The 53,475-nt window shown below is 68.7% G+C and carries 62 protein-coding genes (2 of these 62 running past the window's edge); 23 read left to right on the forward strand and 39 right to left on the reverse strand.

The window, feature by feature from the left end; translation table 11 throughout:
- On the reverse strand, positions 1-25 hold the beginning of the coding sequence (locus BMY35_RS11015; RefSeq protein WP_093198116.1) for a LysR family transcriptional regulator. The gene continues 920 nt to the left of window position 1, outside the view; the window shows 25 of its 945 coding nt (coding positions 1-25); its start codon is at positions 23-25; its stop codon lies beyond the left edge, outside the window.
- A 13-nt stretch (positions 26-38) separates the two neighbouring features.
- A complete protein-coding gene (apbC, locus tag BMY35_RS11020; protein WP_093198119.1) occupies positions 39-1,130 on the reverse strand; it encodes an iron-sulfur cluster carrier protein ApbC in 1,092 nt (363 codons plus the stop codon).
- An 86-nt stretch (positions 1,131-1,216) separates the two neighbouring features.
- On the opposite strand from apbC, the gene BMY35_RS11025 reads away from it, so the two are divergent.
- Positions 1,217-2,413: a patatin-like phospholipase family protein gene (locus tag BMY35_RS11025; RefSeq protein ID WP_093198121.1), complete on the forward strand. Its 1,197-nt coding sequence runs from the start codon at positions 1,217-1,219 to the stop codon at positions 2,411-2,413.
- 7 nt (positions 2,414-2,420) lie between these two features.
- On the opposite strand, the gene BMY35_RS11030 is transcribed toward BMY35_RS11025, so the two are convergent.
- Complete coding sequence (locus BMY35_RS11030) at positions 2,421-3,647, reverse strand: diaminopropionate ammonia-lyase (protein WP_093198124.1); 1,227 nt, start codon at positions 3,645-3,647, stop codon at positions 2,421-2,423.
- Between the two features lie 17 nt (positions 3,648-3,664).
- Positions 3,665-4,852 (reverse strand): M20 aminoacylase family protein, encoded by a 1,188-nt coding sequence (locus BMY35_RS11035; RefSeq protein WP_093198127.1) that lies wholly within the window; start codon positions 4,850-4,852, stop codon positions 3,665-3,667.
- An 87-nt stretch (positions 4,853-4,939) separates the two neighbouring features.
- On the opposite strand from BMY35_RS11035, the gene BMY35_RS11040 reads away from it, so the two are divergent.
- Positions 4,940-5,410 (forward strand): Lrp/AsnC family transcriptional regulator, encoded by a 471-nt coding sequence (locus BMY35_RS11040; protein ID WP_093198129.1) that lies wholly within the window; start codon positions 4,940-4,942, stop codon positions 5,408-5,410.
- On the opposite strand, the gene BMY35_RS11045 is transcribed toward BMY35_RS11040, so the two are convergent.
- The 6 genes from BMY35_RS11045 to BMY35_RS11070 all read right to left on the reverse strand — a co-directional run bounded on the left by BMY35_RS11045 (position 5,379) and on the right by BMY35_RS11070 (position 9,614).
- The gene (locus tag BMY35_RS11045) at positions 5,379-5,873 is read right to left on the reverse strand and encodes a hypothetical protein (protein WP_093198132.1); all 495 of its coding nucleotides are present in this window, start codon (positions 5,871-5,873) and stop codon (positions 5,379-5,381) included. The genes BMY35_RS11040 and BMY35_RS11045 overlap by 32 nt on opposite strands.
- Before the next feature lie 115 nt (positions 5,874-5,988).
- Positions 5,989-6,348 carry a hypothetical protein gene (locus tag BMY35_RS11050; protein WP_143080671.1) on the reverse strand — a complete coding sequence of 120 codons (360 nt, stop codon included), beginning with the start codon at positions 6,346-6,348 and terminating at the stop codon, positions 5,989-5,991.
- A gap of 49 nt (positions 6,349-6,397) precedes the next feature.
- Positions 6,398-7,090, reverse strand: a complete 693-nt coding sequence (locus tag BMY35_RS11055; protein ID WP_093198138.1) for a YceH family protein — start codon at positions 7,088-7,090, stop codon at positions 6,398-6,400.
- 22 nt (positions 7,091-7,112) lie between these two features.
- Positions 7,113-7,823, reverse strand: a complete 711-nt coding sequence (locus BMY35_RS11060) for a phosphodiester glycosidase family protein (RefSeq protein WP_093198141.1) — start codon at positions 7,821-7,823, stop codon at positions 7,113-7,115.
- Between the two features lie 26 nt (positions 7,824-7,849).
- Positions 7,850-8,884, reverse strand: coding sequence for an isocitrate/isopropylmalate dehydrogenase family protein (locus BMY35_RS11065; protein ID WP_093198144.1), 1,035 nt, complete (start codon positions 8,882-8,884; stop codon positions 7,850-7,852).
- Between the two features lie 88 nt (positions 8,885-8,972).
- Positions 8,973-9,614 carry an LbetaH domain-containing protein gene (locus BMY35_RS11070; RefSeq protein ID WP_093198146.1) on the reverse strand — a complete coding sequence of 214 codons (642 nt, stop codon included), beginning with the start codon at positions 9,612-9,614 and terminating at the stop codon, positions 8,973-8,975.
- 91 nt (positions 9,615-9,705) lie between these two features.
- Here BMY35_RS11070 and metG point away from each other — a divergent pair, with 91 nt between their 5' ends.
- Positions 9,706-11,820, forward strand: a complete 2,115-nt coding sequence (gene metG / locus BMY35_RS11075; protein ID WP_093198149.1) for a methionine--tRNA ligase — start codon at positions 9,706-9,708, stop codon at positions 11,818-11,820.
- A 23-nt stretch (positions 11,821-11,843) separates the two neighbouring features.
- The gene (locus BMY35_RS11080) at positions 11,844-12,050 is read left to right on the forward strand and encodes a hypothetical protein (protein WP_093198151.1); all 207 of its coding nucleotides are present in this window, start codon (positions 11,844-11,846) and stop codon (positions 12,048-12,050) included.
- 14 nt (positions 12,051-12,064) lie between these two features.
- Here the strand turns inward: BMY35_RS11080 and BMY35_RS11085 are convergent, their stop codons facing one another.
- The 7 genes from BMY35_RS11085 to BMY35_RS11110 form a co-directional block, all read right to left on the reverse strand.
- Positions 12,065-13,780 (reverse strand): enoyl-CoA hydratase-related protein, encoded by a 1,716-nt coding sequence (locus tag BMY35_RS11085; protein ID WP_093198154.1) that lies wholly within the window; start codon positions 13,778-13,780, stop codon positions 12,065-12,067.
- Between the two features lie 111 nt (positions 13,781-13,891).
- Positions 13,892-14,794: an alpha/beta fold hydrolase gene (locus tag BMY35_RS11090; protein WP_093198156.1), complete on the reverse strand. Its 903-nt coding sequence runs from the start codon at positions 14,792-14,794 to the stop codon at positions 13,892-13,894.
- Positions 14,791-15,627, reverse strand: a complete 837-nt coding sequence (locus tag BMY35_RS11095) for a shikimate dehydrogenase family protein (protein ID WP_177213609.1) — start codon at positions 15,625-15,627, stop codon at positions 14,791-14,793. The genes BMY35_RS11090 and BMY35_RS11095 overlap by 4 nt, the downstream gene beginning before the upstream one ends.
- Entirely contained in the window at positions 15,614-16,432 is an 819-nt protein-coding gene (locus tag BMY35_RS38275; RefSeq protein ID WP_170217157.1) for a sugar phosphate isomerase/epimerase family protein, read from the reverse strand. The genes BMY35_RS11095 and BMY35_RS38275 overlap by 14 nt, the downstream gene beginning before the upstream one ends.
- Positions 16,429-17,874, reverse strand: a complete 1,446-nt coding sequence (locus BMY35_RS11100; RefSeq protein ID WP_093198161.1) for an FAD-dependent oxidoreductase — start codon at positions 17,872-17,874, stop codon at positions 16,429-16,431. The genes BMY35_RS38275 and BMY35_RS11100 overlap by 4 nt, the downstream gene beginning before the upstream one ends.
- Positions 17,875-17,884: 10 nt before the next feature.
- Positions 17,885-18,706 carry an alpha/beta fold hydrolase gene (locus BMY35_RS11105; protein WP_093198164.1) on the reverse strand — a complete coding sequence of 274 codons (822 nt, stop codon included), beginning with the start codon at positions 18,704-18,706 and terminating at the stop codon, positions 17,885-17,887.
- Positions 18,707-18,716: 10 nt separating this feature from the next.
- On the reverse strand, positions 18,717-19,724 hold the full coding sequence (locus BMY35_RS11110) for a Bug family tripartite tricarboxylate transporter substrate binding protein (protein WP_256228299.1): 1,008 nt from the start codon (positions 19,722-19,724) through the stop codon (positions 18,717-18,719).
- A 124-nt stretch (positions 19,725-19,848) separates the two neighbouring features.
- On the opposite strand from BMY35_RS11110, the gene BMY35_RS11115 reads away from it, so the two are divergent.
- Both BMY35_RS11115 and BMY35_RS11120 read left to right on the forward strand, forming a co-directional pair.
- Positions 19,849-20,739 carry a LysR substrate-binding domain-containing protein gene (locus BMY35_RS11115; RefSeq protein WP_093198166.1) on the forward strand — a complete coding sequence of 297 codons (891 nt, stop codon included), beginning with the start codon at positions 19,849-19,851 and terminating at the stop codon, positions 20,737-20,739.
- Positions 20,740-20,775: 36 nt separating this feature from the next.
- Positions 20,776-22,455, forward strand: coding sequence for a SulP family inorganic anion transporter (locus tag BMY35_RS11120; protein ID WP_093198169.1), 1,680 nt, complete (start codon positions 20,776-20,778; stop codon positions 22,453-22,455).
- 8 nt (positions 22,456-22,463) lie between these two features.
- On the opposite strand, the gene BMY35_RS11125 is transcribed toward BMY35_RS11120, so the two are convergent.
- Positions 22,464-22,940, reverse strand: coding sequence for an outer membrane protein assembly factor BamE (locus BMY35_RS11125; protein ID WP_093198171.1), 477 nt, complete (start codon positions 22,938-22,940; stop codon positions 22,464-22,466).
- Between the two features lie 70 nt (positions 22,941-23,010).
- On the opposite strand from BMY35_RS11125, the gene BMY35_RS11130 reads away from it, so the two are divergent.
- The 7 genes from BMY35_RS11130 (at position 23,011) to BMY35_RS11160 (ending at position 28,609) form a co-directional block, all read left to right on the forward strand.
- On the forward strand, positions 23,011-23,217 hold the full coding sequence (locus BMY35_RS11130; protein WP_093058036.1) for a DUF3460 family protein: 207 nt from the start codon (positions 23,011-23,013) through the stop codon (positions 23,215-23,217).
- A gap of 79 nt (positions 23,218-23,296) precedes the next feature.
- Positions 23,297-24,133 (forward strand): segregation and condensation protein A, encoded by an 837-nt coding sequence (locus BMY35_RS11135; RefSeq protein ID WP_093198174.1) that lies wholly within the window; start codon positions 23,297-23,299, stop codon positions 24,131-24,133.
- A gap of 33 nt (positions 24,134-24,166) precedes the next feature.
- Positions 24,167-25,741 (forward strand): L-aspartate oxidase, encoded by a 1,575-nt coding sequence (nadB, locus tag BMY35_RS11140; protein ID WP_177213610.1) that lies wholly within the window; start codon positions 24,167-24,169, stop codon positions 25,739-25,741.
- A gap of 69 nt (positions 25,742-25,810) precedes the next feature.
- Positions 25,811-26,713, forward strand: a complete 903-nt coding sequence (gene panB / locus BMY35_RS11145) for a 3-methyl-2-oxobutanoate hydroxymethyltransferase (protein ID WP_093198179.1) — start codon at positions 25,811-25,813, stop codon at positions 26,711-26,713.
- 13 nt (positions 26,714-26,726) lie between these two features.
- The gene (gene panC / locus BMY35_RS11150; protein ID WP_093198182.1) at positions 26,727-27,566 is read left to right on the forward strand and encodes a pantoate--beta-alanine ligase; all 840 of its coding nucleotides are present in this window, start codon (positions 26,727-26,729) and stop codon (positions 27,564-27,566) included.
- Entirely contained in the window at positions 27,563-28,201 is a 639-nt protein-coding gene (queE, locus tag BMY35_RS11155) for a 7-carboxy-7-deazaguanine synthase (protein ID WP_093198184.1), read from the forward strand. The genes panC and queE overlap by 4 nt, the downstream gene beginning before the upstream one ends.
- Positions 28,202-28,246: 45 nt before the next feature.
- Positions 28,247-28,609, forward strand: a complete 363-nt coding sequence (locus tag BMY35_RS11160; RefSeq protein ID WP_093198488.1) for a 6-pyruvoyl trahydropterin synthase family protein — start codon at positions 28,247-28,249, stop codon at positions 28,607-28,609.
- A 121-nt stretch (positions 28,610-28,730) separates the two neighbouring features.
- Here the strand turns inward: BMY35_RS11160 and nadA are convergent, their stop codons facing one another.
- The 6 genes from nadA to BMY35_RS11190 all read right to left on the reverse strand — a co-directional run bounded on the left by nadA (position 28,731) and on the right by BMY35_RS11190 (position 33,079).
- Positions 28,731-29,852, reverse strand: a complete 1,122-nt coding sequence (nadA, locus tag BMY35_RS11165; protein ID WP_093198187.1) for a quinolinate synthase NadA — start codon at positions 29,850-29,852, stop codon at positions 28,731-28,733.
- Positions 29,853-29,859: 7 nt separating this feature from the next.
- On the reverse strand, positions 29,860-30,738 hold the full coding sequence (gene nadC, locus BMY35_RS11170) for a carboxylating nicotinate-nucleotide diphosphorylase (protein WP_093198189.1): 879 nt from the start codon (positions 30,736-30,738) through the stop codon (positions 29,860-29,862).
- A 25-nt stretch (positions 30,739-30,763) separates the two neighbouring features.
- Positions 30,764-31,795 carry an NAD(P)H-dependent glycerol-3-phosphate dehydrogenase gene (locus BMY35_RS11175; RefSeq protein ID WP_093198192.1) on the reverse strand — a complete coding sequence of 344 codons (1,032 nt, stop codon included), beginning with the start codon at positions 31,793-31,795 and terminating at the stop codon, positions 30,764-30,766.
- A 35-nt stretch (positions 31,796-31,830) separates the two neighbouring features.
- Positions 31,831-32,295 carry a protein-export chaperone SecB gene (gene secB / locus BMY35_RS11180; RefSeq protein ID WP_093198195.1) on the reverse strand — a complete coding sequence of 155 codons (465 nt, stop codon included), beginning with the start codon at positions 32,293-32,295 and terminating at the stop codon, positions 31,831-31,833.
- A gap of 119 nt (positions 32,296-32,414) precedes the next feature.
- On the reverse strand, positions 32,415-32,675 hold the full coding sequence (grxC, locus tag BMY35_RS11185; RefSeq protein ID WP_093198197.1) for a glutaredoxin 3: 261 nt from the start codon (positions 32,673-32,675) through the stop codon (positions 32,415-32,417).
- A gap of 20 nt (positions 32,676-32,695) precedes the next feature.
- On the reverse strand, positions 32,696-33,079 hold the full coding sequence (locus tag BMY35_RS11190; protein ID WP_371287158.1) for a rhodanese-like domain-containing protein: 384 nt from the start codon (positions 33,077-33,079) through the stop codon (positions 32,696-32,698).
- A 105-nt stretch (positions 33,080-33,184) separates the two neighbouring features.
- Here BMY35_RS11190 and gpmA point away from each other — a divergent pair, with 105 nt between their 5' ends.
- The 3 genes from gpmA to BMY35_RS11205 all read left to right on the forward strand — a co-directional run bounded on the left by gpmA (position 33,185) and on the right by BMY35_RS11205 (position 36,272).
- Positions 33,185-33,928 carry a 2,3-diphosphoglycerate-dependent phosphoglycerate mutase gene (gene gpmA, locus BMY35_RS11195; protein ID WP_093198202.1) on the forward strand — a complete coding sequence of 248 codons (744 nt, stop codon included), beginning with the start codon at positions 33,185-33,187 and terminating at the stop codon, positions 33,926-33,928.
- Positions 33,929-34,055: 127 nt separating this feature from the next.
- Positions 34,056-35,498 (forward strand): S41 family peptidase, encoded by a 1,443-nt coding sequence (locus BMY35_RS11200; protein ID WP_093198490.1) that lies wholly within the window; start codon positions 34,056-34,058, stop codon positions 35,496-35,498.
- A gap of 12 nt (positions 35,499-35,510) precedes the next feature.
- Entirely contained in the window at positions 35,511-36,272 is a 762-nt protein-coding gene (locus BMY35_RS11205) for a HesA/MoeB/ThiF family protein (protein WP_093198205.1), read from the forward strand.
- On the opposite strand, the gene BMY35_RS11210 is transcribed toward BMY35_RS11205, so the two are convergent.
- A complete protein-coding gene (locus tag BMY35_RS11210) occupies positions 36,269-38,293 on the reverse strand; it encodes an AsmA family protein (RefSeq protein ID WP_093198207.1) in 2,025 nt (674 codons plus the stop codon). The genes BMY35_RS11205 and BMY35_RS11210 overlap by 4 nt on opposite strands.
- A gap of 236 nt (positions 38,294-38,529) precedes the next feature.
- Between BMY35_RS11210 and BMY35_RS11215 the strand changes: the two genes are divergently transcribed.
- The gene (locus tag BMY35_RS11215; protein WP_093198211.1) at positions 38,530-38,940 is read left to right on the forward strand and encodes a response regulator transcription factor; all 411 of its coding nucleotides are present in this window, start codon (positions 38,530-38,532) and stop codon (positions 38,938-38,940) included.
- Positions 38,941-38,986: 46 nt separating this feature from the next.
- Here BMY35_RS11215 and BMY35_RS11220 read toward each other — a convergent pair whose 3' ends face one another.
- Positions 38,987-39,619 (reverse strand): response regulator, encoded by a 633-nt coding sequence (locus BMY35_RS11220; protein WP_019656595.1) that lies wholly within the window; start codon positions 39,617-39,619, stop codon positions 38,987-38,989.
- Between the two features lie 128 nt (positions 39,620-39,747).
- Between BMY35_RS11220 and BMY35_RS11225 the strand changes: the two genes are divergently transcribed.
- The 6 genes from BMY35_RS11225 (at position 39,748) to BMY35_RS11250 (ending at position 43,449) form a co-directional block, all read left to right on the forward strand.
- Positions 39,748-41,079 carry a sensor histidine kinase gene (locus BMY35_RS11225; RefSeq protein WP_093198213.1) on the forward strand — a complete coding sequence of 444 codons (1,332 nt, stop codon included), beginning with the start codon at positions 39,748-39,750 and terminating at the stop codon, positions 41,077-41,079.
- 231 nt (positions 41,080-41,310) lie between these two features.
- Positions 41,311-41,475 carry a DUF1328 domain-containing protein gene (locus BMY35_RS11230; protein ID WP_093198217.1) on the forward strand — a complete coding sequence of 55 codons (165 nt, stop codon included), beginning with the start codon at positions 41,311-41,313 and terminating at the stop codon, positions 41,473-41,475.
- A gap of 54 nt (positions 41,476-41,529) precedes the next feature.
- The gene (locus BMY35_RS11235; RefSeq protein ID WP_093198220.1) at positions 41,530-41,904 is read left to right on the forward strand and encodes a hypothetical protein; all 375 of its coding nucleotides are present in this window, start codon (positions 41,530-41,532) and stop codon (positions 41,902-41,904) included.
- A 36-nt stretch (positions 41,905-41,940) separates the two neighbouring features.
- Positions 41,941-42,321 (forward strand): phage holin family protein, encoded by a 381-nt coding sequence (locus BMY35_RS11240; protein WP_093198223.1) that lies wholly within the window; start codon positions 41,941-41,943, stop codon positions 42,319-42,321.
- Positions 42,311-42,877, forward strand: coding sequence for a hypothetical protein (locus BMY35_RS11245; RefSeq protein WP_093198226.1), 567 nt, complete (start codon positions 42,311-42,313; stop codon positions 42,875-42,877). The genes BMY35_RS11240 and BMY35_RS11245 overlap by 11 nt, the downstream gene beginning before the upstream one ends.
- A complete protein-coding gene (locus tag BMY35_RS11250) occupies positions 42,874-43,449 on the forward strand; it encodes a ferritin-like domain-containing protein (protein ID WP_093198229.1) in 576 nt (191 codons plus the stop codon). Before BMY35_RS11245 ends, BMY35_RS11250 begins: the two co-directional genes overlap by 4 nt.
- 94 nt (positions 43,450-43,543) lie before the next feature.
- Here BMY35_RS11250 and BMY35_RS11255 read toward each other — a convergent pair whose 3' ends face one another.
- From BMY35_RS11255 to ubiB, 13 genes are all read right to left on the reverse strand, one after another.
- Positions 43,544-44,041, reverse strand: coding sequence for a BON domain-containing protein (locus tag BMY35_RS11255; protein WP_093198231.1), 498 nt, complete (start codon positions 44,039-44,041; stop codon positions 43,544-43,546).
- A 104-nt stretch (positions 44,042-44,145) separates the two neighbouring features.
- On the reverse strand, positions 44,146-44,343 hold the full coding sequence (locus BMY35_RS11260; RefSeq protein WP_093198234.1) for a CsbD family protein: 198 nt from the start codon (positions 44,341-44,343) through the stop codon (positions 44,146-44,148).
- 125 nt (positions 44,344-44,468) lie between these two features.
- A complete protein-coding gene (locus BMY35_RS11265; RefSeq protein WP_093198236.1) occupies positions 44,469-45,293 on the reverse strand; it encodes a DUF429 domain-containing protein in 825 nt (274 codons plus the stop codon).
- Between the two features lie 4 nt (positions 45,294-45,297).
- Positions 45,298-46,179 carry a DMT family transporter gene (locus tag BMY35_RS11270; RefSeq protein WP_093198239.1) on the reverse strand — a complete coding sequence of 294 codons (882 nt, stop codon included), beginning with the start codon at positions 46,177-46,179 and terminating at the stop codon, positions 45,298-45,300.
- A 7-nt stretch (positions 46,180-46,186) separates the two neighbouring features.
- A complete protein-coding gene (locus BMY35_RS11275; protein WP_093198241.1) occupies positions 46,187-46,609 on the reverse strand; it encodes a BLUF domain-containing protein in 423 nt (140 codons plus the stop codon).
- Positions 46,610-46,612: 3 nt separating this feature from the next.
- Entirely contained in the window at positions 46,613-47,344 is a 732-nt protein-coding gene (folE, locus tag BMY35_RS11280) for a GTP cyclohydrolase I (protein WP_093198244.1), read from the reverse strand.
- 73 nt (positions 47,345-47,417) lie between these two features.
- Positions 47,418-48,185 (reverse strand): endonuclease/exonuclease/phosphatase family protein, encoded by a 768-nt coding sequence (locus BMY35_RS11285; protein WP_093198246.1) that lies wholly within the window; start codon positions 48,183-48,185, stop codon positions 47,418-47,420.
- On the reverse strand, positions 48,182-48,658 hold the full coding sequence (nudB, locus tag BMY35_RS11290) for a dihydroneopterin triphosphate diphosphatase (protein WP_093198249.1): 477 nt from the start codon (positions 48,656-48,658) through the stop codon (positions 48,182-48,184). Before nudB ends, BMY35_RS11285 begins: the two co-directional genes overlap by 4 nt.
- A gap of 7 nt (positions 48,659-48,665) precedes the next feature.
- Positions 48,666-50,474 carry an aspartate--tRNA ligase gene (gene aspS, locus BMY35_RS11295; RefSeq protein WP_093198252.1) on the reverse strand — a complete coding sequence of 603 codons (1,809 nt, stop codon included), beginning with the start codon at positions 50,472-50,474 and terminating at the stop codon, positions 48,666-48,668.
- A 39-nt stretch (positions 50,475-50,513) separates the two neighbouring features.
- Positions 50,514-51,146, reverse strand: a complete 633-nt coding sequence (locus tag BMY35_RS11300) for a DUF502 domain-containing protein (protein ID WP_093198254.1) — start codon at positions 51,144-51,146, stop codon at positions 50,514-50,516.
- Between the two features lie 16 nt (positions 51,147-51,162).
- Positions 51,163-51,480: an FmdB family zinc ribbon protein gene (locus BMY35_RS11305; RefSeq protein ID WP_093198256.1), complete on the reverse strand. Its 318-nt coding sequence runs from the start codon at positions 51,478-51,480 to the stop codon at positions 51,163-51,165.
- Positions 51,481-51,583: 103 nt separating this feature from the next.
- A complete protein-coding gene (locus BMY35_RS11310) occupies positions 51,584-53,035 on the reverse strand; it encodes a high affinity choline transporter 1 (protein WP_093198259.1) in 1,452 nt (483 codons plus the stop codon).
- A 13-nt stretch (positions 53,036-53,048) separates the two neighbouring features.
- Positions 53,049-53,475: the final stretch of a ubiquinone biosynthesis regulatory protein kinase UbiB gene (gene ubiB, locus BMY35_RS11315; protein ID WP_093198261.1), read on the reverse strand. Its footprint extends 1,148 nt past the window's final position; only the last 427 of its 1,575 coding nucleotides appear in the window; the start codon falls outside the window, past its right edge; it ends in the stop codon at positions 53,049-53,051.

Genomic DNA, 53,475 nt, shown 5'->3' on the forward strand with positions numbered 1-53,475 from the left:
AGCGCATCGAGGCGAGCAGATTCATCGAAAGGCCGTTCCTAGGTGTTCTTGCTGATCGAGATCGTCGGGAACTTCGCCGAGAAGTCCTTCGCCTTCTCGGCGATGCCGACCGCCACGCGGCGCGCCACGGCCTTGTAGATGCCGGCGGCCTCGCCGTCGGGGTCGGACACCACGGTCGGCGCGCCGCTGTCGGCCTGCAGCCGGATGTTGATGTCCAGCGGCAGCGCGCCGAGGTACTCCATCTGGTATTCGGCCGCCATCTTCTTGCCGCCGTCGGCGCCGAAGATGTGCTCGGCATGGCCGCAGTTCGAGCAAACATGCACCGCCATGTTCTCGACGATGCCGAGGATCGGCACGCCGACTTTCTCGAACATCTTGATGCCCTTCTTGGCGTCGAGCAGCGCGATGTCCTGCGGCGTGGTGACGATCACCGCGCCCGTCATCGGCACTCGTTGGCTCAGCGTGAGCTGGATGTCGCCGGTGCCGGGGGGCATGTCGACGATGAGGTAGTCGAGGTCCTTCCAGTTGGTCTGGCGCAGCAGCTGCTCCAGCGCCTGCGTGGCCATGGGGCCGCGCCAGATCATGGCCTGGTCCTGGTCGACCAGGAAGCCGATCGACATGACCTGCACGCCGTGGCGCTCCATGGGCTCCATGGTCTTGCCGTCGGCGCTGTCGGGGCGGCCCTCGATGCCCATCATCATGGGCTGGCTCGGGCCGTAGATGTCGGCGTCGAGCAGGCCGACCGTGGCGCCTTCCGACGCCAGCGCCAGCGCCAGGTTGGCCGCCGTGGTGCTCTTGCCCACGCCGCCCTTGCCCGAGGCCACCGCGATGATGTTCCTGACGTTGGGCATCAGCTGCACGCCGCGCTGCACGGCATGGCTGATGACCTTGGTGACGATGTTGACCGACACGTTCTCCACGCCCGGCACCGCCTTGGCGGCCGCCACCAGCTCCTTGCGGATGGCCGCGTGCTGGCTCTTCGCCGGGTAGCCGAGTTCGAGGTCGAACGAGACGTCGCCCTCCGAGACCTGGAGGTTTTTGAGCGACCGGGTCGCCGCGAAAGCCTTGCCGGTGTTAGGGTCCTGGACGGCCTTGAGTGCCTCCATGAGCCCTTCTGGGGTGAGTGCCATTGATCAAACTCCTGAATGGCCGGTAGTCTAAGGTGCTCCACAGGCCCGCACCGCACGGTCCTCCAATAGCCCGACAACGAACAAAAATGCCCGAGACAAGCCCCGTCACAGGTCTCCTGCTCACCGGGGGCGGCGCCCGGGCCGCCTACCAGGTCGGCGTGCTGGAGGCCATCGCCGAGATCCGCCGAGCGGCGGGCGTCGCGGTCACAGGCACCGGCAACCCCTTCCAGGTCATCACCGGCACTTCGGCCGGGGCGATCAACGCGGCGGCGCTGGCCTGCGGCTGCGACGACTTCGACCACGTGGTGGGCCATATCGCCGATGTCTGGAGCCGGTTCCGCGCCGAGCAGGTGTACCGCGCCGATTCGCTCTCGGTGATCGGCAGCGGCACGCGCTGGCGCATGCTTCTCGGGTTCGGGCGCTTCGCGGCCAACTGGATGCGCATCAAGCCGAAGTCGCTGCTCGACAACTCGCCGCTGGCCGAGCTGCTGCAGCGCATGGTGCTGCTCGACCGCCTGCCGCAGCTCATGCAGAAGGGCCACCTGCAGGCGCTGGCCGTGACCGCGTCGAGCTACAGCTCGGGCGAGCACGTCACCTTCTTCGAGGCAGCCGTGCCGATGGAGCCGTGGGTGCGCTCGCAGCGCCTTTCGGTGCGCGACCGCATCACGCACGCGCACCTGCTGGCTTCGTCGGCCATTCCCTTCGTGTTCCCGGCCACGGCGTTGCCGATGCAGGGCCACACCGAATACTTCGGCGACGGCTCGATGCGCCAGTCGGCGCCCATCGCGGCGGCCATCCACCTCGGCGCGCAGCGCATCGTGGTGATCGGCGCAGGCCGCATGCACGAGCCGCGCGACGCCACCGCGCCCAACACCCACAGCGGCTATCCGACGATGGCGCAGATCGCGGGCCATGCGCTCTCCAGCATCTTCCTGGACGCGCTGGCGGTGGACATCGAACGCCTGCGCCGCATCAACCACACGCTGGGGCTGATTCCCGAGGAAGCGCGCGCGCAGAGCACGCTGCGCCCGCTCGACCTGCTGGTGATCTCGCCGTCGGAGCGCCTCGACGTGATCGCGGCGCGCCACGTAGACGCCCTGCCCGGCGCTGTGCGGCACCTGCTGGGCGGCTCGAAGGTCGCGGCCGACGTGAAGGGCGGCGCGCTCGCGAGCTACCTGCTGTTCGAGTCGAGCTACACGCGCGACCTGATGGCGCTGGGCCGCGCCGACACGATGAAACAGCGCGACGAGGTGCTGCGCTTCTTCGGCTGGAACGCGGCTTAGGGCCGGGTCACGCGCGCCTGCCGGCCAGCCACCGCGCCTGCGCCTCGACGACCTCTTCGCCGGAACGCCCGGTGATCGCGCGGTACACGCCCGGCGCCGTCGCGCCTTCGGTGCTGATGAGCAGCACGCGGGCATCGGCGCCCAGTCGTGCCGCGTCGCGGGCAGAAGGGTCGGCCGCCAGTGCCTGCAACGCCGCGAGGCCGGCGGCGCCCGATTCGCCGCTGAGCACCGGCACATCGCCCGCTTCCCCGCTCGCAAGCACGCGCATCGCCTGTTCGGCCTGCGCGTCGGTCACCGTCATGAAGACGTCGACGGCGGGTTGCAGGAAGCGCCACGCGAGCGGAGATGTCTCGCCGCAGGCCAGCCCCGCCATCACCGAGTCGACCGAGCCCGTCGCGCGGCTCGGGCGGCCGTTACGCGCGCTCTGCAGCAGGCAGTCGGCCTGTTCGGGCTCGACGACGATGAAGTTCGGACGTGCTGTGCCATAACGCTCCCAGAAATGGCTGACGACGCCCGCGGCCAGCCCGCCCACGCCGCCCTGCACGATGACGTGGGTGAAGGGGCACGACACGTCGGCGGGAATGTCTTCGAGCAGTTCATCGGCCAGGATGCCGTAGCCCTGCATCACGTCGCGCGGCACCTCCTCGTAGCCCTCGTAGGAGGTGTCGGAAACCACCTCCCAGCCATTGGCACGGGCCAGCCGCGCGGCCTCTTCGACCGATTCGTCGTAGTTGCCGGCGATGCGCACGATCTCGGCACCCAGCGCCGCGATGGGTGCCTCGCGCTCCTCGCTGACCTGCGCATGCAGCACGATCACGCAGCGGCAGCCGATGCTCTGCGCGGCGGCAGCCAGTGCGCGGCCGTGGTTGCCGTCGGTGGCGCTGACGACCACGAAGTCGCGCAGTGCTTCAGCGTGCCTGCCCGCCAGCAGGTCCGCAGGCGTCCAGCCGCTTTCAGGCCAGCGGCGAAGCACCAGCCGCAGCAGCGCCACGGGCGCGCCGAGCACCTTGAAGCTGCCGAGCGCCGAGCGCGCCGACTCGTCCTTCACCGTCAGCCCGCCGATGCCGAGCCGACTCGCGAGCCCCGGCAGCGACCATGCCGGCGTGGGCGCAGGCTGCAGCCGGCTCCATGTCGAGAGCCATTGCCGGCTTTCCTTGCCGCGCGCGATGCTCATCACACCGCGCAGGGATTCGTCGTATGCGCGGTACCGCGCCTGGGGGTTCCTGAAAATCATGGGGTCCGTTCGATCGATCAGTTGGTGGCGCCGGCCGGCGCGGGCAGGCGCATGCGGACGATCTCCGCGAAGTAACGGGCGCCCTTGGCGAGCACCTCGTCGTTGAAGTCGTAGCTGCCGTTGTGCAGCGGCGTGCCGCCGGCCTCGCCCTCGGCGCCGTTGCCGAGGAACACGAAGGCGCCAGGCACCGCCTGCAGGAAGGCGCCGAAGTCTTCCGAGATCATCATCGGCGCCACGTCCGCATCCACGTTCTCCGCGCCCACGATGGCCGTGGCGGCGGCCACCGCTACGGGCACGCACTCGGCCCAGTTCACGGTGGGCGCGAACTCGTGCGTGTAGCTGAACTCGCAGCCGGCGCCGTGCATGCGGCAGATGCCCTCGCTGATCTCGCGCATGCGCGTGGCCAGCATGCGCTGCACCTGCGGGTCGTAGCTGCGCGTGTCGCCCTTGATGACGACGTTCGACGGGATCGCGTTGCGGATGCCGTCGGTGATGAACTCCGTGCACGACACCACCGCCTGCGCGCCCGGATCGAGCGTGCGCGACACGATGGTCTGCAGCGCCAGCACGATCTGCGCGCCGATCACGATGGGGTCGATGCCCATGTGCGGCCGAGCAGCGTGCGTGCCGCGGCCCTTCACGTGGATCACGAAGTTGTCCTCGCTGGCCATGAGGCCGCCCTCGCGCGTGGCGAAGGTGCCGGCACGCATGCCCGGCATGTTGTGCAGGCCGTAGATCTCGTCGACCGGGAAGCGCCCGAAGAGGCCGTCTTCCATCATCGCCTTGGCGCCGCGGCCGTGCTCCTCGGCGGGCTGGAAGATGAAGCGCACGGTGCCGTCGAAGTCGCGGCGCTCGCGCAGCAGCTGCGCCGCGCCGAGGATGATCGACATGTGGCCGTCGTGGCCGCAGGCGTGCATCTTGCCGGGCGTGCCCGAGGCGTAGGCGCGGTCGGTGGGCAGCTCGGTGATGTTGAGCGCGTCCATCTCGGCGCGCAGGCCGATCGTGCCCTTGCCGCTGCCCACCTTCAGATTGGCCACGAGGCCGGTGCCGCCAATGCCGGTGTGCACCTCCAGGCCCAGCGCCTTCAGCACGCGGGTGACGAAGGCTGATGTCTTCGCCTCCTCGAAGCCGGTTTCGGGAATGGCGTGCAAGGCGCGGCGCCAGCCGGTGAGCGTGTCGCGCAGGGGTGCATCTTGGAGGGTCATGGCGGGATGCTATTGACAATGGTGCGAGACAGGTACGCAAAATCGGGGCCTCCGACGCAACGTTTTTGCGCGCACCACCGTTCATCCATGACCCCGCTCGACGCCCTCGACCTCCGCCTGCTGGAACTGATCCAGGCCGACAGCCGCATGCCCCAGAGCGAACTGGGCGAGCGCGTGCACCTGTCGACCGCGGCTGTGAACCGCAGGCTCAAGCGCATGCGCGACGAGGGCGTGATCCAGCGCTACGGCGCCGTGCTGTCCCCGGCCGCGCTGGGCCATCCGCTGACCATCGTGGCCGAGGTGGAAACCGAAAGCGAGCAGATCGAGCTGCTCGACGCGATGAAGAAGAGCTTCAGGGACTGCCCGCAGGTGCAGCAGTGCTACTACGTGACCGGCGAATGGGACTTCATCCTCGTCTTCGTGGTGCGCGACATGGCGCAGTACACGGCGCTCACGCGGCAGCTCTTCTTCCAGAGCAACAACGTCAAGCGCTTTCGCACGCTGGTCACCATGGACCCGGTGAAGCTCAGTCTGGACGTGCCGGTGTCCGGGAGCTGAGCCGTTCGGCCGGCGACATCAGCATCGAGCGCAGCAGCAGCGCCACCGCGCAGACGATGGGCACCAGCGCCAGCAGCCGGCCCGGTTCGAAGGCCAGGCCGGCGGCCACGCCGAAGGCGCAGCCGATCTTGATCCACGGGGGAACCGCCTCCCAGCCGCGCCGGTGCGTGGCGGCGAATCCGACGAGCGCGACCCAGCCATACAGGCCGCCGAAGACGGAGAAGACCCAGCTCAGCAGGTAGTAGACCGTGTCCATGTCGCGGAACACGATCGCCGTGCCCAGGCTCTGCCAGGTGTGGCGCCAGCCGTCGAAGAGGAAGAAACCGGTGGCCGAGGCGGCCCACCAGAAGAAGGCATACAGGCTCGCTATGCCGGCCAGCGCGGCGAGCCAGGCGAGTGCGCGCCGCGTGATGTCGTCGTAGGGCATATGGTCGCGCCACGCGACGGTGTGTCCGTTGTCCATTCGGGGCTCCAGTGGTTTTCGCAATGGAGACCGAAGTTAGGCACCGGATGTGCGGGCTGCGTGAAGCCCGTGTGAAATGCGGTGAACGGAAGAAGCCCGCGCGCGGGCCCTGCCGCTACTGGAAGAGCGCGACGAAGGCGTAGATGCCGGCGACCAGCCACCCGGCCTTTGCCGCATTGCCCGCGCTTTCCCTGGAGATCGGATACATCTTCGCGCGCCTCCATGCCCACACGTTGAAGGCCACCGCAAGCACCAGCCCGCTCACGAAGAAAAGCCCCGAATGCAGCCCGAGCCCGCCGATCAGCGAGACCATGAAGATCACGATGCCGCCCACCCAGATGCAGCTGCTGGTGCTGGCCAGCACATGCGAAAGGCCGCCGCAGGCAGTGCATTCGGCAGGGGTAGCCCGGTCGGACCAGCGCTTGGCGAAGCCCTTGATACCGGGTGCCTTGCAGTGCGGGCAGGTGTATGTCATGTGCGGCGCAAGATACAGCGACACACGCCCTGCCGGCAACTCAAGGCGGTCAACCTGCCTCGGAAATACCCAACTCGGTACACACTCGCCCCAGCAGCGCCTTCAGCGACGCCACCTCGGCTTCCAGCCGCGCCACGTTGGCCTTGAGCGCCGCGACCTCGCCGAGCGACACGTCGCTCGCCGTGTATGCGGCGTCGGACGAAGCACCTGCAGGCCCGGCCACCTCTTCGGCCGGCGCACCGCTCAACAGATGCGCCCAGCGGCTCTCGCGCGCGCCCGGCAGGCGCGCCAGCTTCACCACCAACGCGCCCGCTGGCCGTTCCGCAAGCTCGTTGAGAAACCCCTCGACCGACGAGATGTCGGCGAAGTTGTGCATGCGGTCGCAGGCGATGCGCAGCTCGCCCGCCGTCTGCGGGCCGCGCAGCATCAGCACGGTGAGCAGGATCACCGACTGCGACGGAATGCGCAGCACGCGATCGACGTTGTGCTCGTAGCGGAAGGCCCGCCCGCCGCTGGTCTCGGCCACGAGGCTGTAGCCCCTGAGGCTGTCAATGGCCGCCTGCACCTGCGACTCGGTGAGCTCGAGCACGGGGTTGCGGCTGGTCTTCTGGTTGCAGCCCGACACCAGCGAATTGAGCGTGAGCGGATAACTGTCGGGCACGGTGCGCTGCTTTTCGGCGAGCACGCCGAGCACACGGGTTTCGACAAGGGACAGGACGGGCAGCGAGGTGGTGGAAGACATGGCTCGAAATCGATGATGAAACTCAGGGCGACGCGACGCCGAGGATAGGCCCCAGCTCCCGCACGAAATCGCTTCTGTGCAGCGACGGCGAATGCAGCGCCGACACCGTGCCGTCGAGGTACAGCGCGTCGCGGCAGTGGAGCACGTCGCGGAAGTAGAGCGCGAACTCGTGGAAATTCACCGGTACTTCGCTGATGACGAAGATCGCGGTGTGGCCGATCACGCCGACGCCGTTGCGGATCTTGCGCGAATCGGAATGGGGAATGAAGGCCGGATGCACGACGCCGCGGCGCAGCAGCAGCGGGCCCGACTGGGTCGCCAGCCGCACGCCCTTCGCCAGCGCCGGGTACTCCGACGACTCGACCACGCGCGGCCCTGCGTCCGACACGAGGAACACGCCATTGGGCTTGAGGAAGAAGTTGCCCGCGCCGTCAGCCAGGTTGAGCGGCGACTCCTCGCGGCCGCCGCGCACCAGCAGGCCGACCGGGGAGAAGTCCTCGTGGTACATGCCGGCGTTCATCGCGAAGCCCAGCTGGCGGCCACGCTCCTTCAACCAGGCATCGAGCCGGTCGAAGCGCTTGAACGGCGCGCCTGCGTCGTCGCGCAGGAACAGCTCGAGCCGTTCCTTGCGCAGGTCGATCTTCACCACGGTGAAGCGCTGGCCGGCCGCGGCAAGACCAGCCAGGCCCGCGAACAGCAGGGCTCCCAGGAGCAGCGCAAGCCTTCTTCTCATGCGGCGCCCGCAAGCCCCCGCCGGGTTCAGCCGCCGTTGATGCGGCTGACCAGCGCCTTCGTGAACGCCTCGGTGCCCGCCGTGCCGCCCAGGTCGCCGGTGCGCACCTTGTCGATGTTCAGCGTCTCGTCGATGGCGGTACGCAGGCGCGTGGCCAGTTCGGGCAGCTTCACGTGGTCGAGCATGAGTGCGGCAGCCAGCAGCAGCGCGGTGGGGTTGGCGATGCCCTTGCCGGCGATGTCGGGCGCGGAGCCGTGCACGGCCTCGAAGATCGCGGCGTCGGTGCCGATGTTGGCGCCGGGCGCCATGCCCAGGCCGCCGACCAGGCCGGCCACGAGGTCGGACAGGATGTCGCCGAACAGGTTGGTGGTGACCAGCATGTCGAACTGCCAGGGGTTGAGCACCAGCTTCATCGCGCAGGCGTCGATGATGACCGTGTCGAGCTCGAATTTGCCCTTGTACTTCTTCTCGTAGAGGTCTAGGCCGGTCTCCAGGAAGATGCCGGTGAGCGCCTTCATGATGTTGGCCTTGTGCACCAGCGTGACCTTCTTGCGGCCGGTGGCGATGGCGGTTTCGAAGGCGTATTCGAGCAGGCGGCGGCTACCCTGGCGGGTGTTGATGCCGGTGGCCATGGCCACGGCGTGCGGATCGCCGTCGATGGGCACGTAGTGCTCGTGGCCGATGTAGAGGCCCTCGAGGTTCTCGCGAACGACCACCAGGTCGATCTTGTCGAATCGGCCGCCGGGAATGATGGTGCGCGCGGGGCGCAGGTTGGCGTACAGCTGGAATTCCTCGCGCAGCCGCACGTTCGACGAGCGGTACCCGCCGCCCGAGGGGGTCTCCAGCGGCCCCTTCAGGGCCAGCCGGGTCTTGCGGATGCTGTCGAGCGTGGCCTGCGGCAGCGGATCGCCCGAAGCCTTGACGCCGCCCAGGCCGGCGATCTGCGTGTCCCAGACGAAGGGAGCCTTCAGCGCATCGAGCGCGGCCAGCGTGGCGTCGACGATTTCGGGGCCGATGCCGTCGCCGGGGATCAAGGTTGCGGGAATGGAAGTGGTGGTCATCGGCTGCGTCTCGCTTTCAGCTTTTCTGGATCGGGGGGCTGGAGCATACGTCGCCCGCGCGACAGCCCGCCGCCGAGTGCCCCCACGCTCAGGCCACCTTCTGCGCCAGTTCGTCGTCCACCAGCGCCAGCCGGCCCACGACGCGGCCCGGCGCAAGCAGCGCCCCGGGAGCGATCACTGCATTGGCCCCGATCCGCACCCCGTCGCCGACCAGCGCCCCGAATTTCTCGCACCCCGTGCCCTGCAGCGCCCCGCCCTCGCCGCCGCGCACGAAGACCTGCTTGTCCGCGCGCTCGTTGCGGTGGTTGCAGACGATGCTGCCGGCTTCCATATTGACGCCCGCGCCGATGACCGAGTCGCCGACGAAGTTGAAGTGTGCGAGCGCCGTGCCCTCGAAGACGAAGGACGATTTCAGCTCCACGCCCGGCCCGATGCTGCAGCGGGCGTCGACCCAGTTGCCGCCGCGCAGGTAGGCCCCTGCGGCCACGAAACAGCCCGGACCGAGGATCAGCGGCCCCTTGAGCACCGCGCCCGGCTCGACCCTGGCGCTGCGGTGAATGGCCACTTCACCATCGACGGCATAGTCGCCAACGGGCAGCCCAGCCAGCAGCCGGCGCACGATTTCCGGGGCTTGCGGCGGCAGTTCCCACGGCGGCGAGGCACCCCATGGCGCAAGCGGAGACCCGGCGAATCCGGCGATGTAAGCGGCAAGTTCGATGGCGTGCGTCATGGGGTCGATGCTGCCACCAGACCCGCCCCGGGACGCCGCAACCTAAAATGCCCGGTTCTCCCCGTCAGCCACTCCGAAAGCGCCCTCCCCGATGTCCGCCCCGCGCAAGCTCTTCGTCACCACCGCCCTGCCGTATGCCAACGGCAAGTTTCACATCGGCCACATGATGGAATACATCCAGGCCGACATCTGGGTGCGGAACCAGCGAATGAACGGCGCCGACGTCAACTTCGTGTGCGCCGACGACGCCCACGGCGCGGCCATCACCATCGCGGCCGACAAGGCCGGCGTGACGCCGCAAGCCTTCGTGGCCGAGATCGCGGCCGGTCGCAAGCCGTACCTCGACGGCTACTACATCTCCTTCGACAACTGGCACTCGACCGACGCGCCCGAGAACCACCAGCTGGCGCAGGACATCTACCGCGACCTGCGCGCCAACGGCCTCATCAGCACCAAGAGCGTCGAGCAGTTCTACGACCCCGAAAAGGGCATGTTCCTGGCCGACCGCTTCATCAAGGGCGAGTGCCCCAACTGCCATTCGAAAGACCAGTACGGCGACAACTGCGAGGTGTGCGGCGCCGTGTACGCGCCCACCGAGCTGATCAACCCCTACTCGGCCCTGTCGGGCGCCAAGCCCGAACTGCGCAGCTCGGAGCACTTCTTCTTCAAGCTCTCGGACCCGCGCTGCGAGGCCTACCTGAAGGAATGGACCGCCGCCGCCGGCCACGTGCAGCCCGAGGTGCAGAACAAGATCCGCGAGTGGCTCTACAAGGACGACGAGGGCAAGGGCGGCCTCGGCGACTGGGACATCAGCCGCGACGCACCCTACTTCGGCATCGAGATCCCCGATGCGCCGGGCAAGTACTTCTACGTGTGGCTCGACGCCCCCGTGGGCTACCTGGCCTCGCTGAAGAACCTGCTGGACAAGCGCTGCATCGAGCTCGGCGGCGACGGCATCTCGTACACCGAGTACATGGCCGACCCCGACCTGGAGCAGGTGCACTTCATCGGCAAGGACATCATCACCTTCCACACGCTGTTCTGGCCCGCCATGCTGCACTTCAGCGGCCGCAAGGCGCCCGACGCCGTGTACGTGCACGGCCACCTGACGGTGAGCGGCGAGAAGATGAGCAAGAGCCGCGGCACCGGCATCGACCCGCTCAAGTACCTGTCGATCGGGCTCGACCCCGAATGGCTGCGCTACTACATCGCCGCCAAGCTCAACGGCCGCAACGAGGACATCGACTTCAACCCCGAGGACTTCGTCGCTCGCGTCAACAGCGACCTCGTGGGCAAGTACATCAACATCGCCAGCCGCGCGGCGGGCTTCATCGGCAAGCGCTTCGGCGGCAAGCTGGGCGAGGTGTCGGCCGACGGCGACGCGCTGCTGTTCACGCTGCGCGACGCGGCGTCGCAGCTGCATTCGCTCTACGACGGCCGCGACTACGCCCGCGCGCTGCGCGAGGTGATGGCGCTGGCCGACAAGGTCAACGAGTACGTCGACCAGAACAAGCCCTGGGAACTGGCCAAGAAGGAAGGCGCCGAGGCGCGCCTGCACGACGTGTGCACCGTGTGCATCGAGGCCTTCCGCCTGCTCACGCTGTACCTGAAGCCGGTGCTGCCGGCGCTGGCGCTGAACGTCGAGGCCTTCCTGAACATCCAGCCGCTGAGCTGGGCCGATGCCGCGCAGCCGCTGCCCGTCGGCCACGCCATCGGTGAGTACAAGCACCTGATGCAGCGCGCCGACGCCAAGCTGGTCGACAAGCTGTTCGACGCTCCGGAACCTGCCGCAGCCCCCGTGGCCGCACAGCCTCAGGAACTGCCGGGCGGCGAAGCCATCGCGCCGACCATCACCATCGACGACTTCGCGAAGATCGATCTGCGCATCGCCAAAATCGTGGCCTGCGAGAAGGTCGAGGGCTCGACCAAGCTGCTGCGCCTGACGCTCGACGCCGGTGAAGGCACCGACCCGCAGGGGAGTCCAGTTCTGCGCAACGTGTTCAGCGGCATCGCCTCGGCCTACCAGCCCGAGCAGCTCGTGGGCAAGCTCACGGTGCTGGTCGCCAACCTCGCGCCGCGCAAGATGAAGTTCGGCGTGAGCGAAGGCATGGTGCTGGCCGCCAGCCACGGCGACGAGAAGGCCCACCCCGGCATCCACGTGCTCGAACCCTGGCCGGGCGCTACGCCGGGCATGCGCGTTCGCTGATCGACTTCGAAAAAGAAACTGCCATGACCACCCTGCTGCGCCGCGCCTTTCTGCTCGCCTCGCTTTCGACTCTGCTCGGCGGCTGCGCGGTGGTGACGGTGGCCAGCACGGCGGTGAGCGTGGGAGCCGGCGCGGTCGGGCTGGCGGCGGATGCGGCCATCGGCACCGCGCGCATCACGGGCAAGGCCGTGGGCGCGGCGGCCGACGCGGTGATTCCCGACAGCCAGTAAGGCTCTCGCGCAGCTCAGTCCGCCAGGCCCAGGCGGGCTATGTGCGGCGGCGTGTGCGACGCCCTTTCCTTTCGCACGAAGGCAGACCTGAGCCCCGCGTGCGGCTCGCGGGCGTCGAAGAAGTTGCGGCGCATGTGCGCCAGTTCCTCGTCGCGGTAGCGCTGCAGCGGCTTCAGCGATTCGTCCTGCTCGCGGATCGCCTTCTTCCGCGCGACACGTTCGGCGAAGTCGGGCGAAGCGGCCAGCTCGGCGGCGAGCCGGGCCACCTCGTCGCCCAATTCCTCCGGCGCGGCCCGCAGCACGCGCTCCGCCATCCCGAGTTCGACCGCGCGCTTCGCGCTCACCGGCAGCGCCGACTGCGTGAGCCGCAGCGCCTCGCTCTCGCCCACGCGGCGCGGGAGGATGTAGGTCCAGTACTCCGAGCCGTGCAGTCCCATCAGCTTGTAGTGCGGGTTGAGCACGGCGCCGTCGCGGCACCAGACCTCGTCGGCCGCCAGCGCGAGCATCACGCCGCCGGCCGCAGCGTTGCCGCCCAGCGCCGACACGGTGAGCCGGTCGGTGGTGCCCAGCACGGCCTCGACCAGATCGTTCATCGCGTGGATGTTGGCCCACGATTCCTCGGCCGGGTCTTCGGCCGCCTCGATCACGTTGAGATGGATGCCGTTGGAGAAGAAGTCGCGCATGCCGCCCAGCACCAGCACCGATGTCTCTCGCGTGCAGGCGAAGCGGTAGGCCTCCAGCAGCCGCCGGCACTGGGCGGTGCTCATCGCGCCGCCGGGAAAGGAGAAGTTCAGCACGCCAACGGCGCCCTGCTCGCTGTAGCGGATGTCGGAAAAGGTACGGCGCCCGGCCGGCAGCTCCAGTGGTGCCGGTACCTCGGGCACCGTGGAAGGCAGCAGCTCGCCGAGCGCCTCGGTGGCAGGCAGTTTGTAGCTGGGCAACCTCGAACCGGGCTCGCGCCAGGGCCTCAGCTGTCGGATCCACACCGCGCCGTCGACGGTGGCGCGGCAGGTGGCGCCGGCGCGGGTGGCGATCAGCTCGCCGGGCTTGTCGCCGCGCAGCTCGTCCTCGGGATGGCCGCCGTGCAGGTACCACTGCGCGCCCAGCAGTTCGTCGAGCACGCCGGGCTGCGAATCGGCCGCGCGCAGCTGGCGCAGGATCGCCTCGGCGGTGTCGGAAGTCCAGTCGATGCGCCGCCGGGCCTGCTTCATGAAGGGCCGCCAGCCGGCGGCCAGCGCCGCGGGCTCCTGCTTCTGCGGCTTGTGCCTGCCCGAGGCGAAGCGCTCCACCGCGAGCAGCACCGCGTCGACCGCCGCATCGGCCACCTCGCCGCGATAGAGGTCGCTCTTGCCGGCGTGCGGGGGCACCTTCAGCGGCGACCACGCCCAGACATCGCCCGCGTCCATCTCGGCCACGGCCTCGAGCACGGTGACGCCCCAGCTTTCGGCGCCGCCCTGCAGCGTCCAGTCGAGCGACGAGGGGCCCCGGTCGCCCGGCGGGCCGGGATGCACGATCAGGCAGGTGTGGGCGCGCCAGATGTCCTCTGGAATCGCGCTGGTGAGCATCGGCGCCACGATGAGCTGGGGCGCCTGCGCCCGCACGGCTTCACGCATTTCGTCGTCATTGCCGAGGGCCAGCACCACGCCGACGGTGTGGCCCCGATCCTGCAGTTCCGCCAGCACCCGTTGCGTCAGGCTGTTGAACGCGCTCGCGACAAGCAGGATGTGCATCTGACGGCCCCGGTAATGTCGGTGACGAAATGTCAATGAATGTCAAAAATGTATCTGCATCCTTTGTTTTGAATAAGTCGACCAAAAGTTTTCCTTCAGCGATCAGGCCGATCAGGCTGACCGGGCGTGCCGCAGCAGGAACGGCAGAACCCGCGCCAGCACCTCGTCGGGTGCCTCTTCCGCCATCTGGTGGCCGCAATCGATGGTCCCGCCTTCGACCTCGTCCGCCCAGGTCTTCCAGATCTCGAGCGGATCGGGCTTCGCGGTGTTCGAGGCGCTCCACAGCACCTGCACCGGACACGCGATGCGGCGCCCCGCGGCAAGGTCGTCGCGGTCGTGCTGCAGGTCGATGGAGGCTGCGGCCCGGTAGTCCTCCACGATCGCGTGGCGCACCGACTCCTTTGCAAAGGCGCGGTGGTATTCGGCCAGCGCCTGCGGCGTGACGGCATCGACCTTCTGCACCGCGTTGCGCAGCGCCCAGTCGAGGTAGTAGGCCGGGTCGGCGCGCAGCATGCGCTCGGGCAGGTCGAAGGGCTGCGCGAACAGGTACCAGTGGAAGGCCTTGAGCCCGAAGGCCATGCCGGCGCGCTTCCACATTTCCTCGGTCGGCACCACGGTGAGCGAGACGAAGCAGTTCACCGCCTCCGGCGAATCAAGGCACAGCCGGTAGCCCACGCGCGCGCCGCGGTCGTGGCCCATGACGGCGAAGCGGGTGAAGCCCAGGGCACGCATCAGCGCGAGCTTGTCGGCCGCCAGCGTGCGCTTGCTGTGGTTGACGTGCAGCGGGTCTCCGGCCGGGCCGGTGCTGTCGCCATAGCCGCGCAGGTCGGGCGCGACCACGGTGAAATGCCGGGCCAGCGTCGGCGCAATGCGATGCCAGGCCACGTGCGTCTGCGGATAGCCGTGCAGCAACAGCAGCGGGGGTCCGCTGCCGCCGACTTCGGCGTGAATGACGGCATCGCCCAGCAGCACGTCGTGCACCGCGAAGCCGGGGAAGAACGGCGCGCGGCTCATTGCAGGGCCTCGGCGAAGAAGTCGGCCATGCGCTCCAGCTGCTCGTCCATCATGTGGCGGCCATGCACGATGCGCGCGCCCTGGCGCTGGGCCAGCGCGAGAAGCGGCGTGGTGTGCGGCTCCATGATGACGTCGGCCACGGTCTGGCCGGCGCGGATCGCCGATGGCGCGATGGGCAGCGGATCGCCATCGCGCATGCCGGCCGGCGTGGCGTTGACGAGCAGGTCGCGCGGGCTCGCGGCGTCCCAGTCGCCCGCGGCATGGCCCAGCGCGCGCAGCCGATCGACGAGGTCCGCGCGTTTCGCGTCGTCGGCATCGCGCACGTCGATGCGCGCCGCGCCGGCTGCGGCCAGCGCGAAGGCGATGGCGTTGCCCGCGCCACCCGCGCCCGCGAGCCCCACGCTGCGGCCCTTCACGTCGAAGCCGTTGCGCACGAGCCCCGAGACAAAGCCCGCGCCGTCGAGCAGGTCGCCCTGCCACGCATCGCCCTTGCGGCGGACGACGTTCACCGCCCGCGCCTCGCGCGCGGCGCGCAGCGTGTCGATGGGCAGGCCGGCCACGAGCTGCTTGTGCGGCACGGTGACGACCACGCCCGCCACGTTGCGCACCGCGAGCAGCGTCTGCAGCAGCGGCGCCACGTCGGCCGCCCGCACATGCAGCGGCACGAGCACCGCGTTGATGCCGCGCCGCTGCAGCAGCCTGGTGAGCGGCAGCGGCGCCTTCACCTGCGCGACGGGGTCGCCGATGATGCCGAGCACGGCGGTCCTGCCGTCGAGCTTCAGGCCGCTCCAGTCGAGGGCGGTGTCGGGGAGGATGTCGTCAGGCATGGGCATGGCCGTTTCTGTGAAGGAATTCGGTGGTGGTGCGGAAGGCCGCGGCGGCGCGCGCATGCGGATCGAGCGTGGCCATGCGGATCGCGCTGGGGGCCTCGACCGACAGCAGCGCATCGGGCGCGAGATGCATGAGCAGGCGATGCACCGGCAGTTCGCCCTCGCCGGGAAAGAGCCGGTGCGCCCGCCCCTCTTCCCCGGGCGACAGGCCCGGATGGCGCCGGGCGGGCGCGTCGTTGATCTGCATGAAGTACCGGTCGATGTGCGTGCCTTGCATGTCGTCGGGCACGCAGCCGGCGCGGAAGAAATGCAGCGCGTCGATCACCACGCGCGCCGTGTCGCTTCTCGACGCGGCCACGAGCTGCTGCGCCGCCCGCAGCGAGCGCGCGGCCGTGTAGATCATGAATTCCACGCCGAGCGCGAGCCCGTGCGGCCGCGCGCGTTCGGCCAGCGCCGCGAGGCTGTCGCCCGCGCGCGCGGCGTCGCTGTCGTCCACGTTGACCATGAGGCAGCGCGCGCCCAGCGCCTCGGCCGATTCGAGCACGCCCGCGAGCGGCGCCGCGTCGAAACCGGGCCCGATGCGCACGATCTCCACGTCGTGCACGCGCAGCCCCAGGTCGCGCAGGCGCGCCGAGGTCTCCCGCAGCATCTCGCCGCCCACGGCCATCGGGAACGGCGCTTCGCCAAGGCGCGCGGGGTTCAGGCGGATGCCGACGCCCGCGAAGCCCGCCGCGTGCGCGGCCTCCACCAGCCGGGGCGGCGCGGCGTCGAGCATCCCGAGGTGGGCGAGCGACAGGCGGAAGTTCATGCCTCGGCAGTGTGCGCCCGCGGCGTTTCGGCCGCAGCCTGCCTCAGGGGCACACCCTGTGCCGTCAACAGCGCCTGCAGCCGCCTGACGTCCACGTCGCGCGGCAGCACGCCCGCGTCGGCCGCGAGCGCCGCCGCCGTGCCGGCCGCCTGCCCCGTCAGCCAGCACTGAGGAATCTCGCGCATGAAGCCGTGCGAGTTGGTGTCGCACGAGATGTGCTTGCCCGCCGCGAGCACGCCGTCGAGCTTCTCGGGCACCAGCGCGCCGTAGGGCACGGAGATGTTCGGAAACTTCGGCGACGGGCTCGGGCTGATGCCCACCTCGTCGGCCTCCACCGCGCCCGCGTCCCACGCGCCGCGCCGCACGCTCTTCACGCCCACCAGCCGGCGGCCGTGGCGCGTGCCGATCTGCGGCGCCATGAGCATGTGCCAGGCGTTCTCGAAGCCCGGCGCATGCGCTCGGTAGAAGGCCAGGTGCTCGGCCATGCTCTTGCGCGACTCCCACTCGACCTGCGTCATCTCGTCCACGTCGAGCGCGCTGAAGCCCGACTTGCGCGGCCCGAGGAAGGTGGCCACGTCGTCGCGCCACGAGACGCTGGGCTTCTCGAAGCTGCCCAGCGTCTCGCGCCCGCGCGCCAGGAATGCAGAGTAGGCCTGCGGCTCGTGCGCGCGGAAGTCCAGCCAGCGCCGCATGTCCACGCCCGCGAACAGCCACGAGGTGTTGATGCAGTGGTGGATGTCGTGCGCGTCGATGTCCGACGAGAACGCCGCGCCCGCCGCCGCGTAGAGATCGCCCTCGCCCGTGGTGTCGACCACCACGCTGGCAAGAATGGCGCGGCGGCCTTGCTTGCTCTCGAACACAGCACCCTTCACGCGCCCTTCTTCGGCGATGGGCGCGACCATCCAGCCGTGCAGGATCAGGTCGACGCCGGCCTCGCGCACCATCTGGTGGTACACGCCCTTGAGCATCTCGGGGTCGATGGTGGGCGAATGCGTGACCACGCCGTGGAACGCGGCGGTGCGCAGCGACCAGTAGTCGGCCTTCGCGGTGTCGCGCGAGCCCCAGTCCTCGCGCGGCGGGCCGGCCACGGCGTCGCGGCCCAGGCGCTCCATGAACTCGGCTGCAAGGCCGTGGATGACGTGCCGGCCCGACCAGTCGGTCATGCGGTCGATCCAGATCACCAGCCCGCCGGTGGAAAGGCCGCCCAGGTGGTTGTAGCGCTCCAGCAGCACCACGCGCGCGCCGCTGCGCGCTGCCGCGACCGCGGCCGCCACGCCCGACGGCCCGCCGCCGAGCACCAGCACGTCGCAGCGCTCGTGCACCGGCACCTGGCGCGCCGGCTCGGTGATGTGGCCTTGCGGCTGGCGCTGCTTGCGTTCGCTGTCGCGCGCGTTGACGTCGGAGCGGAAGAAATGGCGTTCTTCGGGGGTCAGGGTTCCCATCGTGGAGCTTTCAGGTGGATGAAGTGGATGCGGCGAGTTCGGCCAGCAGCTCGGCCAGCGGCCCGGGCGCCGTGACCATCGCGTCATGGCCGGTGGCCAGCATGCGCAGCTGCCAGCCGGCGTCGGCGCGCACGCGCGCCTTTGTGGGTTCGAGCGTGGCGATGGGATCGCCGGTGCACTCGATGTAGGTCTTCGGCAGGCCGTTGCCCTGCGGGGCCTTCAGCAGCAGCGGCTGCAGGTAGGTGCCCACGGGCTGCGGCGTGAGATTGCGCGCGACCCAGGCCGCGTCGGCCGGGTCCTTCACGCCGAAGGCGGCGGGCGGCAGGGCGGCTGCCGCGCCCACGCCGCCGCCGGTGTCGCGGATGGCCTTCAGGCGCTGCTCCACCACCGCCGGCGGAAAGTCGGAGAACAGGCTCTTGCCGGAATCGAGCAGCAGCGAATCGAGAAACACCAGCTGGCGCAGGCGCGCCGCGGCGCGGTCGGCCACGCCGGAGATCACGATGCCCGCGTAGCTGTGGCCGACCAGCACCACGCGCTCGAGCTCCTCGAACTGCAGCAGGTTGACGACGTCGTCGATGTGCGTGTCGAGGTTGACCTGCGGCGAGATGAGGTGCCGGCGCTCGCCCAGCCCGGTGAGCGTGGGCGTGAACACCGTGTGGCCGGCGGCGCGCAGCCGCGATGCCACGCGCGACCAGCACCAGCCGCCGTGCCACGCGCCGTGCACGAGCACGAAGGTCGAGGGCCGGCCGGCCGCTTGCGACGACGGGACGAGCCCGGCTGCGGCGATGCCCGCCGCACCCGCGACACCTGCGAAGAGGTTCCTGCGCTTCATGCCGGGCCGCCTACTCGCTGCGCGCGCCGGTGCGCCTGATGACGTCGCCCCACATCGCCGTGTCGTCGACGATCTTGCGGGCCAGCGCGTCGGGCGCGGTGCCGAGCGCCTGCCAGCCCTGGTCGAACAGGCGCTGGCGCATGTCGGGCGCCTTCAGGATGCGCGCGATCTCGTCTGACAGCCGCTGCGCCACCGGCTGCGGCATGCCCGCCGGGCCGAAGACGGCGTTCCACGACGCCACGTCGAAGGCCTTGCCGGCGCCCAGCGCGGGCTGGATCGGCGGCACCTCGGCGAAGGCGGCGAAGGGCGCGGCGGTGCTCACGCCGTACATGCGCAGCCGCCCGTTCTTCGCCTGCGGCGCGGCGATCGACGGGATCATGAACGACAGGTCGATCTGCTTGCCCATCAGCGCCGTCGCCACCTGCGGGAAGCCTGGGAACGGCACGTGCACGGCCTGGATGCCGGTGAGCGTCTTCAGCAGCTCCATCGCCAGGTGCGAGCCCGAGCCGGGCCCGACCGAGCCGTAGCTCAGGCGGTCGCCCTGCGCCCTGGCGTGGGCCAGCAGGCCGCGCAGGTCGGTGGCGGGCATGTCGGTGCTGCCGGCCAGCACGAAGGGGCTGCTGGCCACCAGCGAGATGGGGCGCAGGTCGTGCGCCACGTCGTAGGGCGTGGCGGGGTTGAGCGCCTTCGCGGTGGTGAGCGGGCCGTTGCCGGTGAGGCCGATGGTGTGGCCGTCGGTGGCCTTCGCCACCGCGTTGACGCCGATGGTGCCGGCCGCGCCGACCTTGTTCTCGACGATGACCGGCTGGCCCAGCGCCTGCGCCAGCGGATCGGCCACGGCGCGTGCCAGCGCGTCGGGCGACGAACCCGGCGGGAAGCCGACGACCAGCCGCACGGCCTTCTGCGGCCAGGGCGCGGCGGCCCGTGCCGGAAAGGCCAGCACCGGCGCGACCGAAGCGGCCAGCGCGCCCTGCAGCAGGCGCCGCCGTCGCGGGATGAAAACCATCGGATAGGGCATGTCTTGTCTCCGTTTGCGTTGTCGTGAGCCGGATTCTTGGCCCACAATCCAGCGCAAAACGTGATGGTTTCTTATCTCTTCCATCACGTTCCTTGATGACCTGAAGCCCTCCCGGAAGACACCCATGCCCGCAAGGAACATCCGCCCCGCCCACGTCGCCCCCCGCAGCCACACGGTGGACATCGACCTGCTGCGCGTGTTCGACACGGTGGTGCGCATCGGCAGCTTCACCACCGCCGCCAAGGCGCTGTCGCGCACGCAGTCGGCGGTGAGCATGCAGCTGCGCCGGCTCGAGGAGCAGCTCGGCGTGCAGCTGGTGGCGCGCGACACGCGCCAGCTCGCGCCCACGCCCGAGGGCCTGCAGCTGCTGCCGCTGGCGCGCCAGATGCTGGGCCTGAACGACCAGCTCTTCCACGACGTCGACAGGCAGGAGGTGTCGGGCAGCATCCGCATCGGCTCCATCGAGCACTACGCCACGCGCGTGCTGCCGGTGCTCATCGCGGAGTTCTGCAGGCAGCATCCGCGCATCCACGTGGAGCTGCACCACGGCGTGTCGTCGGCCATGCATGCGGAGCTGGGCTCGCGCTACGACATGGTGATCGGCGTGGGCGCGGTGGGCTCGGGCGAAGGGCTGCGGCTGACGAAGTCGCGCATCGTCTGGGCCTCCACCGCCTCGTCGACCACGCACCTGCAGCGGCCGCTGCCGCTGGCGCTGAACCCCGAGGGCGCGATGCTGCGCGACTGGGCCACGCGCGCGCTGGACCGCGCGGGCATTCCGTGGCGCATCGCCTACACCAGCACCAGCGTCACCGGGCTCGAGGCGGCGGTGCGCGCGGGCATCGCGGTGGGCGTGTTCCGCGAGGCCACCATCTCGAAGCGGCTGAAGATCCTGGGCGCGAAGGAGGGCATGCCCTCGCTGCCCGACTCCGAGGTGTGGCTCGCCACGGCGCCGCTGCCGGGGCGCAAGGCGGTGGAACTGCTGGAGGCGTTCCTCATCCACAAGCTGCGCAAGTAGCCCGGGCGCTCGAGGCCAGTCCAGAATGAGCGCTCCATGCACTCCCCGCTGAACCTCACCCGCTTCCGTCCGCGCCTGCTGGACGCGCTCGCGGGGTACGACCGCGAGCGCTTCTTCAAGGACCTGGGCGCGGGCGCCACGGTGGGCATCGTTGCGCTGCCGCTGGCCATGGCCTTCGCCATCGCCTCGGGGCTCAAGCCCGAGGCTGGCATCTGGACGGCGATCATCGCGGGCTTCCTGATCTCGCTGCTGGGCGGCTCGGCGGTGCAGATCGGCGGGCCGGCGGGCGCGTTCATCGTGATCGTCTACGGCATCGTCGAGCGCTATGGCGTGGCGAACCTGCTGATCGCCACCGCCTGCGCGGGCGTGCTGCTGTTCCTGGCGGGGCTGTTCGGGCTGGGGCGGCTGGTGCGCTTCGTGCCGCTGTCGATCGTGGTGGGCTTCACCAACGGCATCGCGGTGCTGATCCTGCTGTCGCAGTTGAAAGACCTGCTCGGGCTGACGGTGGCGAAGATGCCGGCCGACGTGTTCTCGCAGCTGCATGCGATGGCGCTGCAGATCGGCACCTTCAACCCGTATGCCTTCGCGCTGGGCATCGCCTGCGTGGGCGGGTTGCTGCTGTGGCCGCTGCTGCTGCGCGAGAACTCGAAGGTGGGCAGCGCGGTGCTGCGCCTCGTGGGCCCGGTGGCGCGCATGCGGGCCGTGCAGGTGGGCGCACGCATGCCGGGCCCCATCGTGGCGCTGGTCACGCTCACGCTGGTGTCATGGGGCTTCGAGCTGCCGGTGGAAACCATCGGCACGCGCTTCGGCGGCATTCCCGAGGGCGTGCCGGCTTTCGCGCTGCCCGATTTCTCGTGGGAGACGGTCAAGCAGCTCGTGACGCCGACGCTGACCATCGCGCTGCTCGGCGCCATCGAGTCGCTGCTGTGCGCGCGCGTGTCCGACCAGATCAGCGGCCAGCCGCGCCACGACCCCAACCAGGAGCTGATGGCGCAGGGCATCGCGAACGTGGTCACGCCTTTCTTCGGCGGCATGCCGGCCACGGGCACCATCGCGCGCACCGTGACCAACATCCGCTCGGGCGGCAGCTCGCCGGTCGCGGGCATGGTGCATGCGCTGACGCTGCTGGTCGTGGTGCTGCTGGCAGCGCCGCTGGCGCGCCACGTGCCGCTCGCGGTGCTGGCGGGCATCCTGGTGTTCGTGGGCCTGAACATGGGCGAATGGCGCGAGTTCACGCCCACGCAGCTGCGGCACTTCAGCCGCCACTACCGGCTGCTGATGCTGGGCACCTTCTTCCTCACGGTGGTGTTCGACCTGACGGTGGCGGTGCAGGTGGGCATCGTGCTGGCCTGCGCGCTCTTCATCCGGCGCATGAGCGGGCTCTTCGAGGTCGAGCTGGTCACGCTGCAGCCGCCGGTGCTCACCTACCGGCTCTACGGTGCGCTGTTCTTCGGCGCGGCGGCCAAGCTCGACGAGACGGTGAATGCCGCCGAGCGCGCACCGCGCGGCATGACGCTGGTGCTGGACGCCACGCACCTGATCTACATCGACGCCACCGGCGTCGACGCCCTGCGGCAGCTGCACCGGGCGGTGCTGGCACGCGACGGGGTGCTTCGCATCGAGTCGCTGCAGCCGCAGCCCCTGGAGGTGCTGGAGCGATCGGGCTTTGCCGAGGAACTGACGACGGGCAGGCCCGGCGCGTCCCACGGCGGGTAGCTGCAGCGTTACGGGGCCTCGGTGCCTCGGTCGGGCGAGGAGCCGCTGCGCACCACGCGCTGGTCGTCGTTCAGCGTGGCGGTGAAGACCATGGCGGAGTTGGGCGGCTGCACCCAGCGCCATTCCCATTCGGTCTCGCGCCTGAGCGCATAGGGCGTCACCTTGGCGGGCTTGCCGAGCATCTTGCGCAGGTCTTCCATCATCATGCCGGGCTGAACCTTCGCGAAGTTCTCGGGCGTGAGCACCTGGCGCAACGCGCTCATCTTGCCGTCGGGGCCGATGGTGATCATGTAGTTCTTCTGGCCCGCGGGCTGGCGGTTGTACTCGAACACGCGGCCGCGTCCGGGGGCGTCCCAGATGTTCTCGGGCTCGCCGAAGCGCGCGCGGACGTCGGCCTCGGTGGACACGCCTTCCTCCAGCTCGCTGATGTTCTTCGGGTCGCAGGCGGCGAGCCCGATCGCCGCCGCCAGACACCCCGTAACCATGCCGATCCGCCAACCCTGAATTCGCTTCATGCCGTCCCCGGTAAAATTCGCGCCAACAAAGGTCCAGTCTATGTCCATCTTCCGCCGCCCCCACTACACCTCCGAGATCACGAACTTCATCGAGGAGATGAAGGAAAAGAAGCCGACGCTGGAGGCCGAACAGCGCGCCGGCCGCGCCCTGCTCTGGGACAAGCACCTCGACCGCAGCCTGCTCGAGGAGTACAGCGAAGCCCGCGTGCCGATGCAGCCGTACGTCTACCAGACCCAGGCCAAGTAAGCCCTTCCCCGATGCCGAATTGGCAGCACACCCCCGTCCGCACTGCGTCGGCCGCTATTGAAAAAGTAGCATCGACCCGATGAACGGCGACGAGGACAACGGCACGCTGGTGGTCGACATGCCCGAGGTGGTCGACCAGGTCGCGCTCGCGAGGCTCTATGGAGAGCCGCTCTTCGCGATGCCGAAGGACCTGTACATCCCGCCCGAGGCGCTGCAGGTGTTCCTGGAGGCCTTCGAAGGCCCGCTGGACCTGCTGCTCTACCTGATCCGCAAGCAGAACTTCAACATCCTCGACATCCCGATGGCGGGGCTCACGCGGCAGTACCTGAGCTACGTCGACGAGATCCGCCAGACGAACCTCGAACTCGCGGCCGAGTACCTGCTGATGGCCGCGATGCTGATCGAGATCAAGTCGCGCATGCTGCTGCCGCCCAAGAAGGTGGCCGACGGCGAAGAGGCGGAAGACCCGCGCGCCGAGCTCGTGCGCCGCCTGCTCGAGTACGAGCAGACCAAGCTGCAGGCCGCCGCCATCAGCGCCATGCCGCAGTACGGCCGCGACTTCTGGAAGGCGCAGGTCTACATCGAGCAGTCGCTGAAGCCGCGCTTTCCCGACGTGGACGTGATCGAGCTGCGCGACGCCTGGGCCGACATCATGAAGCGCGCCAAGCTCGTGCAGCACCACAAGATCTCGCGCGAGGAACTCAACGTGCGCGAGCACATGAGCATCGTGCTGCGCCACCTGCAGGGGCAGCGCTTCGTCGAGTTCGAGAAGCTCTTCGACGTGTCGCGCGGCGTGCCGGTGCTGATCGTCACCTTCATCGCGATGCTGGAGCTCGCGAAGGAGACGCTGATCGAAATCACGCAGGCGGAAGCCTTCGCCCCCATCTACGTCCGGCTGGCTTACTCACCTGCCTGACCCAACCGGTTTGCATATCCAGTGACTTCCGCCGTGCGCGATTTCGACGTCCTCATCATCGGCAGCGGCCTCGCCGGCCTCTCGGCGGCGCTGCACTTGGCGCCCACGCACCGCGTGGCCGTGCTGACCAAGCGCGCGCTGAACGACGGCTCCAGCGCCTGGGCGCAAGGCGGCATCGCGGCGGTGCTGGCGGCGGGCGACAGCTTCGACGCGCACGTGGAAGACACGCTGATCGCCGGCGCCGGCCTGTGCGACCCCGAGGCCACGCGCTTCGTGGTCGAGCACGCGCCCGAGGCCATCGGCTGGCTGCGCGAGCTGGGCGTGCCCTTCTCGGAAGAAGACGGCGACCTGCATCTCACGCGCGAAGGCGGCCACAGCCAGCGCCGCATCGTGCACGTGACCGACGCCACCGGCGCGGCCGTGCAGCAGGTGCTGATCGAGCGCGTGCGCCGCACGCCGAACATCACGCTGTTCGAGCACCACACGCTGGTCGACCTGATCACCGGCCCCAAGATCGGACTGGAAGACCCGGCCTGCCTGGGCCTCTACGCGCTCGACGACCAGACCGACGAGGTGCTGGCCTTCCGCGCGCCGCACACCATCCTGGCCACGGGCGGCGCGGGCAAGGTGTACCTGTACACGACGAACCCCGACACCGCCACCGGCGACGGCATCGCCGCCGCGTGGCGCGCGGGCTGCCGGGTGTCGAACATGGAGTTCATCCAGTTCCACCCGACCTGCCTGTACCACCCGCACGCCAAGTCCTTCCTGATCAGCGAGGCGGTGCGCGGGGAAGGCGGGCTGCTGAAGTTGCCCGACGGCACCCGCTTCATGCCGAAGCACGACGAGCGCGCCGAACTCGCGCCGCGCGACGTGGTGGCCCGCGCCATCGACTTCGAGATGAAGAAGCACGGCCTCGACTGCGTGCTTCTCGACATCTCGCACCAGCCGGCCGCGTTCCTGAAGGAGCACTTCCCCAACATCCTGGCGCGCTGCCTGGAGCTGGGCATCGACATCACGCGCGAGCCCATCCCGGTGGTGCCCGCCGCGCACTACACCTGCGGCGGCGTGCTCAGCGACCTGAGCGGGCGCACCGACATCCCGGGCCTCTACGCCATCGGCGAGACCGCCTGCACCGGCCTGCACGGTGCCAACCGGCTGGCCAGCAACTCGCTGGTCGAATGCATGGTGTTCGCGCGCGCCGCGGCGGGGGCCATCGCCTCGGCGCCGGTGCGTGAACGCGCCGAACTGCCCGCCTGGGACGACAGCCGCGTCACCGACGCCGACGAGGCCGTGGTCATCTCCCACAACTGGGACGAGCTGCGCCGCTTCATGTGGGACTACGTCGGCATCGTGCGCACCAACAAGCGCCTGGAGCGCGCGAGCCACCGCATCGCGCTGCTGCAGGCAGAGATCCAGGAGTTCTACGCGAACTTCCACGTCACGCGCGACCTGCTCGAACTGCGCAACCTGGTGCAGGTGGCCGAGCTGATCGTTCGTTCCGCGCAGGCCCGCCACGAGAGCCGTGGCCTGCATTTCAGCCGCGACTACCCCTCGCTCGCCGAGCCCACAGCGCCCACGGTGCTGGCGCCTCCGGCGGACCGATAACCCTCACCCGTTCGTTTTTCTTCACTCAAGGATGCCCGGCCACCGACGCCCGCAGGGAGAAACCCAACCATGTCGAACACCACGCCCACCACCGCCGCCACTGAAGCACCGCCGGCCTCGCCCTACGGCACGCTGCCGCCGGCCTCTCCGCCCGCATCGCGCAAGCCCGTGAGCCTGCCGCGACTGGCCGACATGCATGCCCGCGGCGAGAAGATCGCGATGCTGACGGCCTATGACGCTACCTTCGCGGCCATGGCCGACGCGGCCGGCGTCGACTGCCTGCTGGTCGGCGATTCGCTCGGCATGGTCTGCCAGGGCCTGAACAGCACCGTGGGCGTGAGCCTGGACACCATGCGCTATCACACCGACAGCGTCTCGCGCGGCCTGCGCCGCGTGCAGGGCACGGCCTGGCTGATTGCCGACCTGCCCTTCGGCAGCTACCAGGAATCGCGCGAACAGGCGCTGCGCAGCGCCACCGTGCTGATGCAGGCCGGCGCGCACATGGTCAAGCTCGAAGGCGGCGGCTGGACCACCGAGACCGTGCGCTTCCTGGTCGAGCGCGGCATTCCCGTGTGCGCCCACCTCGGCCTGACTCCGCAGACGGTGCACGCGCTGGGCGGCTATCGCGTGCAAGGCAAGGGCGACACTGCCGGCGCGCTGCTGAAGCAGCAGGCCCACGCGCTGCAGGACGCGGGCGCCGCGATGCTGGTGCTCGAAATGGTGCCGGCTGCGCTGGCCGCCGAACTCACGACCGAGCTGAAGCACTGCGCCACCATCGGCATCGGCGCCGGCAAGGCCACCGCCGGACAGGTGCTCGTGCTGCACGACATGCTGGGCATCAACCTCGGGAAGATGCCGAAGTTCGTGCGCAACTTCATGGCCGACGCGCCGGGCGTGCTGCCCGCGCTCAAGGCCTACGTTCAGGCCGTCAAGGACGGCAGCTTCCCCGACGACCGACTCCACGCCTGGTAAGGAAGGAAACCTCATGCACATCGCACACACCATCGACGACCTGCGCAGCCACCTGGCCGCCTTCGGGCGCCCCGCCTTCGTCCCCACCATGGGCAACCTGCACGATGGCCACGTGGCCCTGGTGAAGCAGGCCAAGCCGCTGGGCGACGTGACCGTGGCCAGCATCTTCGTGAACCGCCTGCAGTTCCTGCCGCACGAGGACTTCGACACCTACCCGCGCACCTGGGACAGCGACTGCGAGAAGCTGCGCGCCGCCGGCTGCGACGTGCTGTTCGCGCCCGACGAGAAGGCGCTCTACCCCGAGCCCCAGACCTGCAAGGTGCACCCCGACCCGGCGCTGGCCGACATCCTCGAAGGGCACTTCCGCCCCGGCTTCTTCATCGGCGTCTGCACGGTGGTGATGAAGCTCTTCCAGTGCGTGCAGCCGCGCGTGGCGGTGTTCGGCAAGAAGGACTACCAGCAGCTGATGATGATCCGGCACATGGTCCGGCAGTTCGCGCTGCCGATCGAGATCGTGGGCGGCGAGACCTTCCGCGCCGACGACGGCCTGGCGCTGTCGTCGCGCAACGGCTACCTGAGCGAGAGCGAGCGCGCCGAGGCCGTGCAGCTGTCGAAGGCGCTGAAGGCGATGGCCGAGGCGGTGCGCTCGGGCGAGCGCGACCTGGACGCCATCGAGGCGCGCGCCATGCAGACGCTGACCGGGCGCGGCTGGCAGCCCGACTACCTCGTGCTGCGCCGCCGCTCCGACCTGCAGGCACCCGCCGCGGGCGACGCACTGGTGGCGCTGGCCGCCGCCCGCCTGGGCACCACGCGGCTGATCGACAACCTCGAAATCGAGACGCCGGCCCCATGACCTACAGCGTCAAGGAAATCTTCTACACGCTGCAGGGCGAAGGCGGCCAGGCCGGCATGCCGGCCGTGTTCTGCCGCTTCGCAGGCTGCAACCTCTGGACCGGCCGCGAGGAAGACCGCGCCTCCGCCATCTGCCGCTTCTGCGACACCGATTTCGTCGGCACCGACGGCACGCTGGGCGGCAAGTTCAAGACCGCCGACCTGCTCGCCGACACCATCGCTGCGCAATGGCCGGCCGCCGATGCCGATCACCGGCTTGTGGTGCTGACCGGCGGCGAGCCGCTGCTGCAGGTGGACGCCGCCCTGGTCGACGCGCTGCATGCGCGCCGTTTCCGTATCGCCGTCGAGAGCAACGGCACGGTCGAGGCGCCCGAGGGCATCGACTGGCTGTGCATCAGCCCCAAGGCTGGCGCGCCGTGGGTGCAGCAACGCGGCCAGGAGCTGAAGCTGGTGTGGCCGCAGGCCGAATTCGACCTCGACACGATGGCACGCACCGGTGAGTTCACGCACCGTTTTTTGCAGCCCATGGACGGGCCCGACCGCGTCGCGAACACCGAGCTCTGCATTGCCGAATGCATGAAGCAGCCCGCGTGGCGGCTCAGCGTGCAGACGCACAAGATCACCGGCATCCGTTGAGGCGGGTGCACTTTTCCCCGAGTTCCCCGAGTTTTTCCTTTGACGATGCGATTCACCATCAGCCAACGCTTCTTCTTCGATGCCGCCCACACGCTCAAGCGCGAGATCGAAGTCGAAGGCAGCCGCCGTATCCACGGCCACACCTACCACGCGGAGGTGTGGCTCACGGGCGAGCGCGATCCGGTGACGGGGATGGTGATCGACCTGGGGCTGCTGCGCCGCCGGCTGGAGGACGTGCGCGAGCAGCTCGACCATCACCTGCTGGACGACGTGGCGGGGCTGCATCCGCCGACGCTGGAGAACCTGTGCGTGTTCATCGCGGATGCGCTGCCGGACTTGCGGCCCTCGCTGGCTCGCGTGCGCGTGTGGCGCGAGGCGCTCGGCGACTCCTGCACCGTGGACTTCTAGGTTTTTCTTTCTCCCTCCCCCTCTGGGGGAGGGCCGGGGTGGGGGCAAGCGGCGCCACCATCGAGCGCTCTGCCCGCCCCCATCCCAACCTTCCCCCAGAGGGGGAAGGAGAAAGACAGGGTCAGGCGGCGCCGATGCCGGCCACCAGGCTGCCGGGCGCCTGGCCGTTCTTAAGCCCGGCGGTGAACGCCAGCATCCGGTCGATCGGCACGCGGGCCCGCAGCCCAAGCGCCGGATCGACGTGGATCTCCCCGGCCCCCGTCTCCAGCGCATTCGCCAGCTCCGCCAGCCCGTTCATCGCCATCCACGGGCAATGCGCGCAGCTCTTGCAGGTGCCGCCGTTGCCGGCCGTGGGCGCCTCGATGAAGACCTTGCCGGGATTCAGCGTGCGCAACTTGTGCAGCATGCCGCTGTCGGTGGCGACGATGAACTCGTTGGCGTCCATGCGCTGCGCCGCGTTCAGGATGGCCGAGGTGGAGCCCACCGCATCGGCCAGCGCGATCACGTCCGAGGGCGACTCGGGGTGCACCAGCACCTTCGCCTTCGGATGCTCCTTCATGAGCAGCTCGAGTTCCAGCGCCTTGAACTCGTCGTGCACGATGCACGCGCCGTTCCAGCTGACCATGTCGGCGCCGGTCTGGCGGCGGATGTAGTCGCCCAGGTGGCGGTCCGGGCCCCAGAGGATCTTCTGCCCCGCCGCGTGCAGCGCGTTCACCACGTCGAGCGCGCAGCTGGAGGTGACGAGCCAGTCGGCCCGCGCCTTCACGGCCGCGCTGGTGTTGGCGTAGACGACCACGGTGCGGTCGGGATGCTGGTCGCAGAAGGCGCTGAACTGGTCGACCGGGCAGCCCAGGTCGAGCGAGCAGTTCGCGTCGAGGTCGGGCATCAGCACGCGCTTCTCGGGCGAGAGGATCTTCGAGGTCTCGCCCATGAAGCGAACGCCCGACACCACCAGCGTCTGCGCGGCGTGGTCGCGGCCGAAGCGCGCCATTTCGAGCGAATCGCTCACGATGCCGCCGGTTTCCTCGGCGAGGTCCTGCAGGTCCGGGTGCACGTAGAAGTGCGACACCATCACGGCGTTGCGCTCGCGCAGCAGGCGGCGGATGCGCTCCTTCAGCGCGACGCGCTCGTCGGGCGAAGGCTCGGGCGGCACGCGGGCCCATGCGTGGCGGGTGTCGCAGACGGCGCCGGCCGTGGTTTCGGCGGGCTGTTCGTAGTCGACGTCGATGACCGTGGACGACATGGGCGGATCAGCCTTCCTGGAAACGCATCGAGTAGTCGATGGCCTTGACGTCCTTGGTCAGGGCACCGACGGAAATCCGGTCGACCCCGGTTTCGGCCAGGGCGCGCAGGCCTTCCAGTGTGACGCCGCCGGATATCTCCAGCACGGCCTTGCGGTCTTCGCCGGCCTCGTCGTTGATGCGCACGGCCTCGCGCAGCGTGGGCAGGTCCATGTTGTCGAGCAGCACCATGCGCGCGCCGGCATCGAGCGCCTCGCGCAGCTGGGCCAGCGTCTCGACCTCGACCTCGACGAACTCGGCCTGCGAGGCCACGGGGGCCACGGCGCGCAGGGCCGCGGCCACGCCACCGGCCGCGGCGATGTGGTTTTCCTTGATGAGCACCGCGTCGTACAGGCCGATGCGGTGGTTCAGGCCGCCGCCGGTGCGCACGGCGTACTTCTGCGCAAGGCGCAGGCCGGGAATGGTCTTGCGGGTGTCGACGATGCGCGCGCGGGTGCCGCGCACGGCATCGGCGTAGATCGCGGTCTTGGTGGCTACCGCGCTCAGCAGCTGCAGGAAGTTGAGCGAGGTGCGCTCGGCGGTCAGCAGCGCGCGGGCCGAACCTTCGATCTCGAGCACGGTCTGGTCGGCCGCGCAGCGCTCGCCTTCGGCGCACAGCCACTGGATGCGCACCTGCGGGTCGAGCTGCCGCAGCGTGGCCTCGACCCAGGGGGCGCCGCACACGACGGCGGCCTCGCGCGCCAGCACTCGGGCGCGGGCGCTGCGGGCCGGGTCGACCAGCGAGGCGGTGAGGTCGCCGCCGGCGACGTCTTCCTGCAATGCGCGGGTGGCATCGGACAGGGCCAGCGCGGCCACGGCCGACGCTGAAAAATCAAAGCGAAGGCTCATGGCTCTCTTTGTCTCTGCGTTTTTCTCAGGGGGATTGACGAGGGGACGCCTGCACCGTTTCCGGCACCGGGTCGCGGCCGACGAGCGCCGCCACGGCGTCCTGCGGGCTCACAAGGCCGTCGAGCAGCGCGACCACGCCTTCGGCGATCGGCATCTCGATGCCGAGGCCGCGCGCGCGCTGCACCACGGTACGGGCGCAGTACACGCCCTCTGCCACGTGGCCCAGTGAATCGACGGCCTGCGCCAGCGTGCGGCCCTGCGCCAGCAGCAGGCCGACCTTTCGGTTGCGCGACAGGTCACCGGTCGAGGTCAGAACGAGGTCGCCCAGGCCCGAAAGACCCATGAAGGTTTCGGCGCGGGCGCCCAGCGCGAGGCCGAAGCGCGTCATTTCGGCGAGGCCGCGCGTGATGAGCGCCGCGCGGGCGTTGAGCCCCAACGCGAGGCCGTCGCACAGTCCGGTGGCGATGGCCAGCACGTTCTTGACCGCGCCGCCCACTTCCACGCCGACGATGTCTTCGTTGGCATAGACGCGCAGCGCGGGGCCGTGGAAGGCGTCGACCAGCATGTCGCGCACGGCGGCGTGCGGGCTGGCGGCCACCAGCGCGGTCGGACGCCCTTCGGCAACCTCCTGCGCGAAGCTGGGGCCGCTGAGCACGCCCGCTCTCAAATCAGGAGCAACCTGCGCCCAGATCTCGTGGGCCAGCAGGCCGAAGGATGCGGGGGAGGAGCTGTCGAGCGCGGGCTCGACGCCCTTGCAAAGCCACGCCACCGCGGCGGTGGTGCCGCGCAGCGCGACGAGCTGCTCGCGCAGGGCCGCCATGGGCGTGGCAACGATGACGAGGTCGGCACCGGCCTGCGCCTGGGCGATGTCGCCGGCGCGCACGGCCAGCGAGGCCGGCAGGGCCAGCCCGGGCAGGTAGCGGGAGTTTTCTCGCGCGGCCGACATGGCGTCGGCCTGGGCGGCGTCACGCGCCCAGAGCGTCACTTCGTGGCGGGCCGCCGCGTTGACGGCGACCGCCGTGCCCCAGGCACCGGCGCCATGAACGCAGATCTTCATCGGCGTCTGTGGCTGCTACGGCTGCAATGCCGCGATTACTGTGCCAGCGAGGGCGCAGCCTGGCCGGCTGCCTGTGCCTGCTGCTGCTCGTACATGGCCTGGAAGTTGATTTCGGCCAGGTGCACGGGCGGGAAGCCGCCGCGCTGGATCACGTCGGCCACATTGCCGCGCAGGTACGGGTAGACGATCTGCGGGCAGGCGATGCCGAGGATGGCGCCCATCTGCTCTTCCGGCAGGTGGCGGATCTCGAAGATGCCGGCCTGCTTGGCCTCGACCAGGAACACGGTCTTGTCGCCGATCTTGGTCTGCACGGTGGCGGCCACGGTGATCTCGAAGATGCCTTCGGCCACCGGCTGGGCGTCCACGCCGAGCTGGATGTCGACGGTGGGCTGCTCCTGCTCCAGCAGGATCGCCGGCGAATTGGGCTGTTCGAGCGACAGGTCCTTGAGGTAGACGCGCTGGATCTGGAAGACGGGATCTTGGGCTTGCTGGTCGGCCATGGCTGAACTTTCGAGGATCAAAACAATGCCCGCCGGGGAGAGGGTCCCGCAGCGGGCTGCAGATGAGTGAACTGGCGATTATGGCCCGGCCGGAAGACGGTTCCGGGGCAGGACCGGTTTCAGGCGGCCTGCAGCAGCGGAACGAGGCCGCCGCGGCTGTCGAGCGCCATCAGGTCGTCGCAGCCGCCCACGTGGGTGTCGCCGATGAAGATCTGCGGCACCGTGCGGCGCTGGGTGACCTCCATCATGGTGTTGCGGGCCTGGGGATCGGTGTCGATGCGGATCTCCTCGATCTGCTCGACGCCCTTGGACTTCAGGATCTGTTTCGCGCGGATGCAGTAAGGGCAAACGGCGGTGGTGTACATCTTGACTGCTTGCATACGCTCCATCTCGGGGGATTTCAGGCCTTTTCAACGGGCAGGTTAGCGTCTTTCCAGGCTTTCAGTCCGCCGGCCACGGCTTGGGCCTGCTCGTAACCCAGCTTCTTGGCCATGGCCACGGCGCGCTGGGCGCGGGCGCCGGTGGCGCACACCAGCAGGAGCGGCACGTTCTTGTTCTTGACCGCGCCGGCGAGTTTTTCCTCGAGCTGGTTCAGGGGGACGTTCTTGGCGCCGATCATGTGGCCGGTGGCGAATTCTTCAGGTTCGCGCACGTCGACCAGCACCGCGCGCTCGCGGTTGATGAGCTGGACGGCGCCCTGCGCCGTGAGCGTTCCGCCGCCCGCCCCCCGCACCAGCGGCCAGGCCAGCATGGCACCCGAGCTGAGCGCGATCAGGATCAGCATCCAGTTCGCGGTGACGAATTCGATCAATTTCACGGGGGTTCCTTGAATGGCAAACCGGGGATTTTAGAATGCGAGGTTTCGCAAGCGCAGCCAAAGGCCTCCCACATGCACAAACTGGTATTGATCCGTCACGGTGAATCGACCTGGAATCTGGAAAACCGCTTCACCGGATGGACCGACGTCGACCTGACCGAAACCGGCGTCGAACAGGCCAAGCAGGCCGGCCGGCTGCTCAAGGCCGAGGGCTACGACTTCGACGTCGCCTACACGAGCGTGCTCAAGCGCGCCACCCGCACCCTGTGGCACGCGCTCGACGAGCTCGACCGCACCTGGCTGCCCGTGGTGCACTCCTGGCGCCTGAACGAGCGCCACTACGGCGGCCTGCAGGGCCTGAACAAGGCCGAAACCGCCAAGAAGTACGGCGACGAGCAGGTTCTGGTCTGGCGCCGCAGCTACAACACCCCGCCCCCGCCGCTGGAAGCCGACGACCCGCGCAGCGAGCGCGGCGACGTGCGCTACGCCAAGCTCTCGCCCGAGCAGATCCCGCTGACCGAGTGCCTGAAGGACACGGTGGCGCGCGTGCTGCCCTTCTGGAACGAATCGATGGCGCCGGCCATCCGCACCGGCCGCCGGCTGGTGGTGGCGGCCCACGGCAACTCGATCCGCGCCCTGGTGAAGTACCTCGACGGCATCTCCGACGACGACATCGTCGGCCTGAACATCCCGAACGGCATTCCGCTGGTCTACGAGCTCGACGACGACCTCAAGCCCCTGCGCCACTACTACCTCGGCGATGCCGCGGCCGCCGAAAAGGCCGCCGCCGCGGTGGCGTCGCAGGGCAAGGGCTGAAAAAAGGCCCCGGGACTGCCCTGTAAAAGCCCCCGTCCGGCACTCCACCCGTGGAACCCCGGCAAACAATTTGCTTCCAAGCTGTGTATATTGGATTGACAGCCGCCGACAAGGACAACCACTCATGATGGGCCAGAAATTGAAGATCACCGGCTGGGTCGCCGCCGGCGCCGTTGCAGGCGTCCTGACCACCGTCTCGCTGCAGACAGTCGCGCGCGGCTCGCTCGCGCCGCTGCCGCTCGAGGAATTGCAGCAGCTCGCCGCCGTCTTCGGCATGGTCAAGAGCGACTACGTGGAGCCGGTCGACGAGAAGAAGCTCATCTCGGACGCCATCTCGGGCATGGTCGCCGGGCTCGACCCGCATTCCCAGTACTTCGACAAGAAGTCCTTCAAGGAATTCAGGGAAGGCACCACCGGCCGCTTCGTCGGCGTGGGCATCGAGATTTCCCAGGAAGACGGCCTGATCAAGGTCGTCTCGCCCATCGAGGGCTCCCCCGCCTTCCGCGCGGGCCTGAAGCCCAACGACCTGATCACCAAGATCGACGACACCGCCGTGCGCGGCCTGTCGCTGAACGAGGCGGTCAAGCGCATGCGCGGCGAAGCCAACACCAAGGTGCTGCTGACCATCTTCCGCAAGGACGAGAGCCGCACCTTCCCCGTGACGATCACGCGTGAAGAGATCCGCACGCAGTCGGTCCGCGGCAAGATGATCGAGCCCGGCTACGGCTGGATCCGCCTGTCGCAGTTCCAGGAACGCACCGTCGACGACTTCGTGAAGAAGATCGACGAGCTGTACAAGGAAGACCCGAACCTCAAGGGCCTGGTGCTCGACCTGCGCAACGACCCGGGCGGCCTGCTCGACGCCGCGGTGGCGGTGTCGTCGGCCTTCCTGCCCGAGAACGTCACGGTGGTCACCACCGACGGCCAGCTGGCCGAGAGCAAGTCGGTCTACAAGGCGGCGCCGGAGTTCTACCAGCGCCGTTCGGGCAGCGACCCGCTGCGCAGCCTGCCGGCCGCGCTCAAGAGCGTGCCGCTGGTGGTGCTGGTGAACGAAGGCTCGGCCTCGGCCAGCGAGATCGTCGCCGGCGCCCTGCAGGACCACAAGCGCGCCACCATCATGGGCAGCCAGACCTTCGGCAAGGGCTCGGTGCAGACGGTGCGTCCGCTCGGCCCCGACACCGGCCTGAAGATCACCACCGCGCGCTACTACACGCCCAGCGGCACCTCGATCCAGGCCAAGGGCATCGTGCCCAACGTGCTGGTCGACGAAAGCGCCGAGGGCAGCCCCTTCGCCGCCCTGCGCATGCGCGAGGCCGACCTCGAGAAGCACCTGGCCAGCGGCCAGGGCCCCGAAGTCAAGGACCCCGAACGCGAGAAGGCCCGCGACGAAGCCCGCAAGCGCCTCGAGGAAGAAGCCAAGAAGCCGCCGCAGGACCGCAAGGTGCCCGAGTTCGGCACCGACAAGGACTTCCCGCTCGTTCAGGCGCTCAACCGCCTGAAGGGCCAGCCGGTGCTGGTCAGCAAGACGCAGGTCATCGTCGACAACAAGGAAGAGAAGAAGGAAAACTGAGCCCGGTGGCGCATGGAAGATAGCGAGCTGCTGCGCTATTCGCGCCACATCCTTCTCGAAGAATTCGGCATCGACGGCCAGGCCCGCGTCAGCGCCGGACGGGTTCTCGTCATAGGCGCCGGCGGGCTGGGCTCGCCGGTGGCCCTGTATCTCGCTGCGGCGGGCGTCGGCCGCATCGTGCTGATCGACGACGACGAGGTCGATCTCACCAATCTCCAGCGCCAGGTGGCGCATTCGCATGACCGGGTCGGCCTTCCCAAGGTCGAATCAGCCGCCCAGGCCATGCGCGGCATCAATCCCGACATCGCCATCGAAACCCATGCGCTGCGCGCCGACGAGGCGCTGCTGTCGCGCCTGGTTGCCGAAGCCGACGTGGTGGTCGATTGCTGCGACAACTTCGCCACCCGGCAGGCCGTCAACCGCGCCTGCGTGGCTCATTCGAAGCCGCTGGTGGCGGGTGCGGCGATCCGTTTCGACGGGCAGCTGAGCGTCTACGACACCCGGGACGACGCATCGCCCTGCTACGCCTGCCTGTTCCCGCCCGATGCGACCTTCGAGGAAACGCGCTGCGCGGTGCTCGGCGTGTTCGGCCCGGTAGTGGGCACCATCGGCACGCTGCAGGCCAGCGAGGCCCTGAAGCTGCTGGCCGGTATCGGGCCGTCGCTGGCGGGCAGGCTGCTGATGTTCGACGGGCGCAGCACTTCCTTCGACACGCTGCGCGTGGCGCGCGACCCGCACTGCAGCGTCTGCGCGAAGCGCCACTCTTCCACCTAAGGCTGCTTCGCGCCCTTCGCCCGGGCGGCGCCCTTGGCCGCGGCTCCTGCGGAGGGCTTGTTCGCCTGCGCCACCACGCCCTTGCAGTCGGAGTCCTCGCCCGGCCCCGGCTCGATGGTCGCGGCCAGCGCCAGCAGCGGATTGATGGCGCCCAGCGCCAATGCGGCCAACCCGCGCCCGGCCAGCGGTCCGACCTCCAGGCCGCCCTTCGGATCGCCGAAGGTGCCGCTCACCACCAGCGGAGTGCGGATGGAGAGGATGCTCTTGCTCTTGGGCTCCGGACGGACCACGAAATCCAGCCCCTCGGTCGCCAGATTGGCCTGCCCGGTGGCGATGAAGACGGCATTGGTCGTGTCCACCACCAGCGTGCGGCCGGTCATCAGGCCCTTGTTCACGTCGAAGGCCAGCGCCGCGCAGCGCAGTTCCACGTTGCGGTCGCCGCGCAGCATGAACTTGATGATGTCGCCGCCCACCAGCGTCGCGAACACCGGCAGCAGGTTGCCGAACTGCCCGCGTCCCGAGATGACCGCCACGTCGCCCGACACGCCTCCGAGCCAGTTGGCCACGGTGCTGCCGGAGCCCGAGAGGTTGATGCGCCCGTCCAGCCGGCCGACGCTGTTGCCGGTGGTTTCAAGCTTCGGGAACAGCCGGGCCAGCTGCATGGCCCGTGCGTCGAGCGAGGCACGAATGTCCGCCGGGTTCTTCGAGCCGTCGATGCGGATCGCGCCGCTGAGCCTGCCGCCGGCCACGCCCAGGTCGAGCGGGTCGAGCGTGAGCACGCCTTCGGCCAGCTTCACCTGCACGCTGCCGCGCTCGAGCGGCACGTCGCGCACGTTGCGGATGCGGTCGGCCGTGTATTTCACGTCGGCGTTCATGGCGCGCAGGCGCTCGAAGTCCAGCGGCGCCGTCGGCAGCACCTTGCCGCCGGGGCGCTTGACCTGGGTGACGGTGGGCGGCGGCGCCACGCCTTCCACGGTGGCGGCGGTACGCGCCGTGGGCGGCAGGCCGATCAGCGGGCCGAGGTCGTCCATGTCCATCACCTTCGAGCGCAGGTCGCCCGCCAGGTGCGGCAGCTTGCCGGCCTGGTCGAAGCGCATGTCGCCGGCGATGTCGGACAGGCCCAGCCGCCCCTTGAGACCGGAGGCCTCCCACAGCTTGCCGCGCTTGTCGAGCTTGCCGCTCAGCATGTAGGGCGAGGTCTGCGGCAGCGCGATGCCCAGCAGCGGGAACAGGGCGCCCAAAGTCTGGCCCTTGATCTCGAACCTGGCGTCGATGCCGTCCAGGTCCGAGAGGCGCGCCACGGTGCCCGTCGCCTTCAGCTGGGTCTGGCCGGCGGCGGCGCGGATTTCGAGCGGGAAAGGCGGCGCGCCGGCGGCGCTGATCTGCAGCACGTTACCGGTACGCCCGCTGGCGGTCAGAGGCTGGCCCTTGTAGCGACCCTTGATGCGGTAGTCGAGCGGCATCTCGCCGCGGCTGCTGTCGTAGTTCAGGTCGGCGTGCACGTCGACGCCCAGGTGCTTCGCGAGGAAGTCGACCGCGCCGCTGTCGACCTGGATCTGGCCGATGGTCGGTACGGTGCCGCCGTCGGAGGTGTCCTTGCCCAGCGCCCAGGTGCGGCGGCCGTCGGACTCCATCTGCAGCCCCACCGTGGGGGAGGAAAGCGCCAGCCGCGGAATGACGATGCTGCTGGAAAGCAGCGGCCAGAGGCCGATTTCGAACTCGGCGCGCTCGGCCTTCACCAGGTACGGGTCGCGCGCCCACGAGGGATTGGCGAACTCGACTCCGTCGAGCCTGACGGTAGCCTGCCGCCACCCGAGCCCCACGTCGAGCCGCCGCGTGATCTCGAACTTGCGCCCGGTCTTCTCGCTGACGTAGCGGTTGACCGGCTCGCGCAGCACGTCCCACGGGAAGAAGGCGAGCCCCACCGCCAGCGCCGCGAACAGCAGCACCAGGCCCGCCAGCAGCTTCGGCCAGAGCGGCCGCTTGCGCGGGATGCTGTTGGTGGTCTCGTTCTTTTCCATGGGCTCCTTGTAACTCCGATGATGGCCTCTCTCCGGTCGGCGGCGGGCCGCAGAAACCGTGAGGCATTGCCTACGAAACGGCTCGCGGATGCATGCGTGGGAACCCGCCTACAGCCGTGCCGCGCCGAAGCTTGCATGATGTGGAACGGGGAAGCCGCACAGTTCGTTGGCAGGCTTTCCCAGCCAACGGGGCGCCGCGAGTGCGCCTGCCAACCAGAGAGGAAGCGCGGTTCGGCATGGACTCCAGATTGCAGACCTACGTCGTCGAAGACAACCTCACGATCCGTGAAAACCTCATTGGCACGCTGGAAGAACTCACCTGCGCCACCGTCGTCGGCTTCGCCGAAACCGAAAGCGGCGCCCGCGCCTGGCTGCTCGGCCACGACGGCGAGTGGGACCTCGTCATCGTCGACCTCTTCCTCAAGCAAGGCAGCGGCCTGGGCGTGCTCCAGGCCTGCCAGGCCCGCAAGCCGGTACAGAAGGTGGTGGTGCTCAGCAACTACGCGACGCCCGACATCCGGCGGCGCTGCGCGGAGTTCGGCGTCGACGCGGTGTTCGACAAGTCGAACGAGATCGACGCGCTGGTGGAGTTCTGCCTGGTGCAGGCCCGTGACCGGGCCTCGCGCCCCGCGCCCGGTGCGGGCTGAGAAGAAAGAAGCCGCCTTGGACCCCTTCCCTGCCCGCCGACCGGCCTCAGTCGATCAGCTTGTTCTTCAGCGCGTAGTACGTGAGGTCGCTGTTGGAGGACAGGTTCATCTTCTCCATCAGCCGCGTGCGGTAGGTGCTCACGGTCTTCACCGACAGCGACAGCGTCTTGGCGATGTCGCCGGCGGTCTCGCCCTTGGCGAGCTTCAGGAACACCTGGAATTCGCGCTCCGAGAGCTGCTCATGGGGGGCCGCGTCGTCCTTGCGGTCGAGCTGGCGGGCCAGCAGTTCGGCAACGGCGGGCGTGATGTAGCGCCGGCCCAGCGCGATGGTGCGGATGGCGTTGACGATCTCGATGGGATCGCATTCCTTGTTGAGGTAGCCGCTCGCGCCCTGGCGGATCAGGTTCATCGCGTAGTGTTCTTCGGGGTAGCCGCTCAGGATCAGGATGCCCACGTCCGGCGCCTTGGCGCGGATCATGGCGAGTGCGTCGATACCGCTTTGCCCGGGCATCGAAAGGTCCATGACCAGCACGTCCAGCTCCGTGGTGCGCACCAGTTCGATGGCTTCGCGACCGCTGGCTGCCTCGCCCGCCACGCGCAGGTCCACGTGCTCGGAGAAGAACTGCCGGAGGCCCGATCGCACGATGGCGTGGTCGTCCACAATTCCGATTTTGATCATTTGCTACTTTCGTTGAGTGTTGCGCACGCAAGCCGCAACCTGCCTGGTCCCTGATTGTTGTCAATTATTCACGAACTTGCGCCGCAAGCAGCCTTGAAAGTTTCATGCACTGGTTAGCCCCACCAAGAATGGCCGTGAGCCTGCTGCTCGCGGCGCTGGCCGCACTGGCCCTCGTCGGCATCAACGAGGCCGGCTACCGGCAGTCCACCCGCGCCCTCGCCGACATCGACGAGGCGCAACAGGTGCGGGGCACGCTCAACAAGATCCTGCAGAACATGCTGGACGCCGAGACCGGCCAGCGAGGCTACCTGCTGACCGGCGAGGCGAGTTACCGAAAACCCTACGACGAGGCGGTCAAGCAGGTCGACGGCCACCTCGCCACGCTGCGCCGGTTGTATGCCGACCGCCCGGCCGAGCTCACCCGGCTGGCCGAACTGTCGAAGCACGTGCTGCGCAAGGTCGCCGAGATGGACATGAGCGTGCGCCTGCGCCAGGACGGCAAGGACGACGCCTGGAAGTTCGTCATCACGACCGACGTGGGCCAGGAGGAGATGGAGGCCATCCGCGCGACGGCGGGCGATCTGGTGAAGGTCAGCAACGCCACCCTGAGCCAGAGCCAGGCGCAGGTGCTGCGCTCGCTGCAGCTGGCGCGCATCGGCACCGCCATCGTGGCGCTGGCCGCCCTGTTCGCCTTCTTCCTGTACCTGCGCCAGACGCACGTTCTGCGCTCCATCGGCGAGCGCCAGCAGGAGGCCCTGCAACGCGAGCGCAACGCGCTGGAAGACGAAGTGCGCGAGCGCACCGCCTCGCTGGCCGAGCTGGCCACCCACCTGCAGGACGTGCGCGAGACCGAGCGCGGTTTCCTCGCGCGCGAGCTGCACGACGAGCTGGGCTCGCTGCTCACCGCGGCCAAGCTCGACGTGGCGCGGCTGAAGTCGCGATTGGCGGACGCGCCTGACGCGATCCAGCGGCTGCAGCATCTGACCGAGCTGCTCAACAGCGGCATCGCGCTCAAGCGCCGGATCATCGAGGACCTGCGGCCCTCGTCGCTGGCCAACCTCGGGCTGGTCGCATCGCTGGAGATCCTGGGCCGCGAGTTCGGGGAACGCTCCGGCCTGCAGGTCGAGATGGTGCTGGAGCCCGTGACCATGGACGAGTCGCGCCAGCTCACCATCTACCGCATGGTGCAGGAGAGCCTCACCAACATCGGCAAGTACGCCGAGGCGAGCGAGGCCACCATCGTTCTCAAGAACTACGACAACCACGTGGTGGTGGAGGTGGCGGACAACGGCAAGGGCTTCGACACGCAGCGCGTGCGCCCCTCGACGCACGGCCTCGCGGGCATGCGGCACCGGGTGGAGGCCGCGCGCGGCAGGCTCACGGTGTGGTCCGCGCCGGGCAAGGGCACGCGGCTGAGCGCGATGCTGCCGATCGTCAAGGCCGCCTCGGCCTCGGCCTGATCCCGATTCCCCGCGCGCTCCTGCCCTGCTCCTCTCCGGAACTCCTGCACACCCTGCCCCGGGGCGACTCGGCCGTCTCCTACGCACCCCAACCCCGGCCGCTGACAGGTCCGGGGCGGCCCCCCGCTTAAGGTTGACACCGTGCCATCCGGTTCTTCCCCTCGGGATTGCCGGATACGACGTTCCGACGTTTTCCAAGACACAGCGAGGCAAGCCTCGAAGGAGTTCCACATGCTGCATTACGCCGTGGTGTTTCTGGTCATCGCCCTGATCGCGGCCCTCTTCGGGTTCGGCGGCATCGCCGCCAGCGCGGTGGGCATCGCCAAGATCCTTTTCGTGATCTTCGTGATCCTCGCGATCGCGAGCTTCCTTGCCGGCTTGCTACGACGCAAGTAGCGTCGTTACGATCAACAGGCTTGCGCATTTCATTTTTCCGGAAAGGACCTTCACATGAACACGACCAAGACCCCATCGCAGATCGCCGACGAAGCGCGCCAGACCGCCCGTGACGCGGTCGAAACCACCCGCGCCTACGCACAGAACGCGGTGAATGCGGCGGGCGAAAAGGTCCGCGACCTGCAGCGCGAATCCGAACCGGCCGTCGAACAACTCGCGGCCCGCGTGCAGCAAGCCGTTCAGCGCGGCCTGGACGCTGCCTCCACCACCAGCGCGCGCGCCCAGCGCCGCCTGGAGCAGGCCGCCGACGTCACCGGCCGCTACATCTCCGACCAGCCCGTGCGCTCGGTGCTGCTCGCGGCCGCCGCCGGCGCAGCCATCACCGCGCTCATCGTGCTGGCCAGCCGCCGCAGCCGGGACGACTACTGATCCACGAAGCGTCCGTCGTCGACCGATCCCGGCACCATGCTCCATCCGATTTTTTCCACGGTGCTCGGGCATCCGGAACTCGTCGCTGAACACCTCGCCAACTACGCCGCCCTCGTCCGCCAGGAGTCCGCGCAAGCGGGACGCGGCATTGCCGCGCGCATCGTCGCGGGCGTGCTGGCAGTGGCAAGCGCCACGCTGGCGCTCGGGCTGATCGGCGTGGCCGTGCTGCTCGGCGTGATGCACGGCAGCTTTCACTGGGTGCTGGTGGCCGTGCCGGCCGTGGCGGTGGTGATCGCGCTCATTTGCACCTGGTACGCGACGCGACCCGCGCCGAGCTACGGCTTCGACGACCTGCGCACGCAGCTCGACGCCGACCTGCAGGCCCTGCGCGAAGCCGGAGCCCCCCATGGCCGCTGACCGCCGCCTTCCCTCGCCTCTCACTCCGCTGCAGCGCCTGGCCCTCTCGCGCCGTGCGCTGGTGCGGCAGCTGAACGAGGACGCGGGCGCGCCGGCGGAAGACGAGGAGCTGGGGGAACTGGATGACCTGGAATACGCGCACCACGACGCGCAAGCCGCTTCCGCACCGGATGAACGGCACCAGGGCCATACAGGCCATGCTCGAGGAAGAGGAGAACAAGGAGGAGCAAGAGGAGGAAGAGACAACGTGTGGCTCGCCGTGGGCCGCAGCGTGGTGGAACGCTGGTGGCGCAGGCACCCCGCGCATGCGGTCGGCCAATTGGCGCGCCCGGTGCTCGAGCATTACGCGCGCAAGGAACCGGCAAAGCTGATGGCGGCCGCGGCCGCCACCGGCGCCCTGCTGGTACTCGCCAGGCCCTGGCGGCTGCTGTCGGCCACCGCGGTGCTGGCGGCGGTACTGAAGACATCCGACGTGGCAGACCTCGTCAACACGCTGATGCGCAAGCCGCAGAGCCCCCCTCACCCTCCCCGCTCCCCACGAAAGGACACTGCATGAAAACCGATGTTTCCTCTTCCTCCTCCTCGTCTTCTTCCAAGGCCGCCGCGCACAAGCACCTGGAACTCGACCAGGGCGGACTGGACGCCGCGCGCAAGAGCCTCGACGACGGCGCCGTCACCCCGAGCTACGGCCCCTGGCGCGACGACGTCCTCAAGCTGCTCAACGATGCGCTGGCCACCGAGCTGGTCTGCGTGCTGCGCTACAAGCGCCACTACTTCACCGCCAACGGGGTCGAATCGCCCGCCATCGCCGACGAGTTCCTTGTGCACGCCAACGAGGAATCGGCCCATGCCGACCGCATTGCCGAGCGCATCGTGCAACTGGGCGGCGAACCCGATTTCGCGCCTTCGCACCTGCTCGATCGCAGCCACGCGGCGTATGACGAATCGACCGACCTGCAGGCGATGGTGCGCGCCAACCTGATCGCCGAGCGCGTGGCGGTGGAGTCGTACCGCCAGATGATCGCGCTGATCGGCGACAAGGACCCGACCACGCGCCGCATGCTCGAGGACATCCTCTCCGACGAGGAAGAGCATGCCGACGAACTGAAGGACTGGCTGGGCCACTGAACCGCCCCGGGGCGGCATCCGCCCCGCACCATTAAAAAAGCCCGGCGCGAACCGGGCTTTTTTAATGGGCGAAGCGGAGACGGGATGAAGACGATCAGCCCTTCACCTCGAGCTGGTTGTCCACCGACGTCACGCCCTGCACGCCCTTGGCGATCTCCTCGGCGCGCGCCTTGGCGGCGGCCGTGGGCGCCGGGCCCTTCAGGCTCACCGCGCCGGCCTTGGTGTCGACGTTGATCTTGAGCGCGCTCAGGTCCGGGTCCTTGGCCAGGCCCGCGGACACCGAAGCCGTGATGGCGGCATCGTTCACCGTCGCGCTCACCGCGGCGCCGGCGTCCTTGGCGGCCTCCTTCACCTCGGCGGTGGTGCTGGACGACTCGATCTTCGCCTTGGCGTCCTTGACGGCCTCGCCGGTCTTCGCTGCCGCGGTGTCGGCGGCCTGCTCGGTCTTGGCAACGGCGCTGTCGAGCTTCTCGCCCGCGGTGCGGTTGTCGGACTTGTCGCAGGCGGCCAGCGTCAGCGCCGCGCCGGCCACGAGCACGGCAAGCCATGCGCGCGAATGCGGCATGGCGATGTGTTGGGTCGATCTGTTCATGGAATCCTCCTGTTGCTCGGGGAAATGAAAAGGCGGAAAGACGGAAAGGCCCGCAAAGGCCTGCAAGGGCTTGCCGGAGCGCCGGCAGCCGGGCCTTTCGACGCTCACAGCTTGTCGGCACCCGACTTGATCGCGTCCTTGGCCTTTTCCTTGACGTCGCCGTAGGTCTTCTGCACCTTGCCGGCTGCCTGGTCGGCAATGCCCTCGCCCTCGAGCTTCTCGTTGCCGACGACCTTGCCGGCGACTTCCTTCAGCTTGCCCTTGGCTTCCTCGACGCGGCCTGCCACTTGGTCCTTGTTCATGTCGCTTCCTTCCTGATGGGAGTGATGAAATTCGTGGGCCGGATCAGCCCACTGGTTTCAATCTAGGCTCGGGCCGGTGACGGCGAATGCCGACGGAGCCCCGAAGCGGTGTAGGACAACGAGGCTCAGGCGCTGACGATCCATCCTTCAAGCGGATCGATGTCTTCCGGCAAGCCGTGGCCCGCTCCGGGGCTGCCGGCGCGCTGCCGGCCCCAGGCGGCCTGCAGCAGGCACAGCACCGCGTCGATGTCGTCGCCGCGAGCATCGGCCAGCAGTTCGGCCCGCTGCGGCCCGGCGAGGACGAGCTTCAGCCCGAGGCGGGCCGATCCGGCCTCGAGCGCGGCCAGCAGGTCGACGCGAGCGGCGCGGCGCTCGGGTGTCTGCTTCTGCAGATCGTCGCTCTTGTAGCTGCGCCGGCCGATCAGCTCACGCGCGAGCAGACCCGGATAGGCCTCCAGCGCCACGCGATCCGCATTGCGCCCGGCGTGCAGGCCCGGAATGCGCGCGCCCGCGGCCAGGAGGCGCGGCACGCCCGCATGGAGCATGTAGGCCACCGGCGGATTGACCCATTTCATCGACGGGCTGGAGCCCGCGGGCCCGTCGGTCGCGCGGTGCGCGAACTTGCCGCCGGCCGGACGCGCCGCGCAGAAGGCGGCGAAGGTCTCGCGGATTTCCGCGCGGCTCAGGCTGGCGTAGTGGGCCATCAGCGGCTCCCATTGCAGCGGCCAGCGCAGGTGCTCGACGAGTTCGCGCGGCAGGCTGAACGGAAAGTCGAAGCCGCCAGTCCAGGCCGGCGTGGCACGCAGCCATTCGCCCCATGCGTCGAGCGTCGCAAAGCGCTGGAGGCCGGTCAGCCTCACGCGGTCGGCGCCGTCCGGCTCTCCGGTCGCCACCACGATCGGCTTGCGTGCCGTCGGCGCGCTGGAGAAGTCGCAGCCGAACAGCAGCACGGCCTCAGCCCATCGCGAGCGCCACCACGCCGGCGGCGATGAACATCGCGCCCAGCAGCCTCAGCAGCCGGTCGCCCTCGCGCAGCAGGTGGCCGCCGATGAGCGCGGCGAACAGCATCGACACCTCGCGCGCCGGCGCGACGTGGGAGATGGGCGCCTGCTGCACCGCGTAGAGCACCAGCACGTACGACACCGGACTGATCGCCGCCACCAGCAGCGCGTACTTCCATTGCTCGCGCCACATGCGCACGGTGGTCGCGCGGTCCTGCAGCGCCGCGGGCAGCAGCAGCCCGATCCGCACGAAGTTGCTCATGTAGTCGAGCAGGATCGGCGACATCATGAGGAACTTGACGGCGTAGCTGTCGGCCACCGTGTAGGCGGCGATGAAGGCGCCGGTGAGCACGCCGTAGCGCATGCCCTTGTGCACGCGCGCGCGCTGCGCCGGGTCGTGCGCCTTCTGCCACAGGCGCGGGCCGCCGGCGATCAGGAACACACCGACCACCACGCCCAGGATGCCGGCCACGCCGACGAGGCTGATCTTCTCGCCGAGGAACAGCACCGCCACGAGCGACGACAGCATTGGCCCCGAGCCGCGCGCGAGCGGATAGACCACCGTCAGGTCCGACTTGCGATAGCCGCGCAGCAGCACGATGAAATACAGGACGTGGAGCACCCCGCTGAGCACGACGAAGCCCCACTCGGTCGCGCCCCAGCCCGGCACCACGTTCCATCCCAGCGCGATGCCCACCGGCGCCCAGATGAACATGTTGAACACGCTGGCCTGGAAGCTGAAGCGCGCATCGCCGTTCGCCTTCTTGGCGGCGATGTTCCAGCTTGCGTGGATGATCCCGGCGAGCAGGATCAGTGCGAATGCGGAGAGCGGCACTCCGCGGTCAGTGGCGGCCGACGATGGCGGCCGTGGCCATCAGTTCCTCGAGCAGCGCCAATGAGACCTTGCCCGACACCGCGTACGGGTTGAGTTCGGGCTTCTCGGAATACTTCAGCAGCGTCGAGGCATTGAGCTTCGACAGGTTGACCTGCCCCATGGTCCAGCCGCCGAAACGGCGCTCGGAAATCTCTTCGTAGTGCAGCAGCACCACGTCCTTGTGGCGCGCATCGCGCTGGATGTGGCCGTAGAGCTCGCTGACCGCCATGCGCCCGCCCTCGATGGCCTGCAGGAAGGTGCCGGCGCCGTAGCAGAGGATGCCGGTGATACCGCAGGTCGTGTTGTGCGAGCGCGATTGCGCGAGGATCGCCTCGACGGCCTCGGGGCTGGTGTCGACGGCGCGGCTGGCGTAGAGGAGTCGGACCAGCATGGCTCAGTCCTTTCTGGGCAGGAGGGACAGGAATTCGCGGCGCAGGCTCGGGTCTTTCAGGAACACGCCGCGCATCACGGAATTGATCATCTTGCTGTCCATTTCCTTCACGCCGCGCCAGGCCATGCAGAAGTGCTCGGCCTCCATGACGAGGGCGAGGCCGTCGGGCTGCGTCTTTTCCTGGATCAGGTCGGCCAGCTGCACCACGGCTTCTTCCTGGATCTGCGGACGGCCCATGACCCACTCGGCCAGGCGCGCGTACTTCGACAGGCCGATAACGTTGGTGTGCTCGTTGGGCATCACGCCGATCCAGAGCTTGCCGATGATCGGGCAGAAGTGGTGCGAGCAGGCGCTGCGCACGGTGATCGGGCCGACGATCATCAGCTCGTTAAGGTGCTCTGCGTTGGGGAATTCGGTGAGCGAGGGCGGAGCCACGTAGCGGCCGCGGAACACCTCGTTCAGGTACATCTTCGCGACGCGGCGCGCGGTGTTGTCGGTGTTGTGGTCGTTCTCGACGTCGATCACAAGACTCTGCAGCACGCCCTTCATCTTGACCTCGACCTCGTCGAGAAGCTTCTCGAGCTCGCCGGGCTCGATGAACTCGGAGATGTTGTCGTTGGCATTGAAGCGCTTGCGCGCGGCGGTGATGCGCTCGCGGATCTTCACGGAGACGGGCGTGCCCTCGTCATCGTCATTTCGATCGGGGCGCGGGTCGACGTCGGTTTTCCTCAGCATGGCGGGGATCGTACCAGTGAATGGCTCCGGACATTCGGGCCCGCAACGCCCGTCCCTTCTCGGAGCAATGCTATCAATTGAGGAGCGTAAAATCAGCCACCAGCGGCAGGTGGTCGGACATGCGTGCCCAGATCGGACCGCGCGGCACCACGCAGGCCTGCGGCGCCAGCCCACGCCCGTAAACGAAATCGAGTTGAGTCACCGGCAGGCGCGAGGGGTACGTGAGCGTGCGCGGGCCGCGCAGGTCGCTGGTATCGCGCAGGCCCATGGCGTTCATGGCGTAGCGCATGCGCGCGCCCCAGTCGTTGAAGTCGCCCGCCACCACCACGGCCTCGCCGGGCGGCACCTCGCGGTCGATGAACTCCCGCAGCCTCGCGATCTGCCGCACCCGGCTGCCCTTGATGAGCCCCAGGTGCACCACGATGGCGTGCACCCGCCGGCCTTCGACGTCGATCACCACGTGCAGCAGCCCGCGCTGCTCGAAGCGGTGGTCGGAAATGTCCTGGTGGTTGGTGCCCAGCACCGGCCAGCGCGTGAGCAGCGCATTGCCGTGCTCGCCGTGGCGCGTGACCGCATTGGTCTCGTAGACGGCCGTGTAGCCCTCGGGCGCGAGGAAGTCAGCCTGCGGCAGCTCGGGCCAGCGCGCGAAACGCGCCGCCGCCTGCCGGTTCATCTTGCGCACTTCCTGCAGGCAGACGATGTCGGCGTCGAGCTGCTCGATGGCATGGCCGAGGTTGTGGATCTCGAGCCGCCGCGCAGGTCCGATGCCCTGCACACCCTTGTGGATGTTGTAGGTCGCGACGCGGAGGTTCTGCACCGCTGCTGCTGCCGGCTGGTTCATCGCGCAAATTCTGGCAGCAACAGAATGGCTTCGGCATTCGACGGGGAAAAGCAGGCGTCGGCCGCCTCGCGGTACGGCAGCCAGCGCCAGTCGGTGTGCTCGCGCGGGTCGAGCGTGGGCACGATGCGTTCGGGCACGCGCAGGCCGAACAGGTGCTCGGTGTTGTGCGTGACGCCGGGCGCGTAACGGGCGCGCCAGCGCGGGTAGATCTCGTAGACGTTGCGCAGCTGCCAGTCGACCAGCTGCGAGGCCAGCGGCGTGCCTTCGCCGCACCGGATGCCGGTTTCCTCTGCCACCTCGCGCGCCGCGGTGAGCGCGAGCGGCTCGTCGGCCACGTCCTTGCTGCCTGTGACCGACTGCCAGAAGTCGGTCTCGGCATCCGCACGCCGGATCAGCAGCACATCGAGCGCCGGCGTGTGGATCACGACCAGCACCGACTCCGGGATCTTCCAGGGCCGGGGGCTGGTCGTCATGGCCGCATCAGGCCGTTGCCTGGGGGGCGTTGCGCAGCTTGATGTGGAGTTCGCGCAGCTGCTTCTCGTCGACCGGGCTCGGAGCCTGCGTCAGCAGGTCCTGCGCGCGCTGGGTCTTGGGGAAGGCGATCACGTCGCGGATCGACTCGGCGCCGGTCATGAGCATGACCAGGCGGTCCAGGCCGATGGCGATGCCGCCGTGCGGAGGCGCGCCGTACTGCAGCGCGTCCAGCAGGAAGCCGAACTTGAGCTGCGCGTCCTCGGCGCTGATCTTCAGCGCGCGGAACACCTTGCTCTGCACTTCCTCGCGGTGGATACGCACCGAACCGCCGCCCATCTCGATGCCGTTGAGCACCATGTCGTAGGCCTTGGCGATGCACTTCTCGGGCGCGGTGTCCATGAGGTCCTCATGGCCGTCCTTCGGCGCGGTGAACGGGTGGTGCACGGCGCTCCAGCGCTGGCCTTCCTCGTCGAACTCGAACATCGGGAAGTCGACCACCCACAGCGGTGCCCAGCGATCGTCGAACAGGCCGCTCTTCTTGCCGAAGGCGCTGTGGCCGATCTTGATGCGCAGCGCGCCGATGGCGTCGTTGACGACCTTTTCCTTGTCGGCGCCGAAGAACAGGATGTCGCCGTTGCGCGCACCCGTGCGGGCGATGATCTCGGCCAGCGCGTTGTCGTCCAGGTTCTTCACGATCGGGCTCTGCAGGCCTTCGCGGCCGGCTTGCGCGTCGTTGACCTTGATGTAGGCCAGGCCCTTGGCGCCGTAGATCTTGACGAACTCCTGGTAGGCGTCGATCTCGCCGCGCGACAGGCCGCCCTCGGCACCGCCGCCGGGCACGCGCAGCGCCACGACACGGCCACCGGGCATGGTGGCGGCGTTGGAGAACACCTTGAACTCGACGCGCTTCATCAGCTCGGTAAGTTCGGTGAACTCGAGCTTCACGCGCAGGTCGGGCTTGTCCGAGCCGTACTTGAACATCGCGTCGGCGTACGTCATGGTCGGGAACACCGGCAGGTCGATGCCCGCGGCGTTGCGGAACACGTTGCGGATCATGCCTTCGAACATCTCGCGGATTTCCTCCTCGGCGAGGAACGAGGTCTCGATGTCGATCTGCGTGAATTCGGGCTGGCGGTCGGCGCGCAGGTCTTCGTCGCGGAAGCACTTCACGATCTGGTAGTAGCGGTCGTAGCCGGCCACCATCAGCAGCTGCTTGAAGAGCTGGGGCGACTGCGGCAGCGCGAAGAAGCTGCCGTCGTGCACACGGCTGGGCACGAGGTAGTCGCGCGCGCCCTCGGGCGTGGACTTGCCGAGCATCGGCGTCTCGATGTCGATGAAGCCGTTGGCGTCGAGGAACTTGCGCGTTTCCATCGTCACCTTGTAGCGCAGCATCATGTTGCGCTGCATGGCCGGGCGGCGCAGGTCGAGCACGCGGTGCGTGAGGCGGGTGGTTTCCGACAGGTTGTCGTCGTCCAGCAGGAACGGGGGCGTGACCGAGGGGTTCAGCACCTTCAGCTCGTGGCACAGCACTTCGATCTTGCCGCTCTTGAGCTGGTCGTTGGTCGTGCCTTCGGGACGCGCGCGCACCAGGCCGGTGATCTGCACGCAGTATTCATTGCGCAGGTTCTCGGCCACGGCGAAGGTGGAGGCGCGGTCGGGGTCGCACACCACCTGCACGTAGCCTTCGCGGTCACGCACGTCGATGAAGATCACGCCGCCGTGGTCGCGGCGACGGTTGACCCAGCCGCAAAGGGTGACGGTCTGGCCCAGCAGGGCTTCGGTCACGAGACCGCAATAGTGAGTACGCATGGCCATAGGAATCCATTCCGGCGCCTCGGGGGCGCGTTCGTTCTTTTATGAGTTGGAAGACTTCACCGCCACCGTGGTGGGGCCGCCTGGAACGACCACCCCCATCGAGACGATGTACTTGAGCGCTTCGTCCACGCTCATCTTCAGTTCGATGCAGTCGCTGCGCTTGAGCATCACGAAGTAGCCGCCCGTGGGATTGGGCGTGGTCGGCACGTAGACGCTGAGGAACTCGCCCTCGCCGAGATGCGCGGCGACCTCGTTGCCGGGTGCGCCGGTCACGAAGGCGATGGTCCACACGCCTTCGCGCGGCCATTGCACCAGCACCGCCGTGCGGAAGGCATTGCCGTTCTCGGAGAACAGCGTGTCCGACACCTGCTTGACGCTGGAGTAGATCGAGCGCACCACCGGGATGCGCCGCACCACGGCGTCACCCCAGCCGAGCAGGCGCTTGCCGACGAAGTTGCTGGCCGTGGCACCCACCACCAGCAGGATGGCCAGCGTGAGCAGCACGCCCAGGCCGCGCACCTTGTGGTCGCTGAGCCAGGTCTGCCACTGCTCGGGCAGCAGCCACAGCGTCTGGTCGAGCGTGCCGATGATCCAGTTCAGCACGCCGAGCGTGATGACCAGCGGCACGATGACCAGCAGGCCGGACAGCAACCATTTGCGCAGGGCGAGCATGGCGGTCAGGGGTATTTCAGTCGCCGCTGGCCGCGGCCGGCGCGGGAGCCGGTGCGGCGGGCGCCGGAGCGGCGGTCGTGGTGGAAGAGGAGGACGAAGACGACGACTCGCCGGACGCGGGCGAGGTGGCCGGCTCGGACTTCTTGCCGCCGCCGTCGCGGAAATCGGTCACGTACCAGCCCGAGCCCTTGAGCTGGAAGCCGGCGGCCGTGACCTGTTTTTCGAACGCACTCGCGCCGCACGCCGGACACACCGTGAGCGGCGCATCGGACATCTTCTGCAAAGCGTCCTTGGCGAAGCCGCAGGCGCTGCACTTGTAGGCGTAGATGGGCATGGGGAAATGAGGTCTAAAAGCGGCGCAACGGCCGCTCGCAAAGCCCTCGATTATAGGGGCGCCCCCGCCAAAGGACGCCCGGCCCGACCGCCGGGCCCGGGCTTCAGGCCGGTTCGGTGGCCAGCGGCCGGTGCGGCGTGTGAGTGTTCGCCAACCATTGCGGCAGCAGCGAGCCGACCACCATGCCGGCGAAAGAGCACAGCACGCCCGCCAGCTGGGCCGGAAATACGGCGCCCCAGGATGAAACCTTCAGGAACAGCAGCCAAACGCCGATGCCCAGGACGATGGAAGCGACGGCCCCCTGGGTGGTGGCGCGGCGCCAGTACAGCCCGCATACCAGCGGCACGAAGGCCCCCACCAGCGGCACCTGGTAGGCACTCGACACCTGTTCGTAGATCGACGTGCCCTGCATGCGGATCGCATAGGCCAGCACGGCCGCGCTGAAGAGCAGCACCGTGATGCGCATCGTCATCAGGTTCTGGCGGTCGGTGCCGGCCGGCCGGAACTGGCGCCAGATGTTCTCGGTGAAGGTGACGCTGGGGGCCAGCAACGTGGCCGATGCGGTCGACTTGATGGCCGACAGCAGCGCACCGAAGAACAGCACCTGCATCACGAACGGCATCTTCTCGAGCACCAGCGTGGGCAGCACCTTCTGCGGATCTTCCTTCAGCAGCGCGGCCGTCTGCTCCGGCATGATCAGCAGCGCGCTCGCCACCAGGAACATGGGAACGAAAGCGAACAGGATGTATGCGACGCCGCCGATCACCGGGCCGCGCCGGGCCGCCTTGACGCTGTTGGCCGACATCACGCGCTGGAACACGTCCTGCTGCGGGATGGAGCCCAGCATCATCGTGATGGCGGCCGCGAAGAAGAACACCATGTCGTGCAGGTTCGGCTCGGGCCAGAACTTGAACAGGTCCTTGCTGACCGCGAAGGCCACCACCTTGTCGGCGCCGCCGGCCATGTTGCCCGCGAACATCGCGATCACGGCCAGGCCGGCCACCAGGATGATCATCTGGATGAAGTCGGTGACGGCCACCGACCACATGCCGCCGAAGAGCGTGTACGCCAGGATCGAGACCACCCCGATCACCATGCCCACCGGAATGCTGACCACGCCGCCCGAGAGCAGGTTGAACACCAGCCCCAGCGCCGTAACCTGCGCCGACACCCAGCCCAGGTAGCTCAGCATGATGATGAGCGAGCAGGCCACCTCGACGCCGCGGCCGTAGCGCTCGCGGTAGTAGTCGCTGATGGTCAGCAGCGTCATGCGGTAGAGCTTGCCCGCGAAGAACAGGCCCACCAGGATCAGGCAGGTGCCCGCGCCGAACGGGTCTTCGACCACGCCGTTGAGCCCGCCCTCGATGAACTTGGCCGGGATGCCGAGCACCGTTTCGGAGCCGAACCAGGTCGCGAAGGTGGTCGTGACGATCATGTAGAGCGGCAGGTGCCGCCCGGCGATGGCGAAGTCGGTTGTGTTCTTCACCCGCTTGGCGGCATAGAGGCCGATCGCGATGGTGACAAGCAGATAGACGATGACCAGCGTCAACAACACGGCGGAAACTCCTCTAGAACAAACGCACGCGCGCCAGCAATTGCGTGGCGAACAACACCAACATACCCAATACAAAACCTATGCCACCGTAGACGATGGTCTGCAGCAACCGGTTGGTGCGCTTCTGTTCGGCCAGCAGTTCGAGCAGCTCGCGACGGTTGTCGGACGGGCGATTTTCCAGGAAATCGTGCAGCAATCGAGGCAATTGGGGCAGCAATTTGGCGTACCTGGGCGCCTCGGCCTTGAGCTGCTGAAACAGCTTCTTGGGGCCGATCTGGTCGACCATCCACTTCTCGAGGAAGGGCTTGGCCGTGGCCCAGAGGTCGAGTTCGGGGTCGATGTTGCGGCCCAGCCCCTCGATGTTGAGCAGCGTCTTCTGCAGCAGCACCAGCTGCGGCTGGATTTCGACGTGGAAGCGCCGCGAGGTCTGGAACAGCCGC

This window comes from Variovorax sp. YR750 (assembly GCF_900109805.1).
Taxonomy (GTDB): domain Bacteria; phylum Pseudomonadota; class Gammaproteobacteria; order Burkholderiales; family Burkholderiaceae_C; genus Variovorax; species Variovorax gossypii.

Coding starts and splice junctions, on each gene's coding strand:
- BMY35_RS11240 (WP_093198223.1), top strand. CDS start 41,941: ATGCTCCATCCGATTTTTTCCACGGTGCTCGGGCATCCGGAACTCGTC.
- BMY35_RS11070 (WP_093198146.1), bottom strand. CDS start 9,614: ATGACGCACGCCATCGAACTTGCCGCTTACATCGCCGGATTCGCCGGG.
- BMY35_RS11060 (WP_093198141.1), bottom strand. CDS start 7,823: ATGAGAAGAAGGCTTGCGCTGCTCCTGGGAGCCCTGCTGTTCGCGGGC.
- queE (WP_093198184.1), top strand. CDS start 27,563: ATGACCTACAGCGTCAAGGAAATCTTCTACACGCTGCAGGGCGAAGGC.
- BMY35_RS11125 (WP_093198171.1), bottom strand. CDS start 22,940: ATGGTTACGGGGTGTCTGGCGGCGGCGATCGGGCTCGCCGCCTGCGAC.
- BMY35_RS11250 (WP_093198229.1), top strand. CDS start 42,874: ATGAAAACCGATGTTTCCTCTTCCTCCTCCTCGTCTTCTTCCAAGGCC.
- BMY35_RS11090 (WP_093198156.1), bottom strand. CDS start 14,794: ATGAGCCGCGCGCCGTTCTTCCCCGGCTTCGCGGTGCACGACGTGCTG.
- BMY35_RS11215 (WP_093198211.1), top strand. CDS start 38,530: ATGGACTCCAGATTGCAGACCTACGTCGTCGAAGACAACCTCACGATC.
- secB (WP_093198195.1), bottom strand. CDS start 32,295: ATGGCCGACCAGCAAGCCCAAGATCCCGTCTTCCAGATCCAGCGCGTC.
- BMY35_RS11045 (WP_093198132.1), bottom strand. CDS start 5,873: ATGGACAACGGACACACCGTCGCGTGGCGCGACCATATGCCCTACGAC.
- panC (WP_093198182.1), top strand. CDS start 26,727: ATGCACATCGCACACACCATCGACGACCTGCGCAGCCACCTGGCCGCC.
- BMY35_RS11100 (WP_093198161.1), bottom strand. CDS start 17,874: ATGGGAACCCTGACCCCCGAAGAACGCCATTTCTTCCGCTCCGACGTC.
- nadC (WP_093198189.1), bottom strand. CDS start 30,738: ATGAGCCTTCGCTTTGATTTTTCAGCGTCGGCCGTGGCCGCGCTGGCC.
- BMY35_RS11025 (WP_093198121.1), top strand. CDS start 1,217: ATGCCCGAGACAAGCCCCGTCACAGGTCTCCTGCTCACCGGGGGCGGC.
- BMY35_RS11255 (WP_093198231.1), bottom strand. CDS start 44,041: ATGAACAGATCGACCCAACACATCGCCATGCCGCATTCGCGCGCATGG.
- BMY35_RS11260 (WP_093198234.1), bottom strand. CDS start 44,343: ATGAACAAGGACCAAGTGGCAGGCCGCGTCGAGGAAGCCAAGGGCAAG.
- BMY35_RS11245 (WP_093198226.1), top strand. CDS start 42,311: ATGGCCGCTGACCGCCGCCTTCCCTCGCCTCTCACTCCGCTGCAGCGC.
- BMY35_RS11285 (WP_093198246.1), bottom strand. CDS start 48,185: ATGAACCAGCCGGCAGCAGCAGCGGTGCAGAACCTCCGCGTCGCGACC.
- BMY35_RS11115 (WP_093198166.1), top strand. CDS start 19,849: ATGCCCGCAAGGAACATCCGCCCCGCCCACGTCGCCCCCCGCAGCCAC.
- apbC (WP_093198119.1), bottom strand. CDS start 1,130: ATGGCACTCACCCCAGAAGGGCTCATGGAGGCACTCAAGGCCGTCCAG.
- BMY35_RS11035 (WP_093198127.1), bottom strand. CDS start 4,852: ATGACCCTCCAAGATGCACCCCTGCGCGACACGCTCACCGGCTGGCGC.
- BMY35_RS11130 (WP_093058036.1), top strand. CDS start 23,011: ATGTCCATCTTCCGCCGCCCCCACTACACCTCCGAGATCACGAACTTC.
- BMY35_RS11135 (WP_093198174.1), top strand. CDS start 23,297: ATGAACGGCGACGAGGACAACGGCACGCTGGTGGTCGACATGCCCGAG.
- BMY35_RS11065 (WP_093198144.1), bottom strand. CDS start 8,884: ATGACCACCACTTCCATTCCCGCAACCTTGATCCCCGGCGACGGCATC.
- BMY35_RS11110 (WP_256228299.1), bottom strand. CDS start 19,724: ATGCCCTATCCGATGGTTTTCATCCCGCGACGGCGGCGCCTGCTGCAG.
- BMY35_RS11220 (WP_019656595.1), bottom strand. CDS start 39,619: ATGATCAAAATCGGAATTGTGGACGACCACGCCATCGTGCGATCGGGC.
- BMY35_RS11205 (WP_093198205.1), top strand. CDS start 35,511: ATGGAAGATAGCGAGCTGCTGCGCTATTCGCGCCACATCCTTCTCGAA.
- BMY35_RS11190 (WP_371287158.1), bottom strand. CDS start 33,079: ATGCTGATCCTGATCGCGCTCAGCTCGGGTGCCATGCTGGCCTGGCCG.
- BMY35_RS11200 (WP_093198490.1), top strand. CDS start 34,056: ATGGGCCAGAAATTGAAGATCACCGGCTGGGTCGCCGCCGGCGCCGTT.
- grxC (WP_093198197.1), bottom strand. CDS start 32,675: ATGCAAGCAGTCAAGATGTACACCACCGCCGTTTGCCCTTACTGCATC.
- BMY35_RS11120 (WP_093198169.1), top strand. CDS start 20,776: ATGCACTCCCCGCTGAACCTCACCCGCTTCCGTCCGCGCCTGCTGGAC.
- metG (WP_093198149.1), top strand. CDS start 9,706: ATGTCCGCCCCGCGCAAGCTCTTCGTCACCACCGCCCTGCCGTATGCC.
- BMY35_RS11095 (WP_177213609.1), bottom strand. CDS start 15,627: ATGCCCATGCCTGACGACATCCTCCCCGACACCGCCCTCGACTGGAGC.
- folE (WP_093198244.1), bottom strand. CDS start 47,344: ATGCTGAGGAAAACCGACGTCGACCCGCGCCCCGATCGAAATGACGAT.
- BMY35_RS11175 (WP_093198192.1), bottom strand. CDS start 31,795: ATGAAGATCTGCGTTCATGGCGCCGGTGCCTGGGGCACGGCGGTCGCC.
- BMY35_RS11030 (WP_093198124.1), bottom strand. CDS start 3,647: ATGATTTTCAGGAACCCCCAGGCGCGGTACCGCGCATACGACGAATCC.
- BMY35_RS11050 (WP_143080671.1), bottom strand. CDS start 6,348: ATGACATACACCTGCCCGCACTGCAAGGCACCCGGTATCAAGGGCTTC.
- BMY35_RS11235 (WP_093198220.1), top strand. CDS start 41,530: ATGAACACGACCAAGACCCCATCGCAGATCGCCGACGAAGCGCGCCAG.
- BMY35_RS11210 (WP_093198207.1), bottom strand. CDS start 38,293: ATGGAAAAGAACGAGACCACCAACAGCATCCCGCGCAAGCGGCCGCTC.
- BMY35_RS11275 (WP_093198241.1), bottom strand. CDS start 46,609: ATGCTGGTCCGACTCCTCTACGCCAGCCGCGCCGTCGACACCAGCCCC.
- BMY35_RS11230 (WP_093198217.1), top strand. CDS start 41,311: ATGCTGCATTACGCCGTGGTGTTTCTGGTCATCGCCCTGATCGCGGCC.
- nadA (WP_093198187.1), bottom strand. CDS start 29,852: ATGTCGTCCACGGTCATCGACGTCGACTACGAACAGCCCGCCGAAACC.
- BMY35_RS11080 (WP_093198151.1), top strand. CDS start 11,844: ATGACCACCCTGCTGCGCCGCGCCTTTCTGCTCGCCTCGCTTTCGACT.
- panB (WP_093198179.1), top strand. CDS start 25,811: ATGTCGAACACCACGCCCACCACCGCCGCCACTGAAGCACCGCCGGCC.
- nudB (WP_093198249.1), bottom strand. CDS start 48,658: ATGACGACCAGCCCCCGGCCCTGGAAGATCCCGGAGTCGGTGCTGGTC.
- aspS (WP_093198252.1), bottom strand. CDS start 50,474: ATGGCCATGCGTACTCACTATTGCGGTCTCGTGACCGAAGCCCTGCTG.
- BMY35_RS11055 (WP_093198138.1), bottom strand. CDS start 7,090: ATGTCTTCCACCACCTCGCTGCCCGTCCTGTCCCTTGTCGAAACCCGT.
- BMY35_RS38275 (WP_170217157.1), bottom strand. CDS start 16,432: ATGAACTTCCGCCTGTCGCTCGCCCACCTCGGGATGCTCGACGCCGCG.
- BMY35_RS11305 (WP_093198256.1), bottom strand. CDS start 51,480: ATGCCCATCTACGCCTACAAGTGCAGCGCCTGCGGCTTCGCCAAGGAC.
- BMY35_RS11160 (WP_093198488.1), top strand. CDS start 28,247: ATGCGATTCACCATCAGCCAACGCTTCTTCTTCGATGCCGCCCACACG.
- BMY35_RS11105 (WP_093198164.1), bottom strand. CDS start 18,706: ATGAAGCGCAGGAACCTCTTCGCAGGTGTCGCGGGTGCGGCGGGCATC.
- gpmA (WP_093198202.1), top strand. CDS start 33,185: ATGCACAAACTGGTATTGATCCGTCACGGTGAATCGACCTGGAATCTG.
- BMY35_RS11300 (WP_093198254.1), bottom strand. CDS start 51,146: ATGCTCGCCCTGCGCAAATGGTTGCTGTCCGGCCTGCTGGTCATCGTG.
- BMY35_RS11225 (WP_093198213.1), top strand. CDS start 39,748: ATGGCCGTGAGCCTGCTGCTCGCGGCGCTGGCCGCACTGGCCCTCGTC.
- BMY35_RS11085 (WP_093198154.1), bottom strand. CDS start 13,780: ATGCACATCCTGCTTGTCGCGAGCGCGTTCAACAGCCTGACGCAACGG.
- BMY35_RS11040 (WP_093198129.1), top strand. CDS start 4,940: ATGACCCCGCTCGACGCCCTCGACCTCCGCCTGCTGGAACTGATCCAG.